Here is a 57671-nt window from a genome sequence, read left to right on the forward strand (position 1 = left end):
AATTTTATAAAGAACTTTCGATCCCTGTTCGTAAGTATACTTAAAATCAATTTCTGCATTAAACCCATTTAAAAGTTTTTACAAACACTAAGACCAAGTCCTGTACCCTGTTTTTTACTTGTATAAAAAATCTTCAAATATTTTTTTTCTTTATGATCGTCTTCAATGCCGATACCATTATCCTCCACTTCCCAACAGACTACTTTTTTTCATTATCATCATCCATATAAGATCTTACAAAGATAGTATTTCTGAGTTTTCAGCTTCAATAGCATTAGTAATAAGATTTAAAAACACCTGTAATAATTTATCTTTTGAAAATAAATAAATGGCAGATTGAAGCTCCCAGTTCAGTTTCAATAACATATTAATTCTGCAAGCATTACTTTGCATATTATTTACAGCTATTTGGGTTACATCATTAATAGAACATAATTCTGTTTCAAGATTATGTTTTTAGAAAAGTCAGAAAAATTCTGAATAAGAAACATCATTCTATCTGTTGCTCCGAACATGATTGAATACTTTCTGCAGCGTCATCAGAAATTTGTGAACGCATTGTTGAGAGAGATAATCTAAATTAAGTTTTAGTGCAAAGAGTGGATTTCTAATTTCGTGAACAAGACTTCATGAAAGTTTACCAAGCAATTTGAAGTTTATTATTGAGTATGTCGTATTCTACTCATCTCATCCGCAAAATGAAACTGATAAACTGAAAATTATTTGTTAGTAATACAAAACATTATATCCCAATAAAAGAAGTATTACGAGAGGAAAATAGCAGATCGGTAGTAGCCCTTACTTACCGGATCTCCTTTAAAAATAGTCTGCAACTGCTTGCTAAGCACTTCATCAGAGTTATAAAAACCGCTGTCTATCTTCTTCTGTGGATTTCCGCTAAGTTTTTTGTTTCACTTGTACTTTGCATTGCTATTGCTTGTTTAGAAATTTCAATTTTATCTTTTTAGATACATCAGGATTTTTTACCGATGGCTTTCCAACTTTTGTCTAACAATGATAAATGATGATAATACTTTTCTGATTTACGCAACCTTACCTATTGTAGATCGTTATTTTTTCTGGTTCTGATTAAGTTCTATCTTTCTGAACCACTTTGAGCTTATTAGCCCATCTTTGTTTACATTATCGTACTCTACTACAAATATATTTAGCCATTTGTACAATTTTTTTGATGGCCTGAAATTATTACCGATTTTTGACCGTTTTACAACTTTTATTCTTAGTTGCAGCTTTCATTTTTTTGTTTCGCTGATGCAAATTTTCATCAAAATTTTCTTCCAGTTAAAGTGCTAAGATCCTCAAAAAACTTCGCTTAAGTTTTCAACTTCCTCTATTTGATTGTATTGATTAATTACTGCTCCATCTTTTAGGAAAAGATCAGATCCAAATGAACCTGTTGAGGACAATAGCGAGCTAAGTTGAATTTGCAATTGGATATATCTATTTCTAAGCACTTCGGCATCTTTATCAATCTTTGTTCTGATTTTAGTTATCGAATCCCAAGGGTTCCAACGTTAGTATCAATTGTGTTTTTTCTATTTGTAAGATACCCTTTGTAACCTGTGTAGTGATAATTTATTATAAAGATTTTACCTATTCCGAATCTGAAATAAAGTTTGTTCAACTTCTTCCATATTATTTTCTGAATGCATTGTTCAATTGATCTGAATCAGTAATCGACAGACCAGTGGTGCTGTTAAATGTAATACCCATTTCTGTAAGTGAATTAATTGTTCCAGAACCCAATCCGCCGATAGGTGAATATGCGGTTGAACATAGAAACTTAGCAATGAGCTGCCCGAGGCATCACCAATGCTCCTCTAATTCCGTCGCTTTGAAGTAGTGTTTGTTTTTATATAATTGCAAACATCATTAAAAGAAGTTATAAACTCATCAATTTTGTCTTTACAGAACTTACATCATTTGCAGTATCAACGGTTACTTCATTTTCATCGATAGCCATTACAGATTTTAAATTAAGAGTTACTCCTGCAACAACATCAGTAATACTATTTGAGTTTCGTTCAATGTTTGACCCGTTAAAAGTTAGTTTAGAATTTGTAAAGATAAATTGTGAACATATCCGCTGCATCCTATCCGTTTTCATTTTTGTACGAATGCGGCTCCTATTGGCCTTCCAAGATTGAAAACCAAATTCACCAAGGATGCCACCAGATAAATCTGAAAGATCTTCCAATCTTAAAATCGGCTCCGGAGTTTTTTGCAGTTAATGAAATCAGTACGCTAAACCGTTTGAGGGAGAAAAAGAATTGCCGAAACAATTCTGGAAGCGCCTTTTTCTTTATCAAGCAGGAATTCCAAGTCCAGAAAGCGGTAGTGCCTGTATCACCACATTAGAAACATATTTGTTGGAATCAGTTACAGTTAATTTTAATTAACTTTTGAAACCATCAACAACTTTTTTCTGCAGCTAATCCGGAAACATTATCTAACTGTGTTATAATGCTGTCAATTATCTCATCATAAGTCCTATGGAATAATCTGTTGTTTCAGTTCCATTCATATTAAAAGTAAACGATCCGCAGATAAAGTACCGCCGGAAACAGAAGTGGATGTAACAACTGCTTTATCATTATTTATAGCTTTGGTAACAATGCTAGAAAGATCTTCAAAGGATATATTTCCATCAGTAAAATCACTTGCTTCAAGCAGACTGAAACATTACTTGTGAACTGCCCACCTTCACCATCACCACCTTTTATTGCAAAAGTATAAGTCCCTGGTGTTGTGATTGAGGAAAAATCTGCAGATTTTTATCTAAGGAAACAACTAAATCATTTTTTGCAAGTTGATTTACGCGAAGAGCAAAAGCTCCTTTTTGAGCAGCAGTACTTGCACTTACCGTAACGGCTGTTGTGTTGCTTGAGGTTGCTTTTTTACTGCAAACGCAGATGAAGTTCCAGTTGCTTTTAAAATAGACATTTTACTCTTGGAGTGCATCAACTTTTATTAATAAGCCTGAGTAAATATTGGAGATACTTGACTACTTTGTTTTACGTGTTTCCAAGAGGTAAATACTTTTTTGAGATTCATTGCTTGTGTAGCTATACACTAATGAATTTATCCCGAAGTTGTTAAAAGATCATAAGCCATTGCAAAACCTATTTGTTTTCAATTGCTTTTATCCAGCTATCTCTTAGTTCGGATAATATTGTTGTAACTATTCAAAATTTCCTTTTCGTGCCTGATCCTGGCAGAACTGATAAGTTTTATCAAGTTTATTGCAAGATCTTTATAGCTTTCATCATCAAATCTTAGAAATCCTATTAACTCTTGAATTGCATTATTTGTTTTAATCATATCTTTCTTTCGGCGTGAACAACGGCAAAATCAAAAACTTTAATAAAAAGTTGTTCCAAGAGAAGCATTAAGAATCTGATTTGTTAGATAAGGATTAAGTTTACTTTTATTTAGCATAGTAGCTTGATACATTTTTTATTTTTCCCAGTTCTTTCTTAAAAATACCCCCGAAGAAATTTCCTCAGGGGAACACCCAGTTACTTATTTAAAGATTATCTAAATAAAGATAGAAGACTTTGTGGAGCTGCGTTAAGTGTACCTAACATTGCTGTCCCAATTTGTGTTCCTATCTGACCTTTAGTTGCATTCAATTGTTCCATTGCCATATCTGCATCGAACAGACTTGAAATCAATGCCGTGTTATTAGCAATTGAAGCTGTAAGATATTCTTCTCTTGACGCAAAAGTTTGACTGTAGTTACCATGTAACCTAAAGCTGTTTTAATATCAGCTTGGAAATCAGTTACTGCTTGAGTTAATGATCCAGCATCACCAGCTTTTTACCGCATCTAAAGCTGTCTGGTTGTCGTCATATCAACTTGAGCACCGATGTTAATAACAGATGAAGCAGATCCGCCAGAGCCAAATGAACTGCTTGTACTTGCAAGAACGTCTGTTCCGTTGATCTTTGTATTAGAAAGAATACTCTGAATTTCGTCTGCAATTGCTTTTAACGTCTTTTTGAAGACTTTCTTGACTCTTTAATGGGTCTTTTGCGTCTTCTTGTTTAGCAATAATCTGATTTAATTTGTCGTCAACAAGTATTAAAGCAGATTCAGCGGTTGATAACCAGTTCTTACCTGAAGAAATGTTATTCAACTGAGCTTTCATTTTCAAGTTACCTGCTTCTAATTCTTTTCCAACTTTAAAACCAGAAGTATCGTCGCCTACACTGTTGATCTTTCATTGTAGCAAGACGTAACTGTGCTTTGTTTGTTTGAGCACTAACTTTTGAAAGTGCGTTGTGCATAAATGCATCAAGGTTGGTGTTAATTTGAAAAGCCTATGAGAGAACCTCCGTGTTATTTTAATCAAGCATCCTTTGCTTGATTGTTTGTTAATGTTGTTTATTAAAAGAACCTTTTTGTGTTCTGTTAGATTATCGTAGTCGGTAATAATTTGTTTAGAGGTTTTATAAATAATTTTTTATGCAGGTTGATATGATTCTGAGTTTTTTAGGATTGGATTGAGTTTTTCTTTCAATAAATCGATTTTTTGCTTGATTTGAGGCTTGTCTGAACAATTAGCTTGCAGGCTGTAAAAGCATTGGCTTACGCTCTCATAATCATTTTGTGTAATGTAAATAGAAATTAAATTGATGTAAACCGCAGGATCATTTTCAAATTGTAAAGATTTATTAAACAACTCAAGAGCTTTTAAATGATTCTGAATCGGTATAAATCTGTGCAAGGTTTTTTATAAAGAGTTGATGATTCTGGGAATACTTTTAGTAATACGTCAATCACATTAATAGTTGAGATTTCATCTTTACAATTTTTAATTATCTCAATTACAGTGCTTAAATGTTTTGGCTGAATAATTTTTTTAATAATTCGGAATCAAAATCTTTAACAGAATTTTTATTAAAAGATTTTCAATCAACGATTGTACAATTTCCTTGTTGATGTTCTTATTGTTTGAAATAAAATCAGTTAAATCGATTAATATTTTTCAGCATCATCTTTACAATTTAATTTTAGATGTAAATTTATTGCCCGCAGATACAGATCAATTTGATCTAAAATATTTTCGCTTTCAATTTTTGATTTACAATCAAGTAAATTTTTATTTGCATCTACTGTCAACAAAATATATTTAAGCGCTTCATTAAAATTTTCTGCTCTTCAAAAGATGACATAAATAAGATAGCTAAGTTCTGGTTTTTCTTTTAGATTTTTGAAGGATTTTAATGCGAGCTCTAAAGCGGTTTGCAATTCATTCCTTTCAAACTTAATCTGAGCTTTATAAAACAAGGCTAAACTAAGATAATTAACTGCAAGTGATTTACCTTTAATTAATCTGTTTATCCGCAGCTCTGCTTCATCAAATTTATCTAATGAAATAAGTGTTTGGATTAACTTTAAACTATCATAAACATTTGCTTTTTTTATTTTCGTTAGATAAAAAGCAGTGAAAGGTTTCTTTCTTTTTTTTGTTTCAAAACACCTTCATCAATTGCATAACCGTGATGTATGATTTCTATTTCAGAGTCAATCAATGGAATTTTATTTTTTTTCAGAGAGTCAACTACTTGTTCGTGAACCTTACCTACAAACTCAACTCCCGGAAAATTTGCAAACAATCGAGGATATCTCATAACACTTCCATTTACATCGGAAGTGCCAATACTTTTAACGCTGCAGTAAACTCCAGCAGGAGCGTGTGATTTATACTTTTTAACTTCCTCAATAGAATCATGGTTCATTTTCTTCATCAGCGTCAAGATATAGAATCCAGTTACCGATACATTTAGTTAAAGCAAAATTTCTCGCTGCGGAAAAATCATTTACCCAATCAAAATGAAAAATCTTTGCATTAAAGGATTCAGCAATCTCTATTGTATTATCGGTTGAACCGGTATCAACAATAACAATCTCATCAACAACATCTTTAACCGAAGAAAGACATCTTGCAAGATGTCTTTCTTCATTCTTTACAATCATACTTAAGCTAAGTGTTGGCATCTGTTATTTTTCAACTTCAACTTGTTCAACAAGGCTTTCCAAAAGCGAATTATGGTTTTCTGGTAATGATAAAACTTCATTTACAGATTTAAGAGCTTCAACAGCTTTTGCATTTTCAGGATTATTTTTAACAGCCCATTCAATCATAGTTTTTGATTCCTCAAACATTTCTGTCTGATAGAAGACTTGGCCCAATCCAAAGCAAGCATCTGAAGAAGCTGGATTAAGTTTAAGTGCTTCTTCAAAATAGAATTTAGCTTTTTCAAGATCTTTAACAACTAATGAAATATTTGCTGCAAGCATTAATAAATCTTCTTTCGAGATTATTGAAACTGCATTGTCAGAAGATTCAAAATGTTTTACTGCCGATTCGATATTATTTAATGCTAAATCAAACTCTTTATCTTTAATATTATTTTGGGCGCGTTTGAATCTTTTAACAAAATCATCTCTGTCAATTGAAATAAACAAGCTTCTCTGATGATTGAAAGACTTATTCCTTAACCATATTTCATCTGGATCAGCGCCCCATTTATTAACAAATATTCCTCGATTCGTTTTTAATCTTTCAGCATATTTTTTCTCACCTTCAGCCTTAAAACTCTTGGAACCGAAATGATGAATAAAAACATCTTGCGCTACTACCGTTTTGAATCCAGCCAACTGAGTGCGTAAACAGTAATCGTCATCTTCAAAATTTCCTGGGGTAAATCGCTCATCAAGTCCACCGATTTTTTCTATTACTTCTCGTTTAATAAGCGTGCATAAAAATGCCACTCTAGGAAACTGGAAATATTTGTCTTTGTTTTTCTCTTTAATTGATTTTGCATAGATGTGCATCTCATTAATTGATTTGTAATTAGCTTCTTTGTCTTTTTGAACACCGCTTACTTCATTACTAATCGGACCAACAATACCAATACTATTTTCTGATTCAGCAACCTTAATCAATCTTTCAAGCCAGCCTTCTGTAACAACAATATCGTTGTTTGCAATTAGAATGTATTTACCTTTTGCTGCTTGAATTCCTTGATTGATGGCTTTGGGGAACCCAAGATTTTTGTCGTTATAAATAATTCTAAAATTTCTTTTTGTTTTTCCAATCCCTTTATATACTCTTTTGTATCATCCATACTATTATTATCAACAATTATTAATTCTTCATCTGTGGGATTAAGTTGATTTTTATAAAACGAATCAATAAATTTTTTTGTGTAATCAAGTGAGTTAAATGTTGGAATAATAATAGATATCTTGATTGGGTTTTCTATTGATGTGCTAATAAGGTTCTTATAATACAAATACCATTTTGCTGCATTTTTTTGAATCGAATGTTGTGATAGAACAACTTCTCTTGCGTTTTCTGAAATTATTTCTCTTTTCCTTGAATTAATGATTAAATCTTCGATAGCTTTAATCCAAGAGGTTGTATCATTCTTAACTAATATCCCATTAATTTCATTTATTACAGAAGAATTATATGCTTCAACATCACTTAAAATTGACGCAATCCCAGCAGCAGAATAATCCAACCACTTAATATTTGATTTGGATGCGTTAAATTTATTTTTTAAGCGGAATTAAACCTATATCTATATTAAGCGATTTTAAAATGATTTGCATAATCAGAATAATTGTTAAAATGTTTGGTTACTTACTAACATTACATTGTTTTTCTATTCTTTCTGTTATATCTCCCAAAATAAAAACTCAACTTGTTCTTGGAAACCTTGAATAAATTTCAATAATTGCATCTTCTATTAACATCAAGTCATTTAAATGTGTTTTACTTCCGCTAAAGAGAATCTTTATTTTATTGTTTGCCTTTTTGATCTTATACTCATTTCCCCAAACACTTGTATCAATATAGTTAGGCAGAATTGCAATTTTTGAATTATATTTACAAAATCTTCACGTAAGGAATTTGTAGTTACTGTAATTAAATCTGAATTTTTTAAGTAATCTAGATAATATTCCTTTTTTGAATTATACAATTCATAAAAAGGATGGGCTGGATATAGACTTATCAAATTGTCGTCTATTTCATAAACAATTTTTACTTTTGAATTTCCAATTATTTTTTTTAGCTCTTTAAATGGTATTGTTACAGCAAATTCGCGTTGAACCACAACAATGTCTAATTTCTTAAGATTATCAACTATTATAAAATTTCGAATTGAATTGAAATTCGTTAATGAATGTAGCTTTTCAAGATCAATTAAATTTATAAATTCAATTTGATTTTGTCTTTGAAGTTCATATAGAATCGTAGTTACACGTAGAAAAGGGCAAGCTGAAAAAAAATCAGCTGTAAGAAAACCTATTTTTATTTTTCTCGTATTTTTTGATTTTGTTGTATCATTTGGTAAACCAATTAGAAATTGTTTTTGTTCAATGTTTTGAGAATAATGTCGAACTTCCTTAATAATTTTTACAACATTACCAATTATCTTAAAATTAATTTTCTAAATCTCTTTTATTATTAATTTCTGTTTCATAGACACTTAATAATTCATTAATAACTTTATTTGACGAATAATATTTTAACACAAGTTCCTTAACTTTTCGAACACTATTCAAATTATATTTTTTAATTTCATTTACCATTTCCATTACGTTATATTGCTTTTTAAATCTTCTACCTGATAGATTACATTTAATAATTTCTTCGAAATTATTTTCGGTTACTAAACCGTCACCACCTTGATAATCAAAAACAATAACTGCTCTTTCACAAAACATTGCTTCTAACGCACCTCTTCCCAATGAAAAATTATATCAGAATTTAATATCGCACTCGGACAAAATCTTGATCGCCATTTTGGCCTTTATCTCCAATTATCTCCAGTTTAATTTCTAAAGACTACAAGCACCTATTATAATAGAAAGATGATCTGGGGTAATTTTATTAGATAGAACTAAAGCCTTGCGCGGAAATTCATTGGTGTTTCGGGGGAAAAAAAATTTTCGTCAATTGGATTTCTAATCACTAGAATTTTTTCTTCTGGTATATTGTTGGTCATTAAATTTTCTTTAACCTCTTCACTTACTGCAACAAATCTTGATATTTCTAAATCAACTACTGGGGTTGCTCTATAAATGGGATGACACCGTGTGAAATAAATACTATAGGTAAATATTTAAAATATTTCTTACTTCTATTGCATTTATATTATGATGAATATAGGCAATGTCAAATTCAATATCTTGATAACTTTCTAAATCTTCCACAATAGGGATACCGGCTTCATCAAATTTAATTTTAACATCATTTCCTAAATACTTAGAGTAAACAAAAATCTGATGACCCAAATTTTTAAGCATGGTTGATAGCAATAAAGTATAAACTTCAGTTCCTTGAAATTTTAGTAAATGATGATTTGTAATTAAGATTTTTAAGCTTTTGTTTGTTTGTCCTGCCACCAATAGGAATCCTTTCTGCTCTTTTCTTTCCAGGAAATTAATTTATTTCCAAAATCAGAAACTCCATTATGAACTGCTTTACCTTTTCTCTTTTCCCATTTTTCTGAGTACTGAGGAAAATGTTTTCCATAGTAATCGCAAGTTTTCTCCCATTCTTCAACCGAAATGGCTTTACCATAGTGTCTTACATAACCTAAATTTTCTATTGTTCCTTTACCCAAAGAAACTTCCCTTTGATCTGCATGCTTATAACAAAGTTCATTAGAATTTTTAAACGCTATTATAATTTCTCTAAATTCGGGTCCTAACCATTTTCTTTCAAAATATTTTTTGTCAATATCTTCGGAAGTGATATAAAAATCAAAGAGCTTCATTCTAACAGCAATAACATCATCATCAAAGTTTTTACAAGACTCCAATCAAATTCAATTCTTTCATCAGCATCCAAATAAACTAACCAATCATTTGGTTTTGCATATTTTTCGCTTCCAATAAAAGTAATTGTCTATTTTCAAATTCTGCCTTGGCTCTATCTTTATCCCAAAATGAACCTTGAATTATTTTTTTTACATTTGGATGTGATTTGCAAATTAGCACAGTATCATCTGTTGAACAATCATCATAAACAAAAATTCCGCCTGTGCAGAATCCTGACAAGTGATCGAGAGTTTCTTTTATTATTAATGATTCATTTCGGACTCGGGTTAAACCGATTATTAAAGGTTTATCTTTTCCATATTTCTTTGTTTTTCACTAACTAAGACAATAGTAATGCCATATATTGATGTTAAAAATGAAATAAAACGACAAAGAATTTTTCTAGAAGCTGCTTTAATTCGGATAGTATTGGCTAATTATAGCCAATATTAATTAAGGTAAAGCGGGTTAAGTTTTTCTGTGAATGGGGATAAAAGCTTTTCGGCTTCCGCGATAAGTATTGGTTCCTGGCGTTCTTTTTCTCGTTTTGTCTCTTCAATTTTTCGCTTATGTGATTCTATCCTTTCAATGTATCCCTCAGATAATGCTTTTTGTTTTTGCTCAGCTTCTTTCTTCAGCATATCAAGACTCATCTCTTTTTGTTTCTGCAATTCCAAAGTTCGCTTTTCAAGTTTCTGCTTTTCGTTGGATCTATCGAACAAAACCAATCCGGAAATTAAAGCAGAAATAAAAAATCCGATTACAAAAGTTAGTGATGACCATTTAACTCCTGTTAAAACTACTCTGCCGAGCATAAGATAAAAATCACTTTCAAAATAATTAGAATTGTTAAAGTAACCGGCAATACCGCCAATTATAAAAACAATTATGGATACAACAACATTGTAACTCATAGAATTCCTAAACGAAACCGCTGGATCAAATGAACTTTGATACGGTAAGTTTTTCCTTCTTTCTTCAACTTCCCAAAGTTCATCTTTAACATATTCTTCAATTTGTGTTATTTGCGTAGCAAGTTTTTTTTGCAGGCTTGATTTTATATCGTCAACTTCGTGCTTAAACTGGTTAGAAAGATTTTCACTGTCTTCAATAGATTTTTGATAAAGCTCCATTACTCGATTATAGTTTTCATAAAGCTTTTCTTTTATTTTGGATTGGATATCATCCAGAACAGAATGAAATTTTTCATTAATGTAATTGGCTGCTAAACTTAGAAAGATTGATAGATTATGTGCATGCTGTTCATTTAATTCATACAAAAACTTGATGGTATGTCTTGTCTCATCCGAATAGTATTCGTCAAACTCGTATTTTCTAAGTTGATTTAGACGCTGAACTAAACTTTGCACAATCCTTTTTCTATCTAAATCATTTTCAATAAGGTCTTGCTGGATGTAGTCTGTAAATGGCGCAAACTCGTAATAATAACAAATATTTGGGAACACCGGATTATTTAAAAAGAAATTAAAGGAAACAATACTGCTGCAATCAATTGCATAGTTAAGCCTATCTAGATCAAACTTAAGAATCTCTTTTATTAATGCTTTTGTAAAATCTTCACGCTTCTGAACAGCTGAGAGGTAAGCAAAATAAAATCTTGCTACAATTCCACTATCTTTAATATTTATTGCAAACGATAGTTCTGTAGCCGCTTCTTCATTATTGCCAATTGATAAAAAAGCAAAACTTTTGTAAAGCTGAATTAGGTAAATTAACTCTTTCTTTATTTCTGCCGATAAAGCACTTTCATCAACATATAATTGTGCTTTTATTAATTCTTCAATCGCCTTATAAGGGTTTCGAATAGTTTCTTCAAAAATTAATATTAAGGAATGATAAATTAGATCTATAAATGTTAATGAAGTTGAACTGTTTTTAATTTCTTTTAATGTTAATGCTGCAAACATTTTTCTCTGACTCGGCTCAGAAGCGATAACCCATTTAGTAAAGTTTTTCTTTATCTCAGTTCTATCAGATTGTTGATTTCCAGTTAAATTTTCAATAAATAATTTTTCGCAGGTAGTTAGTAAAGGTGATTCTAAAAGCCAAAACATTGGCGAATTTTCTTTTTTAAGAAATATTTCATCAATGTTTTCCTGAAACTGAAAACTAAAATGCCGCGAACCCATTTTTAGAAAATCTAAATAAGATTCGTTTTTACCTAAATAATTTTTGAAGTAAGTATGTTTAAATTTATTAAACTTAATTGCATTACTTTCAAAAAGATTCTCTAATTGCTCGGTTTCTTGTATTTCTAACTGTTCTAAATCCATTTTATAAAATGTTTTTCTTTCATTATCGGATATTTATTGGTTTTATTTACCTTTTGCTGTATAGATAAAAAGATGGGGGGATTTTGAGAAAGAATTGAGTATAGCATCGCTTACCCAACATAATCCTATGAAATAGTTTTAAATAGATGACAATAATCTGTTCATGGTATTTTACTTGAGGAATACAGTTTTCTAATTATCCGGTTAAACTCTTAATATACTTTATCAGTTATGTTTGTGATATTAAACTAAAAAATATTTCCTCAATACTTGCAAAAACAAAAAAACATTCATAAGTGCAAGAATTGTGAATTTGAGGAAAGAGAGATTTTAATTAAAAACTGCTAATTTAAGAATCGTTTATTTGTTAGTTACATTCCTGCTGATCCCTTTAGTGTTATATATTGAGGTCAGATCCAAACAGATAAAACATAATTTACTGATAAATGGAACTTTTAAAGCGGGAGATGGGTTTTCATTTAAGAACTAAAGGCTAGTAATTTTCTTGAAATAAAGTAAGATTAATCTACTTAAATAAGAAAAATTGGCAATAAGGATTACTGCTAGTAAAATGATTTTTACTGTTCAAATGTTAACTATAACACCTAATTTATGCATAGAAATTGTTGAAAAAAAAGCAGTTAGTATCCTCTTACTATATATAATTAACTGAATCTAAATTATAAAATTACTATCTTATTATACACACATTGGTCATAAAATTATAAAATGAAAAAACTAATTATCATAGGTTCAGGTTTGGGTGGTTTATCCACAGCATTAAGGCTTTCTAAAAAAGACTATGATATAACAGTTCTTGAAAAGCACTCAACTCCCGGTGGAAGACTTAATATAATTGAGCAAGATGGTTTTAGATTTGATATGGGACCATCTTTTATGAGCATGACTTATGAATTTGATGAAATGTTTAAAAGTGCTGGTGTTGATAATCCATTGATTATGAAAGAGCTTGATCCTATTTACCAGGTATTTTTTGAAGGCAGAGAAAAACCTTTTGGAATATTTAAGGATCTGCAAAAATTAGAAAAAGAGTTTGCCGGGATTGAAAATAATTTAGCCCAAAAACTCGAAAAGTATTTGAATAAGGGCGGTGAGTTTTTCCACGATACAGAAGATATGGTTGTGAAATCTAATTATAAAAATAAATTAGATTATTTTCTTAAACTGACTAAGGTTCCTAAAAAGCATCTTCCATATTTATACAGAACAATGTGGAAGGAACTTGAAAATACTTTTGATTCTGAAGAAGTAAGGGTGATCTTTTCTTTGGTTGCATTCTTTCTTGGTTCAACACCATTTCAAACACCTTCAATATATTCATTATTAAGCTATACTGAATTAAAACACAACGGCTATTGGAGTGTAAATAACGGTATGTATAGCATCGTTGAAGAAATGGTAAAAATTCTAAAAGCCAGAAATGTAAAATTTGTGTTTGACACAGAAATTATTGGTGTTGGAAACAACAATGGTAAAGTTTCACAAATGATTGATCAGAATGGAAAAACCTGGGAAGCTGATATTTTCATTTCGAACTCCGATGCTGCTTCTTTTAGAGGAAAAGTTCTTAAACGAGAAAAATTTAGTTCTGAAAAACTTGATGAAATGCACTGGACATTGGCTCCGCTTACAATATATCTTGGCGTAAAAGGAAAGATTAATAATCTTCTACACCATAATTATTTTCTTGGAAGCAACTTTAGAAATTATGCAGATAGTATTTTCACATCTTCTATTAGTCCGCAAAAGCCATACTATTATGTAAATGCTTCCACAAAATCAGATGTAAGTTGTGCTCCTGAAAATCATGAAAATTTATTTATTCTCTGCCCTGTCCCTGATTTAAGATATAAAAAATCCTGGGAAGACAAAGATGAATTGGTAGATAATATTGTCGACGATTTATCCAAACGTATTGGATATGATATTCAAAAAAATATTGTAACTAAAAAAGTATTAGCACCTGATGATTGGGAAAAAATGCTAAATCTGTACAGAGGTTCGGGATTAGGGCTTGCACACGATCTTAATCAGGTTGGCGGGTTCAGACCAAAAAATAAAGACGAGGAATTTTCTAACCTATTTTATGTTGGGGCTTCTACTACGCCCGGAACAGGATTACCGATGGTTGTTATAAGTTCGAAATTAGTAACTGAAAGGATTGAAAATGAGTTTTCAACTATATAAAGATACAAGCTATAAAATAAGCAAGAGGATTACTCTTTCTTATAGCACTTCATTTAGCTGGGGCATAAAAGCATTTGCACCGGAATACAGAGATCCTATTTTTGCAATTTACAGTTATGTTAGAATTGCAGATGAAATTGTTGATACTTTTCACGATTATGATAAAATAGAATTACTGAGAAAATTTGAAGAGGATACTTGGGATGCAATTGAAAAAGGAATTTCTACAAACCCGGTTTTGCAGGCATTCCAGGAAACAGTGAACAAATACAAAATCTATCCTGAATTGATAAAATCTTTTTTAAAAAGTATGGAGATGGACTTGTATAGTTCTTCTTACAATAGCAATAAATATGATAATTATATTTATGGTTCGGCTGAAGTAGTGGGTTTAATGTGTCTTAAGGTTTTTGTAGACGGAAATGATGAAAAGTACAAAGAACTTGAACACTCAGCCAGAATGCTTGGTGCAGCTTTTCAAAAGGTAAATTTCTTGAGAGATATTAAGGAAGATATTAATGAAAGAGGTAGGATTTATCTACCCGGAGTACACGAGCGTGAATTAATTAATAATAAAAACAAAAAGAAACTTGAGGATGGTATCGATTTGGAATTCAGTGATGCACTTAAAGGAATAAAAAAACTTCCTATCAAAGTGAAGCTTGGCGTTTATTCTGCTTACCTTTATTATTATATGTTGTTCAGAAAAATAAAAAGACTTGATGTTGAAGAATTATTAACTGCCAGAGTAAGGATATCAAACTTTTATAAGCTTTATCTATTATTTAAATCTTATTTTGAAGTTAAACTTTTAAAAACAACTTAATTGAAAACTGAATATTTAATTTTTAACATAATTGTTTTTGCAGGTCCATTGCTCTTTGGAGCAATGAGACCTTTTTATTTTATAAATAAGTGGAAATACACAATAGTGCCGATATTAATTCCGGCGATATTTTTTCTTATTTGGGATTCGATTGTAGCTGACTCACATTGGCATTTTAATGATAAGTATGTCTTGGGGATAACATTTTTTAATCTCCCAATCGAAGAAATTTTATTTTTTATTTCAGTTCCCTTTGCCTGTCTTTTTACCTGGGAAATGATTATTAGACGATCTGAAGGGAAAGAATTATTGTGGATCAATAAAATTCGCCTTTATCTATATTTATTAATCCCTATTGGTATTTGGTTTTTTATTTCAGGAAAACATTATACAGGTCTGGCAATATCTTTTTTAGGATTAGCCGTTTTGTTGGATCAACTATTGAACACAAATATTATTTTCCAAAAAAGATTTTACCTTTACCTTCTTCTGGTAATTTTCTTTACTTTAATTTTTAATGGATACTTAACCTGGAGGCCTGTTGTAACTTATAGTGTTCAATATCAATTAGATTTCAGAATATTTACAATTCCAATTGAAGATTTTGTTTACGGTACAGCTTTGATTTTTATGAACACATCTATTTACCAAAAAATCATTAATAAAAAAGAAAGATTATCTAATAAATAATTATTTAAAGTAAAACTTAAAGAAATGTTAAAAAACAAATGGTACTTAATTTGTCCTTCGGATGAATTAAAAAATACAATATTAAAGAAAAGAATTTTTGGCGAAGATATTATTCTTTTTCGCAATCAAGATGGTAGTATAACCGCACTTGAAGATAGATGCTGTCACAGGAATGTAAATTTATCTTTAGGTTATTTAAATAGTAATACAATTGTTTGCGGTTACCACGGCTGGGAATATGATAAAAATGGAAGTTGTGTCAACATTCCTTCACAGCTACCCGGTGATAAAATTCCACCAACAGCTAAAATAAAAAGTTATCCTGTTAAAGATTTTAATAAATGGGTTTGGGTTTTTCTCGGCGATGAAGAAAATTCCGGACAAATAAATCCAACCGATATTCCTGAAATGAACGAATGGCCTTTTACATATAAAGCATATACGTTCAAAGCTGATTTAGAATCCACTGCTGAAAGTTTAATCGATCCCTACCATATTGCCTATGTTCATAGAAATTCCATCAGATCATTTATGGGTCAGATAAAGGAATCCCCTGCAGATTTTAATTTAAAAGTTTTGGATGATGGTATCGAAGGGTTTTATAGAAGAGCAAATGTTGGAACAAAGGCAGAAAAAGTTTATTTCGGTGATAATGAAAACATTGGTACTCGTATTCGGTTTTACTATCCGAATATCTCGCGTTTGGAAATTCGATTTAAAGAAAGAATTCTGCTAATCCTTGAGCATATAATGCAAGTTGATGATGAGCATGTTGAAATGAAGCAAATTACTTTGTGGAAAAATATCTTCCCAAAATTTCCGATGTTTGCAAAATATTTTATGGCTAAAAAGTCAGCAAAGATTGTTGCCGAAGATATTGATTTTCTTTCTTCCAATCTTGAAATACTAAAAAAGACAAAAGACAAATATCATGAAGTAAGTGTAAAAGGAGATGAAGTTTCTCTTGCTTTTAGAAAATTCTGGAGAAAGAAATTGCAGGAGGCAGATTAAAATTGGAAAGCATAAAAGAAACTGAACAAAGCTTATTAAAAAATAAATCTAATGTCCCATTTGAATTTAACCGCGTAGCAAAAAAATATAATCTTGCAACATTTCTAAGCCAGGGCTATCAAAGTGATTTGCAACGAAGTTCTGATCATCTAAACCTTAAGGGGAATGAGTTAGTTCTCGACCTATGCTGCGGAACTGGAAAATCAACTATAAGCTGCTTAAAACATATTACATCAGGAAAAGTTGTAGGTATTGATAATTCAGAAGAAATGCTTAGAGTTGCAAAGGAAAATTATTATAAAAAGTATGATAGAAATAAGTTAGAGTTTGTTCAGAAAGATGTTATGGATTTGGATTTTGAAGATAATAGTGTTGATGCAATATTTATGGCGTACGGCATCCGAAATATGCCCGATTACAAAAAAGCACTGTTAAATCTGTTTCGTATTCTTAAACCAAATGGTAAAATTGTTTTTCACGAATACTCGTTAAGCGGAAGCGTTTTTTCTCATTTATATTGGAAGATTTTGGGATACGGTCTAATTATACCACTTTCAACTTTGATCTCGGGTTCATCAACGATCTTTAAATATCTTGTTAGAAGTGTAGATAAATTCCTCTCCCCTGAGGAATTTTTTAATTTACTTAAGGAATCAGGTTTTGATAATGCAGAAACATACAATATGCCCAGCTGGAGAAAACCAATTTTGCGCACATTTACCGCAAACAAACCAAATTAATTGAAAGCACAAATGAGTTCATCTTTTATTTCAAAAATAGTTAATAAACGTTTAGGTGATTTTAAACAACAGATAAATACTTTAGATTCAACACAGTCATTTGCACTTACTTATCCAAAAAAAGTTGCTGTTGTTGGTGGTGGATTAGCAGGAGTTTCTGCTGCAATATATTTAGCTGAAAGAAATTTTGATGTAACAATATTTGAGAGAGATTCATTTCTTGGGGGCAAAGTTGGTTCGTGGCCTGTTAATTTTCAGGAAGGTTATAAAACAAATGTTGAACATGGTTTTCATGCCTTCTTCAGGCAATATTATAACCTTCGCAACCTTTTGAAAAAAATTGATGCACACAAATATCTTATTCCTATTGATGACTATTTAATAATGACAAAGGATTTGGGTAATTATAGTTTTAAAGAAATTAAAACAACACCAGTCGAAAATATTCTTTCGATGAGAAAAGCTGGCATTTATTCATTTGGGGATATTATTAAGAATCCAAAGTTTAGCCGACTTATATCCCTGCTTAATTACAATAAAGAAACGACATATAAAAAGTTTGATCATGTCTCATTTAAAGAATTTGCAGATGATGTTAATCTGCCTCAACAAATGAAATTAATGTTTACAACATTTTCCCGGGCATTTTTTGCTGAGCCGCAGTACATCTCAATGGCAGAGCTTATTAAAAGTTTTCACTTTTACTTTTTAAGTAATAATCATGGATTAATTTATGATGTGCTAAATGATGATTTTGAAAAAACTTTATGGAATCCTGCTGAGAAATATCTAAACGACCACAATGCAAAAATAAAACTCAATACACCAGTGGATTCAATTGAAAAAAATGCAAATAAATTTCTTGTTAACAACGTAGAGTTTGATTATCTAATTCTTGCTTCTGATATAAAAGGAACAAAAAAAATTGTTAGTAATTCTAAATTTATAAAATCAAACCACCCTGAGTTTTATTCACAAATAAGTAAGCAAAAGCAGTCACAACGCTACGCGGTATTGCGTATCTGGATTGACAAGGATGTCAGGAAAGATGTGCCTTTTTTTATATTTACCGATGCTTTAAAGATACTGGATTCAGTAACGGTTTATCATCGAATGGAAAAAACCAGTGAGGAGTGGGTAAAGAAAAACGGTGGTGGAATTTTTGAACTTCATTCCTATGCAGTGCCGGATGATTTTCCAGAAAGCGAAGTTCGCGATCAATTCTTAAAAGAATTTGAAGAATATTTTCCGGAAATAAAAGACTATCAAATATCGCATGAGTATTTACAAGTAAAAGATGATTTCACTGCTTTTCATACTAACCTATCTGAATCTCGTCCCGAGTTTAAAACAAAAATAGAAAACTTATATCTTGCCGGTGATTGGGTAAAACTTGATTGCCCTGCAATGTTGATGGAAGCTGCAACAACTTCCGCTCTGTATTGTGTAAATGATATCCTCTCTGCAGAAGGTTTAAAACAGGAACCAATTTTTTCTGTCCCTTTAAAAGGAATATTTGCTTGAAAAAATATTTCTCAACATTTCAAATATTAATTGTTGCCAATATATTTTTTCTTCAAGTTCCCACAACTTTTTCACAGGCTAATAAATTAAATAATATTGAACGAGGAACACTTAGTATAAAAATTTCCGGATTTGAGAATGACAAAGGCGACTGTTGGTTCGCCTTAGATAATTCTAAAGATGTCTATGAAAGTAAGGATTCAGTTTTTATTGGGAAAATTCTGACAATAATTAATCGTGGTGTTCAGTTAAGAATTGATTCACTCGAGTATGGATATTATGCGATAAAAGTTTTTCACGATGAGAATTGTAATGGAATACTTGATTTAAATTTTTTGGGTATTCCTACAGAAGATTATGGTTATTCTAATAATGTCAGTGGATGGTTCGGTCCACCTAAATGGGAAAAAACCAGGTTCCTGTTTAATAAAAGTGAAATGACCATCGAAATATCAGTTGATTAATACTCGAGGCAACAAATTTAGATTACTATTTGGCGAAGAAAACATTTTGTGTTGTATGCTTGATATTCAAGATTGAATTAAATTCTGAAGGTGAATTTTTTTTGGAGAGAGTTGAGGTTTCGCAACAATTATTATGGATTATAAATCCTTCAAATAATCTGCACCACCTAAAGAATTTATTTGTCTTATTATCCAATTTTGTCTCCCACGAAGATAACCGCTTGGTTTAACCGCAGAATATTTTTTGGGATTTGGTAACATGGCTGCTAAAAGTGCAGCTTGAGCAATTGTAAGTTTTGAGGCAGGTTTTTTAAAATATGCAACACTTGCGGTTCCAACACCAAAAATTTTATCACCCATTTCTGCAATGTTCATGTGTACTTCAAGAATTCTTTGCTTATCCCACAACAACTCAATTAATAATGCGAAGTACGCTTCAATTCCTTTTCGTATAAAACTTTTTCCTTCCCACAGAAATAAATTTTTTGCTACTTGTTGTGTGATTGTACTTGCGCCTCGAACTCTTCTGCCCCGTTTGTTTTCTTTTAATGCTTTTTTAATCTGCTTAATATCAAATCCAAAATGATTTGGGAAATTCTGGTCTTCAGCAGCTACAATTGCAATCGGCATAAACTTAGAAACATCATCATAATCCACCCAATGATAATTTATTAATTCAAATTCTCCATGAAAGAACGCGGCAATTTGTCTTTGAACCATAATTGAACTTGTAACAGGATTTATCCATCGCATTGCAAAAACAATCAGTATAGTTAATACAAAGAAAATAATCGCAAACTTCATTATCCATTTAAAGATGCGAAATAATTTTTGTTTAAATGATATTTTTTTTGATGATGATTTTTTTGTCATAGAATTAATAATTATGGAACCGGATCATAACCACTTCCGCCCCATGGATGACATCTTGAAATTCTTTTAATTCCCAACCATCCGCCTTTTAACAAACCGTACTTTTTTAAAGCCTCTAAAGTGTAGTGTGAACAAGTTGGAGAATATCTGCATGATGATGGAAATAACGGAGATATTAGTAGTTGATAAATCTTGATAAGCAGAATAAATGGAACTGCTAATAGTTTTAAGATGATATGTAAATGATTTTTATCTGTCAATTCAATCAATATTTGGGATTAACTTATCAAATATTATCATATTTTTTATCATAAAAACGAACAAATGATAAATAAATGACAATGCTCACGATTAAACTTTGAATTTTGTTTTTTTTATCGGTTAATTTGCAAGCGTTTTTTTTAACAATATAATATAATATCATATATGCCAAAAAATTTAGTTATAGTAGAATCACCTGCAAAAGCAAAGACAATTGAAGGCTATCTCGGTAAAGATTTTCTTGTCACATCAAGTTACGGGCACATCCGCGATCTGGAAAAGAAAAACAAAGGTGTTGATATTGAGAACGGATTTAAACCTATCTATAAAATATCAGAAGAGAAAAAGAAAGTTGTTACAGAATTAAAAAAACTTTCTAAAAAAGCTGAAATGATTTGGCTCGCAACTGACGAAGACCGTGAAGGTGAGGCAATTTCATGGCATCTTAAAGAGGCTTTGGAACTTGATGATGATAAAATTCAACGAATTGTTTTTGATGAAATTACTAAAACAGCAATTCTTAATGCGATTAAAAATCCACGAAAAATTGATTACCATCTTGTTGATGCACAGCAGGCAAGAAGAATCTTAGATCGTTTGGTTGGATTTGAAATTTCCGGAGTTTTATGGAGAAAAATACAATCAAAACTTTCTGCCGGCAGAGTTCAATCTGTAGCGGTAAGATTAATTGTTGAACGCGAACGCGAAATTGATGCTTTTGTACCAGAACCACGATTTAAAGTCGTTGCTAACTTTATCGCAGAAGATGACAAAGGAAACAAATCAAATCTTAAAGCTGAGCTTGCTAGATATCTTAAAGATGAAAAAGAAGCTGAAGCATTTTTAAAGGAGTGCTCAAAATCAGAATTTACTATTGCTGATGTTGATAAAAAGCCGGTAAAAAAATCTCCTGCTGCTCCATTTACTACCTCAACTTTACAACAAGAGGCAGCAAGAAAATTGCGTTACTCTGTATCTCGCACAATGTTGCTTGCTCAAAGATTATACGAAGCAGGTAAAATAACTTATATGCGAACTGATTCTGTTAACCTTTCAGATTTTGCTATAGATGCTGCAGAGCAAGCTATTAAAAATGATTTTGGGAAAGAGTATTTACACCGAAGACAGTTTAAAACTAAATCTAAATCTGCTCAAGAGGCACACGAAGCTATTCGTCCTACTGATTTTAATAAAGAATCCGTTGATGGTCCCAAAGATGAGCAGGCTTTATATGAATTGATTTGGAAACGAGCCATCGCATCTCAGATGAGTGACGCAGAAATTGAACGCACAACCGCTAAAATAAAAATATCAGGGAACAAAGATGTTCTGACAGCAAAGGGAGAAGTAATAAAGTTTGATGGTTTCTTAAAAGTTTATCTTGAAGATACAGATGATGAAAACGCAGAAAATGGTGATGATTCAATTTTGCCCCCGTTAAAAGTTGGACAAATACTTGAAATGAAAGAAATTGTTGCAACAGAAAGATATACTCGTCCTTCTGCACGATTTACTGAAGCAAGTCTTGTTAAAAAATTAGAAGAACTTGGAATCGGAAGACCATCTACCTATGCTCCAACTATAAGCACAATTCAAAAACGCGGATATGTTCACAAAGAAGAGCGAATGGGTATTGAGCGTGCTTTTAAAGTTTTAACATTGAACAAGAAAAAAGAAATTAAGCACGAGCAAAAAACAGAAATTACCGGTGCCGATAAGGGAAAACTTTTTCCTGCAGATATTGCGATGATTGTAACTGACTTTCTTAATCAACATTTTCCCCAAATAATGGATTATCAGTTTACAGCGCATGTAGAAGATGAGCTTGATGAAATTGCTCTTGGAAAAATGAGTTATTCAAAAATGCTTGAAGAATTTTATCATCCGTTTCATGAAAAAGTTGAGCACACAACGGAAACAAGCGAACGTGCTTCCGGTGAAAGAATTCTTGGCGTTGATCCAAAAACAAAAAAAACTGTTTCTGTTCGTATGGCGCGTTTTGGTCCAGTTGCTCAATTAACTGATCCAAATGATCCCGAAGCGAAACCAGAATATGCTGGAATAAGAAGAGACCAGAAATTAGAATTGATAACTCTTGAAGAAGCATTAGTATTATTTAAACTGCCACGCGTAGTTGGAAATTTTGAAGAGAAGGAAGTTGTTGCGGCAATCGGAAGATTTGGACCTTACTTAAGACACGATGGAAAATTTTATTCATTAAAAAAAGAATATGATCCACACACAGTTTCTGAACAAGATGCGATAATTGTTATTGAAGCTAAGCGTGTTGCTGATGCAGAAAAGTTTATCAAAGTTTTTGATGAAGATCCAACATTCCAGATTCTTAACGGTAGATGGGGACCATATTTAAAAGCTGGAAAGAAAAACGTTAAACTTCCTAAAGATCGTGACCCGGCTTCCTTTACTTACGAAGAATGTGTGGAGCTTGATAAAAACGCAGTTGAGACTAAAGGTAAGAAACGAGTTTTTAGAAAGAAGAAAGAAGAATAAATTTTAAGTCATTCTAGGCTTGATCCGGAATCTCTAGAAATTTTTTAAGAACCTTAACCCATTCAGGTTGAATATGCTCTTTGCATCGCTTAACACATCAAAGTATATTTATATTTAATTATAAAATAATTGTGAAATTAAAATGACCATATCATCAATTTTCTGGGATGTAAGTCCTGAAATAGTAAAACTCGGACCAATAACTTTGCGCTGGTATGGATTACTATTTGCTTCAGGTTTTGTATTTGGATATTTAATTCTCACTAAAATTTATAAGCTCGAAAAAAAGCCGCAAGCTGATCTTGAACAACTTTCAATTTATGTTATTCTCGGCACTGTAATTGGCGCGCGATTAGGACATTGTTTGTTTTACGATCCCGTTTATTATTTATCAAATCCACTAGAAATACTTAAAGTTTGGGAAGGCGGACTTGCAAGTCATGGTGCGGCCATTGGAATTCCATTTTCAATATATCTTCTTACTAAAAAGCAAAAAGATAAAACAATGTTATGGATTCTCGACCGTGTTGTAATTGTTGTTGCTCTTGCAGCGGTTCTTATTCGGTTAGGTAATTTATTTAATTCGGAAATTATTGGTACTGCAACTGATCTACCATGGGCATTTATCTTTTCAAGGGTAGATGAAGTCCCTCGCCATCCAGCACAATTGTATGAATCAATTTTTTATTTGATTTCTTTTTTAATCCTATATTTTGTGTACTATAAAACTAAAAAAAAATCTAAACAAGGATATATCTTTGGATTATTTCTCGTTTTGATTTTTGGATTCAGATTTTTTATTGAATTTATTAAAGTTGAACAATCTGCGTTTGAAAAAGGAATGGTTTTGGATATGGGACAATTGCTGAGCATTCCATTCGTTATTGGAGGATTATATTTTATGTTTAGAAAACAAAACGAAATTGTAACTAACAAATCAAAAGGGCAAAAATAGATTTTTAACTGAATTTTGATTACTAATTTATGTGATTTTGATTATCAGAAGATAAATCACATTTACTCTTAATTCTCTTGCCCATTCTGGAAACACAAACAATTATTCTCTAATTTTACTACCAATTAAAAACTTTATTCTATAAGGAGCATTTATGTTCGATAAGCAAGTTTATATTGATCGCAGGGCTGACTTAAAGAAAAATTTTAAAAACGGTGTGTTAATATTTCTTGGCAATGACGAATCAGCGATGAACTATGCTGGCAACACCTATACGTTCAGACAGGATAGTTCTTTTCTTTATTACTTTGGACTTGATATACCAAATTTGGTTGGCATTATTGATATCGATGAAGATAAAGAAATTATTTTCGGATATGAATTCACAATAGAAGATATCGTTTGGATGGGACCACAACCAAAACTTCTTGAACTTGCAGACCAAATTGGAGTTGCACAGGCAGAACATGTTGATAATTTAAAAAAATATTTAAAATCTAAAATCACAAAAAAAGTTAAAATTAATTTTCTTCCAACGTACCGTGGCGATCAATCACTTAAGCTTGCAGATTTACTTGGTGAAAATCCTTACAAACTAAAAAGTAAAATCTCCAAAAAATTAATTGAAGCTGTTGTCGCTCAACGTTCTATTAAAGGCGATGAAGAGGTTGCAGAAATTGAATATGCAATGGAAATTGCTTATCAGATGCACATTGCTGCAATGCGTATGGCAAAACCCGGAGTTATTGAAAGAGATATCGCTGGTGCAATTGAAGGAATTGCGGCTTCTTTGGGTGCCGGACTTTCTTTTCCCGCTATAGTCTCTAAAAATGGACAAACTCTTCACAATCATTATCATAATAATGTTTTAAAGGAAGGTGACTTACTTGTTTGTGATGCTGGTGCGGAGTCACTGCTTCATTATGCAAGTGATATTACACGTACAACTCCTGTTGGAGGAAAGTTTTCTTATCGACAAAAAGAAATTTATGAAATCGTTCTTACCGCACAGAAAAATGCTATAAACATGATTAAACCCGGTGTGTTACATTCTGATGTTCATTTAACTGCTGCTAAAATTATTGCGGCTGGTTTATCACAAATAGGAATTATGAAAGGTGATTTAAATGCTGCTGTAAAAGCTGGTGCACATGCACTCTTCTTTCCACACGGACTTGGACATATGATGGGTCTTGATGTACACGATATGGAAAATCTTGGAGAAAATCTGGTAGGATATGATGCGAAAACAAAAAGAAGTGATCAGTTTGGATTGGCTTATTTAAGATTAGCTAAAGAACTACAGCCTGGTTTTGTTTTTACGTGTGAGCCTGGAATTTATTTTATTCCAGAATTAATTGATCAGTGGAAAGCTAAAAAGAAATTTAAGAATTACATTAACTACGATAAGCTTGAAGAGTATCGTAACTTTGGTGGAATTAGAATAGAAGATGATATTTTAGTCACACAAAATGGATACAAAGTTCTTGGTCGTCCAATTCCAAAAGAAATTGATGATGTTGAGGCTTGGGCTAAATCCTAAGAAAGATTTTAACGCCGGTGTGTGAAGACGCAGAGTTTATTTTCTGCGTCTCAGCGGTTAAAAAACGCAGTTACTTTTTGTGAGCTTCAGAAAAATCACGTCCAGCTGTTAATGCTTCTATGTTAAGCTGAACAACTCTCTCTCCTTTCCTACCAAAGATTTTTTTTATTCCATTTTCTAAAGATTGATACGGAACATCTAAAAATGGAGATGCTGCACCAAGCATTATCATATTTGATGATCGTGGAGACTTTACTTGTCGCGCCATTTCATCAGCGTTAAGTGCGATTTGGTGCGGAAGTTTTTCAATCTCGGCGAGTAATTCTTTCATATCAGGATAATCCGAAATATTAACAAACGGAGTTGTGTTAGTTACAAGCCATCCATTTTCAGAAAGCCAGGGTAAATATCGTAATGATTCCATTGGCTCAACTGAAATTATTAAGTCTGCACTTCCTTCGGGAATTAAATCGCTGGCAATTTCTTGTTCAGAAATTCTAAGGTGAGACTGCACAGCTCCACCGCGCTGACTCATTCCATGGACTTCTGCTTGTTTTAAATAAAGATGATTTTCAAGTGCTGCCATTCCAACCACTGCAGCAATTGAAAGTATTCCTTGTCCACCAACTCCAGCTAAAATTATATCTGATTTCATTGTGCAACCTCTTCAACTTTAGCTTTCTGATCTTTTTTATTTTTAGCTACCATTTGCACAATGCACTCTCTTCTTGGGATTATAACAGAAACTCCCTCGTACAACATTTCTTCTCGAAGAACTTTAACCATTTCATCGTGGAATTTTGGCAACGGAGTTAAAACTTTTACATGGTCCGGTTTTACGCCCAGCCCGATACAAATTTCTTCTAATCTTCCGGTAGCGTGCGAAGCTTGTCCGCCTGTCATACCTGTTGTGCCATTATCAGAAATTATTACTGTAATGGGAGTATTTTCCACAACAGCATCAAGTAAGGCTGTCATTCCGCTGTGCGTAAAAGTAGAATCACCAATAACAGCTATTGCAGGATGAACGCCAGCATCAGCAGCGCCTTTAGCCATTGTAATTGATGCGCCCATATCAACACAAGAGTTAATTGAATTCCATGGAGGCAGAGCACCAAGAGTGTAACATCCGATATCAGAAAAAACTTTTTGCTTTCCAAACTCTAACATGGTTTCATTTAACGCATTATATATATCACGATGACTGCAGCCTGAACATAATTCAGGTGGACGGTTTGCAACGATATCTGGAACTTTCATTCCAACCTTTACTTCTTTACCTAATGCCTTTGCAACAATATCAGGATTCAATTCTCCATCACGCGGAATTGTACCATCCAATCTTCCTTTGATCTTACTATTCTTATCTAAATATCCTTTTAACATTTCTTCAACAAGAGGATAACCATCTTCAAGAACTAAAACCTGCTCACACTCGCTTACAAGTTTCTCAACTTTTGCAAAAGGAAGCGGATACTGACCAAGCTGCAAAACAGGATTTGTAAATTTTCTATCCTGATAATTTTCCATCAAATAATTAAAAGCAATTCCGCACGCGATAATGCCAAGTGATTTATTTCTTGCAGGATAAAATGTATTAAAAGATGATCTTTCGGATTCCTGTTCCATAAGTGATTGCAATCCCAATAAACCCTTATATCTTTTTCTTGCGTTCGATGGAAGCAGCACAAACTGAATTGGATCTTCCGGATACGTAAGTTTATTTTCATTTTTTAATGGGCGTGTTTCAACTCCTGCTCGTGAGTGTGAAAGCCTTGTTGTAATTCTAATCATTACAGGAATTTTTAATTTTTCTGACAACTCAAAAGCTTCGTAAGCCATATCATAAGCTTCCTGCTGATTAGCCGGTTCCAAAATCGGAATCATTGCAAACTTTCCGAAGAAGCGTGAATCCTGTTCGTTTTGTGATGAGTGCATTGAGGGGTCATCTGCAACTGTAACAACTAATCCGCCGTTAACACCAGTTATTGCAGAGTTGATAAAAGCATCCGCAGCAACATTTAATCCAACGTGTTTCATACAAATCATTGTACGCTTGCCGGCATAACTCATTCCAAGTCCTGCTTCCATTGCAGTTTTTTCGTTTGCGGACCATTGACTGTGAAGTTTTCTTTCTAGTGCAATCTTATTGTGTTGAATGTATTCGGTTATTTCTGTGGAAGGTGTTCCTGGATAAGCATAAACGCCCGACATTCCGCCATCAATTGCGCCTTGCGCTATTGCTTCTGCACCAAGTAATAAAAGCTTTTCCATTTTTCCTCTCTTTCTATCATCAGGATGGAAATTTCAAAATTTTTAATAATCAAAAATAAGTAAATGGATTGTGTTTTCTAATTAAAACAAGTTATAATATTTGGATTGAAATGCAGCTAACCGTGGATTAAGTGAATCTTTTTTTATTAATTCTTCAAATAGTTGTTTGCCTTTTTCAAAAGATGCAGTTTCTGAATAAATGAGAAGTAAATTTATTTGCGGATCAATATAATTGGGAAATACTTTTTGAATCCGCTCGTAATAAATAATTGCTTTATCGTACTTTTTTGCCGTTTGATAGATTGCCGCTGTATTATGCAACACTAAAGGATTGTTTGGTGCAACTTTTTCCGATTTGATTGAATGAATGAGTGCATCATCCAGTTTGCCAAGACGATATAACGCTGTTGCTCTGTAAAATTCAATAGGCTGCTTGGAGGGATCGAACGGATATAAAACAGAATTAACATTTTCTAATTCTTTAAGCATATTATTATAATCACCACCATTTTTGTATTCGATTGCTTTGATATAACTCAATTCTGAAGATAACCTTAAATAAGACGTAATAATTCCAATCACGAAAAGGATAATTAGAAAATATTTTAAGAATAAAAGTGGAATTTGAATTGCTTTGCCATTTTTATCTAAAGAATTTAGTGAAAGTCCTGCAGCAAAGGCTAAAAAGAAATAAGATGAAAACTTACTCAATGGAAATGCAATAAATGAAAACCCAATTGTTGATATTGCGGAAAGTAATACAAAAAAATAACTGTCGTTAATAAAACTTTTTTTGTAGAGATGAAAAATGATTATCAAAAGAATTAAAGAATAAACTATCGGTGCGGCAATACCGTCTTCTGCAAACAATTCTAGAAAGTCATTATGTGAGTGTATAGCGTGAACAAAATATATTTGGCTATCAACAAACTTATTGCCGTAATATTTGGGATAAGTGCCGCTCCATTTTTGTAATCCAACTCCAGTTATTGGATTTACTTTTATCATCTCGAAGGAAGCATTCCAAAAGTTCATTCGCATTTTATTACTTCTGTTTTCAGTATCAACAATGCTTGTAATGTTTGAACCAAAATCAGAGCGTTCGCCTTTTATTGGGGGAATAAGTGAGAGCAAAAATGCAATTATAAATACAGCTGTTATTGGTATAATAGTTTTAGTTTTATCTTCATAATTTTTCTTTAATAAAATGAAAGCAATTAAGGTGATCAAAATAAATACTGAAATGCCAAGTGCTGAACGGCTACGAGTAAAAAATAAAAAGGATAAATTAATTACTCCCGCAAAAAACAAAAGCGGATAATAATCTTTCTTAATATGTTTTTTTAAAATCAACAAAAACGGAATTGCGGGAAGTAAATACTCCGCAGCAAATCCTCTGTGCCCGATCGTTGAACCTGGAATAATTATTTGAGGTAATGGAATTATTTCGATATTCATAACTTGAAGCAATCCAATAAAGCTAAAAAAAGTTGAAACGATTACTATTGAAAATGCGGCTATATTTAAAAACTTTTCTTCCCCCATTTTGTTAATTACAAATAATGTAAATACTAAAATAAAAAGTGGTGAAACTAAATACGTGAGTTGCAAAGTCAGTATATCAGATGAGCCGTTTATAAAAGCAGTTAAAAAAGTAAATGGAAAGGCAACTAAAAAGATTAACAAATATAAATTAACTGATATTTTATTCTGCTCATCTTGATTTCTTACAAAAAAAATAAAACCAGGAACTGAAAAAATAAAAAGCGCCAGCTTTTGCAAATTATCCATTTCTAAAAGTCTAGTGGAAAAGATTATTGGGGCAAGAAATATTAAACCAATTATCCAGGTATAATTATTTTTAGTATTATTTTTCTTCATTATCAAATATGTTGGGACAAAAGATAGATAAAGAATTGAAACTCATCAATTGACAATGTCACTATTTTCTCAGGTTCAACACTAAATGTTTGAGAACAGGTACAAATTTTTTAACTTCAAGACACAATAACTAATTGTTTAATCTTTTTTATGAATTTTGATTCTAAAAATCTTAATACTATTTCATCACTTGGTAAAAGCATAATCCGTACTTTAGCCTATTATGATATTTTTGATTACCCATTAACCTCTGAGGAAATCTATCACAATCTCCAAACAAATAATGTTAGTTTAAAGGATGTTTCTAATGAAATTGAAAACTTATCCCAAAACAATATAGTCTATAAAAAAAATAGTTTTTACCTGTTAACAAACAATGATAATTATATTGAACGTAGGATTGCCGGAAATAAACTAGCGGAGAAAAAAATAAACTCTGCGTATAGAATGACAAGTTTTATTGCCAAATTTCCTTATGTGCGCGGTATTATGCTTTCCGGTTCAATTTCTAAAGGCTATATGGAAAAAGATTCTGATGTTGACTACTTTATAATTACTAATCCAAATCGCTTGTGGGTAACAAGATTATTATTGATGTTATTTAAAAAGATATTTTTATTAAACTCCAGAAAAGTTTTTTGCATTAATTATTTTGTTGACACAGAAACACTTGAAATTGAAGAAAAAAATATATTTACTGCAACAGAACTCGCAACTCTTATTCCAACGTATGGGACAGAATTGTACAATAAACTTTATTCTAAAAATATCTGGATAAAAGATTTTTATCCAAACTTTCCGAAAAGAGAAACTGTTAAAATATCTGAGCATAAAAAGAGCCTTATTAAAACTTTTTTTGAGAAGTTATTAAATAATTCTGTTGGCGATAAGCTTGATGATTTTGCAATGGGTTTATTTGAAAAATCAAATAGAATAAAATATCGTAATTATGATTCAAAAGATTTTCAGGTTGCATTTAAAACATCGAAAAAAGAATCAAAGCACCATCCAAAATTTTTTCAAAAGCGAGTACTGGAAGCTTTTAATGATAAATTGAAATGGATTGAAGAAACAAAAAATATTTCTTTGGGATAAATGAAAAAAGTTCTTTTTACACATTCCTATTTTTATAAGTTTGATGAAAAGCAGTGGAATACTCATCAGCCTTATCCGCCGCTTGGAACAATCTATGCTGCAGCAGTGATGCGTGAGGCTGGATATAATGTTTCTTTGTTTGATACTGCACTCATTGATTCCCCTGAATTGATTATCCCAGTCATAAAAAAAGATAGACCCGATTATTTAGTTATTTACGACGATGGATTTAATTATCTGACCAAAATGTGTTTAACTAATATGCGCGAGGCTGCATTCCGCATTGCAGAAATTGCAAAACAAAATGGTATTGTTGTAATTGAATCAAGTTCCGATGCCGCTGATCACTATGATAAGTATTTAGACCGTAATGTTGATTTTGTTGTCATTGGTGAAGGCGAATTAACACTTAAAGAATTAATTAATAAACTAGATAAAAACGAAATTGATTTTGAAAATATTAATGGTCTTGCATTTCGTAAAGATGGAAAAACAATTAGAAGCAATCCACGCCAAATTATTAGAGAGCTCGATTCGTTGCCAATGGCAGCCTGGGATTTGATTAACATTGACGAGTATAAAAATATTTGGTTAGCACATAAAAAATATTTTTCACTAAATATTGCAACAACGCGCGGCTGCCCTTTTAAGTGCAACTGGTGTGCAAAACCCATTTATGGGAATCGGTATAACGTACGTTCACCAAAAAATGTTGTTGATGAAATTCAGTTTCTTCAAAAATCTTTTGGTGTAAATCATTTTTGGATGTGTGATGATATTTTTGGATTAAAACCCGGATGGGTTCATGAGTTTAGAGATATTATAAAACAGCGTAATTTAAATTTTAAGTATAAAATTCAATCACGTGTTGATTTGCTCCTACAAGAAGATACAATTGAAGCTCTTGCTGAATCAGGTGCAGAAACTGTTTGGGTTGGGGCAGAATCAGGTTCTCAAAAAATATTAGATGCAATGGATAAAGGAACTGCAGTTGAACAAATATTTAAAGTAACAGAGCTTCTGAAGAAAAGCAAAATCCGTGTTGCATTTTTTCTTCAGTTTGGGTACCCTGGAGAGACAAAAGAGGATATTAATAAAACTATAGAAATGGTCTTGAAACTTATGCCTGATGAAATTGGGATTTCAGTTTCATATCCATTGCCGGGAACAATATTTTATGAAAATGTTAAAGATCAATTAGGGCATAAATCCAACTGGACGGATTCTGATGAACTTGCATTAATGTTCAGAAGTACTTTTCCGCCTGCGTACTATAAAAAGTTACATCGATATGTTCATAAAGTTTACAGAAAGCACGCAGGAGTTGAATCGATTAAAAACATTTTACTAAATCCATTTTCAATAAGTTTTAAACTTCTACGCGCTGCATTATTAACTTTCTATTACGTTCCTGCTTCAATATTAGATTCATTTCAATTAAAGAAATTGGAAATCGCAGAATGATCTTTGCGTTGTTTGATTCGGTTGCACAGGAGTACGACGATACTTTTACAAACACTGCAATTGGGAAATTACAAAGAGAACGGGTTTGGAATTATTTAGAAGCGACTCTTCCAAATACTTCAATAAATATTTTGGAATTAAGTAGCGGAACCGGAGAAGATGCCATTTGGTTTGCTAATAAAGGACATACAATTTTAGCAACAGATATTTCTGAACAAATGATTTCTATTGTTAAAAAGAAAATTAAAAGATTGAATTTAACAAATAATATTGATGCCGAGCGATTAGACATTAATCAGATTGATAAATTATCAACTTCAAATAAATTTGATTTAGTATTCTCAAACTTCGGTGGATTGAATTGTTTAACAGAAGATGAATTGAGTTTACTATCAAACAAGATTAGGAACATCCTTAAACCGAACGGTAAATTTATTTCTATTGTAATGCCTGATTTTTGTATGATTGAATCCATATATTTTTTATTCATACTAAAGTTCAAACTTATTTTTAGAAGAAAGAGAATGCAGCAAGTAAAGATTAATGATTCGATTATAGATACTTATTATCATCATCCAAAAGATTTTTTTAAGTTTTTTAGAAATGATTTTACTGTGAACAATAAAATTGGAATTGGATTGTTTATTCCGCCATCTTATTTAAATAACTTTTTTAAAAATAAACTTAATACTTTAAATATTTTAAATAAATTAGAAAACATCTTTGGCAACAATGACTTTGCAGCATCATTATCTGACCACTACTTAATTGATCTAAATATTAAACAATGAAAATCCTTTTAACACATGGCTATTTCCTAAATGATGACCCGAATGAGAAAATCATAATGAAGCCGTACGTTCCCCTGGGAATGCTTTATATATCAGCCTATTTAGAGCGCAAAGGATTTTCTAATGAAGTATTTGATACAACTTTTTCGTCATTAAAAGAATTGCAGAATTATTTACTAAAGGTAAAGCCCAACGTTATTGCTATCTACGTTAACCTGATGACAAAGTTGAATGTTTTAGAAATTATTAAGTTTTCTAAATCCAACCTAAATCAAGCGAAAATTATTTTAGGTGGACCCGAAATAAAATATAACGCGAATGATTTTCTAAAATTTGGAGCTGATTATCTTGTTATTGGCGAAGGCGAGGAAACATCTTTTGAATTAATAAAGGCTTTGAATGAAAATCGTTTTGATGATATTATAAATATTAATGGGCTTGGATTTTCAGAAAACAACAAAATTATTTTTACTGAAGAACGGTCAAAACTAAAAGAAATTGATTCGCTTCCATTTCCAAATAGAGATAAAGTAAATTTAAAACTTTATTTAGATGCATGGAAAGAACGGCATGGTGAAAATGCAATTTCAGTCAGCACAATGCGTGGTTGTCCTTACACTTGTAAATGGTGCAGTCGTGCTGTTTATGGCTTAAGCTATAGGCGGCGCTCACCGAAAAATGTTTGCGATGAACTTGAAATAATTCAAAATGAATATGATCCAGATACATTATGGTTTGTTGATGATGTATTTACAATTTCGCATAAATGGTTAAGTGAGTTTAAAGATCTTTTAATTGAACGGAACTTAAAAATAAAATACGAATGTATTACTCGGGCTGATAGATTAAACGAAAATGTTATTAACGATTTAAAAGCATCCGGCTGTTTTAGAGTTTGGATTGGCGCTGAAAGCGGTTCACAGAAAGTTATTGATTTAATGGATCGACGGGTTGATATTAACCAAGTTAGAGAAATGATTAAGTTGGCACAAAAATATGACATACAAGCAGGTACATTCATAATGATTGGTTATCCCGGTGAAACTGAAGATGATATTGAAGAAACAATTAAACATTTAAAAGAATCAAATCCCGAATATTTTACAATTACAGTCGCGTACCCAATTAAAGGCACTGAACTTTTTGCAGAAATTGAGGCTTCACAAACAAATAATTTTAAATGGGATAAAAATTCTGACCGCGATAGAGATTTTAAACGTGCTTACAACAGAAAGTATTATGATTTTGCAGTTCGAAGAGTTACCAATGAAGTAAATTTTCATAAAATGATTATGAATAAAAATTTTCTATCTAAATACTTATTATCGTTTAAAATAAAATCATTAGCTGCAAAAGCAGGAATGATATTTTACAGACTTGCAGGAAATTAAGAATGATTATTGAGGAGTTTAAATATCTAAAAGCTGAAAACGGTGTGATTAAAATTTCAGAGGTTGATCATACTTTTGAAAACTTTTATCTAAAAGTTAGGAAAATAGAAAAAAGAATCTACGCTGATGATGAAATTAAACTACTACCTTATGCTTATAAAAGTAATCCACATAAAGATGAATGGGCATTAAGAACTAAATCCTTTTTACGCTTCAAAAAATATTTATCACATAAAACTTCCACACTTAACATTCTTGATTTAGGTTGTGGCAATGGATGGTTTGTTGGACAATTGGCTAAGAATTTTAATCATAATTATTTTTGTGTAGATGTCAACCTGAACGAGCTTGAACAGGCTGCCCGCGTATTTAACAATGAGAATACCAGCTATATTTATGCAAATATTTTAGCAACTACTCTACCGACAAGTGTTTTTGATATCGTAATTATAAATTCTGCCCTCCAATATTTCCCAAATGTTTCTACTTTGATTAAAGAGTTGTTTTTTATCTCCAAGCCATATGGTGAAATACATATAATCGATACACCATTTTATTCACAACAAGATCTAATGCAGGCAAAAAACAGAACGCTTAAGTATTACCAGTCACTTGGGTTTCCTGAAATGGCTAAAAATTATTTTCACCACAGGATTGATGAGTTAAAATATTTACGTCATAGTTATTTATATAATCCAAATAAAATTAGGAATAAACTGTCTAGCTTGTTTTTTGAAAAGGATTCACCATTTCCGTGGATTGTTATTACAAGATGAATTTTGAAAATCACGTATTACTAATTACACCCGGATTTCCAAAAGATGAGAATGATTTTTTATGTACTCCACCTGTCCAAGATTTTTTATTAAAGTACAAAGAAGTTTTTCCAAAGACCAAATTTTCAGTAATCGCTTTACAGTATCCATACGAGAGAAATAATTATAAATGGAATGCCATTGATGTTCGTGCACTAGGTGGGAATAATATTTTTTTTAAAAAATTATTCATTTGGAAAGAATCAATTAAACAAGCTAAGAAAATTCACAGTGAGTTTCCTATCACAACAATTCACTCGTTATGGTTTGGTGAATGTGCATTAGTTGGAAATTATTTATCAAAATATTTTGGATGTAATCACCTCTGCACACTTATGGGGCAAGATGTTAATTCGTCCAATAAATATTTAAGATTTTTGAATAAAGATAGATTTAGTATTATCTCACTATCACAAAATCAAGGTGCTGAGTTTTATAAAATTACAAATAGTAAAGTTGATGAAGAAATATTTTGGGGAATAGATGAGCAAAGTCTTAATCAAAATGATAAAAGAGAAATTGATTTGCTTGCAGTTGGTTCGTTAATTCCATTAAAAAATTATGGGTTGTTTATTAAAGTTGTTGCAAATGCGGTAAAAAACTTTCCTAATATTGTTTGTAAATTAGTTGGCGATGGCCCTGATTTTGCAATGCTAAATGAATTAGCAATTCAGAGTGGAATTAACAAGAACATTGAATTGACAGGCTTACTTCCGCGTAAAGAGATTTTCGACTTGATGAAGAAAAGTAAAATATTTGTGCATCCATCAAAGTTTGAAGGATCTGGTTTTGTGTTTGCAGAAGCACTGGCAAATGGAATGAATATAGTTTCTTTTAATGTGGGATATGCGCACAATTTAGAAAAGTGGTTTATCGCAAATGATGAAAGTGATTTTATTTCAATAACTAATAAATTATTATCTAGCAATTTAAGTTTTGAGCCGTTAAATATTTTTCCTATTTCAGAAACGGTTGAAAAGTATAGTAAACTTTATAACTACACCAAAAATTAATGATCGTTAGCAAACTAAAAGCAATTAATAAAAGATTCTATCCACAACACTTATTTTACACTCCGGACTGGATTGTACTTGGGGTAAATAACGTTTGCAATCTTCACTGCAAAATGTGCGACGTTGGAATTGAATATACAGCAAGTAATTTTTATCAAAACCTTATGGGCACATCACCATTAAATATGCCTGTTGAATTGATTAAAAAGATTCTTGATGAAACGGCAAAACATTTTCCCAAAACTAAAATTGGTTATGCTTTTACAGAACCATTAATTTATCCCCATTTGATTGAATCATTAAATTATGCAAAAGAAAAACAGCTATACACTTCAATAACAACAAATGCACTTACACTAAAACCAAAAGCAAAAGATTTATGTGATGCAGGATTAAATGATATTTTCGTTTCGCTCGATGGACCTGAAACAATTCATAATGAAATTCGCGGAAATAAAAACTCATATCAAAAAGCTATCGAAGGAATTGAAGAATTACTTAGACAAAAATACGCTCCGGAAATTTCAATCTTTTGTGTTATAACTGAATGGAACATCGGACATTTGAAAAAGTTTATTGATTACTTTAAAAAATTTCCAATTAAACAGATTGGATTTATGCACACTAATTTTACCTCTGATTTGATTGTAAAAAGACATAATCAAATTTATGGTAATAAATATCCTGCAACCATTTCAAATACAGAGCAAATAGAGATCAGTCAAATGAATCTTACTATTTTATTACAAGAAATTATTGAAATCAAAAAATCTAATTATCCCTTTGAAGTAATTTTTTCACCACAGATTAATGATGAAACAAAGCTTGATGTTTTTTATAATCAACCGGAAAAATTTATTGGCAAGATTTGTAATGATGTATATCGAAACATTATGATTAAATCCGATGGTTCTGTTATTCCTGCTCACGGTAGATGTTACAATTTAACTGTTGGAAATATTAATAATAATTCACTTAAAGAAATCTGGAACTCAAAAGTGATTTCAGAATTTAGAAAAGATTTAATGGATGCAGGCGGACTTTTACCGGCATGCTCACGTTGCTGTAGCGCATTTTAATTTCAAATTAATTTATGAATAAAATAATTTTATTTAATCCACGCAGTGCAAACTCAAAGCACAGAATTCCAAATTCAATTTTGCAGGTTGGTGCTTCTATTCATAATAGGTATGAATACGTTTTTGTTGATGGAAATCTTGAAAACGATCCATGGAAGAAAATTGAGTCTTACTTAAAAACAAATGAGTTTAAATATTTTGCATCAACAGTTATGCCTGGGATGCAGTTAAAAGAAGCTATCCCTTTTACAAAAAAAGTGAAAGAGCTATTTCCAAGCATAGTTACTATTTGGGGCGGATACTTTGCGTCCAATCAATATAAATCTTCCATTGATTCAGGCTTCGTTGATTATATAATTAATGGCCCTGGTGATAAAGCATTACCAGAATTAATAGAGGCTATAGAGGGGGAAAAAGACCTTACATTAATTGAAAATCTTATATACAAAAAAAATAATGAGATAATTAAAACTAAAAAATCAGATTTGTTTGATCAGGATTCGCTCCCTCCACTTCCATACGATTATTTAAATAATTTTTATCCGATAGAAAACTATCTTGGTAAAACATTTCTTGGAAAGAAAACTGCGGCCTATCATTCCAGTATTGGCTGCCCCTTTACTTGCTCGTTTTGTGCGGTCGTTCCAATTTATGAAGCACGATGGAAAGGTAAATCAGCAGAAAATATTTTTAATGATCTAATGTATCTTAAAAATAAATTCGAGATAGATGCTGTAGAATTCCACGATAACAATTTTTTTGTTTCTGAAAAAAGAGTAGTTGAATTTTCAAATCTTATTAAAGATAAAAATATTAATTGGTGGGGTGAAGGCAGAATTGATACGCTTGATAAGTATAAAGATGAATCACTTGAATTAATGCGCAGTGCCGGATGCAAAATGATTTTCTTTGGTGCGGAAACGGGCAATGATGAAATTCTGAAACAGATGGATAAAGGCGGAACGCAAACCGGTGCACAAATAAAAAGTTTTGCAGCACGATTAAAAAAGTTTGACATAATTCCGGAATATTCGTTTGTACTCGGATTACCCGCAGAAAATGATGAAAAAGTCGCTCATCAAATTGAGGAAGATATTAATTTTATAAAAGATATAAAGACGATCAATCCCGATACAGAAATAATAATTTATCTTTACTCACCGGTTCCTACAGAAGGTTCTGAATTGTACGAAAAGGTTTCAGCTGCAGGTTTTAATTTTCCGCAAAAGTTAGAAGATTGGTTAAGTCCTTCCTGGGAATATTTTGATTTAAGAAAAAACCCTCTTACGCCATGGCTAAAACCGTTTATGGTAGATAAAATTAAAAATTTTGAAACTGTCCTGAATGCATATTATCCAACGGTATCAGATTTTAAATTGACCGGTTTACAAAAACAGGTAATGAAAACACTTTCATCAATAAGATATAAAACCAATTTTTATCATCTACCGTATGAGTTGAAAGTTCTGCAAAAATTCTGGCTTCACTATCGCCAACCTGAAATTGAAGGATTTTATTCTGAATGAAATCATTCTTGAAAAAATTATTTTTCCCCATCTTAAAATCTTTATATAATATTTATTCATCCAAAGAAAGAAGTTATTCTTACAAAGGAATTAATGTTAGAGTTATGCCCGGAGTTTTCCATCCGGGATTATTTTTTAGCACTAATCTTTTAATAGAATATTTATCCAAACTTGATTTGGAAAATAAAACTGTTTTAGAACTTGGTGCCGGCTCAGGGTTGATTTCTATTTATTGTGCAAAACAAAATGCAATTGTTACTGCAACAGATATAAATCCAACAGCTATAATCAATATCAATAAAAATGTAGAATTAAATAATGTAAAGATAACTGCTTTTGAATCAGATCTATTTGATAAGATTAAGAAAGTGAATTACGATTATATTATTATAAATCCACCCTACTTCCCTAAAGATCCTAAAAACGAAAAGGAGTTTGCATGGTTTTGCGGAAGTGATTTTAAATATTTCAAAAAATTGTTTTCACAATTAAATAATTATAGAACTGAATCAAATATTTTATTAATGATTCTTTCTGAGGATTGTGATTTTAATAGAATCAACTCAATTGCAAATGAATGTAATTTCAAGTTAAATCTTGTTCTTCAGAAAAAAGTATTATGGGAACAAAACTTTATTTATACAATTGAATAAACTACCTTAATTTTACAATCATATTTTTAATGTATTAAAATTGTTCACAAAATATTTAAATAGTAAAATTATCTGGATTCTACTTGGGGTTGGAGTGATTTTCTACGCTTTGTACATTCTATTCATATCTCACACATTAACTTACGATGCACACCCAAGCGATAAGCAGAAAATTCTTTTTGTTGCCCAAAGAATATTAATTGGAATTCTTTTTTTTCTCGCTGTTATAAATATTGTCAAACTTCCAGTTAAAGAAATCTGGATTGCCTGGATAATCTTTACCGGGTTATTTGCCAGATTAATTTTAATTCCTTCTTCCCCAATTCTAGAAGATGATTTTTATAGATATATGTGGGATGGTGCCGTAACTGCTAATGAGTTTAATCCCTATGTATATAGTCCTCAGGATGTGATGGAAAAGAATCCTGCCGTACCGGAAAAGATTTTAAAGTTAGCAGATGAATCTGGAAATGTTATTAATAAAATAAATCATCCAAAAATAAAAACTCTTTATCCAACACTTTCACAAATAGTTTTTGGACTTTCATATTTTCTTTTCCCCTGGAGTGTTACTGGCTGGAAATTGTTAATGCTAATGGGAGATATCTTTTTACTCTTCTTTCTCATTAAAATCCTGCGTGAACTTGAATTGCCGATTTCATTCGTGGCTATATATTGGTTAAACCCAATTGTACTGCACGAATTTTTTAACACCGGACATTATGATTTATTTGCACTACTTTTTACTGCAATTGCAATTTATTATTACCTAAAAAATGAATTTGTAACATCAAGTATAACACTTGCTTTAGCGGTTGGATTTAAACTTTGGCCGATTTTAATATTTCCAATTTTTTTACGCAAACTAACAAATCAAAAATGGAAATTAGTTTCCAGTGTTTTTGCCTTTTCGGTTTTTGTCATTGTAATATTTATTCCTGTTTTACGAGCAGGTTTCGATCAGAATACAGGGTTTACAAAATATGCGGCCAACTGGATTAACAACGCGGCATTTTATACTTTATTAAAAGATAGCATTGAACTGTTCACCACAACTTTTAAGATTTATTATGTTTGTGCGGATTGTGTTGCCCGCTATATAACAGGTGGAATAATTTTAAATGTTTTATTACTGTTAATAAAAAAACCTGCAAGTGATAATCTTAACCTCGTTTACAAAATGCTGATAATCATTGCAGTTTCATTTCTTGTAAGTCCAACTCAATTTCCCTGGTATTTAACATGGATGATTTTGCCTTTGGTGTTTAGTCCAAAAATTTCTTTGTTGATGTATGCATTCCTAATTCCACTTTACCATTTAAATTATTTAAGTGGATACTTTATTTACATTCAGCATATTCCCGTTATACTTTTATTTTTATATGAAATGAGAAAAGGCTACGGTTTTGGATTTTTTAATATGAGTGAAGAGTCTTACGTTAGTAATAATAAAAAGAATGGTTTATGAAGTTTTTAATTGTAGTATTCTTTGTTAGTATCGCACTACTTTTGCTTAACAATTGTGATAGCACCGACCCCAAACTTGAACCTGAACTTTTACTTGAACTCGAACATGTTTCCTGCACCGAAGCCTGGTTAGAATTAACAACAAACAATGTACAATTACCAGTTACAATAAATTTACTAAAAAATGATTCCGTGTATCATATCTTCAATCTTAGTACTAAGGACTCATTACTCTACATAGACTCTCTGCTCCCAAACCAAAATTATAAACTCCTCGCAACAATGCAGCAAGGCAACAATATAAGCAATGAGTTAAGTGTAACAACACTTGACACCACCAGCCACAACTTTACCTGGCAAACTTTTGAGTTTGGGCAGCATCAGCATAGTGTTCTTTATGATGTTGCAGTGATTGATGAAAATAACATTTGGGCTGTCGGTGCAATTTATATGAATGATTCGCTTGGGGTACCGGATCCGCAGCCATATGGTATAGTTCATTGGAACGGCAACAGTTGGAGAATAATGAAAATAATAGTTCAAAACCCATCAGGAGGTAACTCATTACTTGTTCCAACAGGTATTTTTATAAAAAGTGCTTCTGAAATCTGGCTCGCAAGTGGCGGCGTGTTCATTTATAATGGGGAAAAAGTTAGTAACGCTTATTGGTTGATAAACTATTCTGGATATAATGGAGGGATTTTTAATAATGGTGAAAATGCTAAAAAAGTTTTGCTATTTGATTTTACAAAATCATACACAGTAGGGAATAAAGGTGCAGTTGGATTTTTTAATGGAACTACGTGGTCAAGGGTTGAGAGTGGAACAACTGTTGATTTGCTTGATATGTCAGTCACACCTGATGGAAAAACAATTTGGGCTTGCGGATATACAGATGACTATGGTACTTCTGCACTCATTAGGATTAAAGGTGGTATTTCAGAAAAAGTTTTTGAAGATTTTAGCAACAGCCAAAACAATGGATACTATGTTGGACCGATCAGCGGCGTGTGGTCTGATAATGATTACAGAGTTTTTATGATGAACTGGGGAGGAATCTATTTACAAAGAAATAATAATCATTTCTTTCTTGAAAAAGAGATAGCTAGATTTAGTGATGTTGGATTTGGTATAGATGGAACAGCTTACAATAATGTTTTTGCTTGTGGAGAAGGGTTCGTTGGTCATTGGAATGGTTACAGTTACAAAGAATATCCAGGATTATTCCAACAACAGCGAACATTCAAAAGTGTAAAAACTAATTCAAACACAGTATGTGCAGTAGGATTGGACTATAACAGTCCGATTTACTCAAATGCTGTGATTGTATTGGGTAAATAAAAATTATTAACCCATCGGAACATCAATAACCAAAAAGTTTGAATCTTCAAGAATTTCTATTTCAAAATTATTTACTTCAGAAATTCCTATCGCATCACGCTTAAATAATTCTTCATCACCAACTTTCAAACTTCCATCTACAACCAGAATGTAAGCACCATTTGCAGAATTGCTTATTTGATAATTTACTTTTTTTCCCTTCTCAAAATTTCCCAAATAAATTTCTGCATCCTGATGAATATATAATGAGCCTTCTTTGTTTAATCCGGAAACTGCGGGAATAAGTTTATTCTTTCTCTCTGTAATAGGAAATGATTTTTGATCATACCTTGGTTTTATATTTTTTTCTTTTGGAAAAATCCAGATCTGAAAAAGTTTTACCCCATCTTTATCAGATGGATTAAACTCAGAATGTGTAATTCCTGATCCAGCAGACATAACCTGAACTTCATCTTTATAAATAACTGAACCAGTGCCCATACTGTCTTTATGCTCAAGCGCGCCTTCTAAAATTATTGTTATAATTTCCATATTATCGTGTGGATGAGTTCCAAATCCCATTGCCGGAACAACAGTATCATCATTAAGAACACGCAGCATTCCAAAGTTCATTATTTTCGGGTTGTAGTAATTTGCAAAGCTAAAGCTGTAACGTGTATCAAGCCAACCGTAATTTGCTTTTCCCCTGTCTTCGGATCTATAAACTATTTTTTTCATTTTATCACCGTTAATTATTCTTCTCAAATCTATGTTATGACACACAGATAATCAAATATTCAAATCACATATAATAAATCAATTAATATTCGGAGGTATAGAATCTTATCAAAAAATATCCTATATATGACTAAGAACTTACCAAAATGAATAAAATAGTAACAAAAAATAAAGACTTAAGTTTTTTTATCTTCTTTAATCTTGCTGCATTGTGGCTTTTATCAACCTCAATTTCCGCACAAGATTATATTATTAAACAAATTCGAATTGAAGATGGCTTGTCGCAAAGCACAATTTTTTCATCTTTGCAGGATAGCGAAGGTTATATGTGGTTTGCTACACGCAGCGGATTGAACCGTTACGACGGGTATAAGTTTAATTTATACTTCAATCACCCTAAGGATTCCACTTCACTTTCTGATGATGGAACAAACTCGCTTTATGAAGATAGAAGCGGAAACTTATGGATTGGAACTATTTATGGAAACATAAATAGATTTGACCGTATGACTGAAATGTTTGTCTATAAAAATGTTTCTGATTTGCTGGATGTGCTTCCGGATCAGACTGATGATTTTTATGAATACCCGTTGTCGTTTTCAAGAAATCAAAAAACTACAATCACTTCCATTGCAGAAGATAAAGACGGTAAACTCTGGATTGGAACATGGGGCTGCGGCATAATTGTAATTGATAAATATTTTAAAAAGTATCATCATTTTTATTTTGATAAGAACAATCCAACCGGACTAAAAACCAACAGAATTATGGATTTGCTTTTTGACTCTGATGGTAAATTGTGGGTTGCAACTTTTGGCGGCGGTTTAACAAGAATTACAAAATCTATTGTAAATTCTAAAGAACTATTTTCTTTCGAAACACTTCTTCAAGGTGAAGATGTGCATTCACTTTCAGACAATAAACTGCTAAATCTATTTCAAGATTCTGAAATGAATATCTGGATAGGTTCTTACTATGGTGGACTAATATTTATACCAAATGATCAAATTAAATTACCTTTTGGTAAAGCAAAAATAGATTGTCAGCGATGTCCTATTTCTGCAAATAATTTAACTCCAAATACAATTATGTCTTTTGCAGAGGATAAGGAACATTATTTATGGATTGGAACTTTTGGCGGGGGGCTAATTAGATATGATAAAAATAAAAATGAAACGCTGCACTTTTTCAACGATCCGTTTAACCAATATTCATTAGGGGATAATGATGTACTGTCGCTTTGTACAGATCGCTCCGGAATAATTTGGGCTGGTTCACATCTTGGTGCAGGTATAACAAAAATATATAAAAATAATTCGCACTTTAACCGAGTAAAACATGAACCCGGTAAAAAAAATACTTTAAACGATGATGTTGTTTGGTCACTTTACAAGGATAATGAAAATATTTTATGGATTGGAACATATAAAGGAGGTATTAATAAATATGATCCCATTAAGAATAGTTTTTCATATATAAAAAAATCAGACAATGTTAATTCTATAAGTAGTAATCATATTAGAGCAATTAAAGAGGATAGTTTCGGAAATTTGTGGATTGGAACTTATGACGGCGGTTTGAACATCTTAAATAAAAAAACAAACAAGGTAAATGTTTTTAAAAATGATCAACAGGACAAATTTAGTATTAGCGGTAACCAGGTTCAGGATATTTTAATTGAATCAGATTCGGTTTATTGGATTGCAACATTTGGAGGAGGTCTAAATAAAGTAGTTGTTAAGGGCAATCCAATAAATCAAAAGTTAAGATTTAAAAGATTTATAAATGAAAAGGACAATCCTCAATCAATCAGTGATAACCGTGTTTATAAGTTATTCCGTTCGCACGATGGCGTTTTCTGGATTTGCAGTTATGGTGGAGGTCTAAATTCATTTGATCCAAAGACAGAAAAATTTAAAAGATATCCCATCAACTCTGGATTAGAAGATAATTTTAATATCGAAAATCTTATGACGATTCACGAAGATTCAGATGGAATTCTCTGGTTAGGTTCTTACGGCGGCAGTTTAACAAGTTTTGATCGTACAACTGGAAAGTTTAAAAGGTATTCATTTACTGAAGGTTTAACAAGTGGTGTTGTTTATGGAATATTGGAAGACAGTTCAAATAATCTTTGGATCAGCTCTGATAATGGAATTTTTAGATTGAATCTTAAAACAAAAGAAATAAATCGTTATGATATTCAAGATGGACTACAAAGTTTGGAATTTAGCGGTGGAGCATATCTAAAAGATATATCAGGAATAATGTACTTTGGTGGTATAAGCGGCTATAATTATTTTGATCCTAATAGTATAAAACCCAACAAATATATTCCACCTATAGTAATAACTTCGGTAAAAGTTTTTAATGAGCACATTAAAGGTGAGCGAAAAGAATTAGTTCTTGATTACAAGAAAAATTTTATTTCTTTTGAATTTTCTTCACTCGACTACTCTGATCCAAAGGATAATCAATATTCATTTATGCTGGAAGGTTTACAAAATGACTGGCAAGTAACTGAAGCATCATCCAGAACTGCAACTTATACAAACCTTTCCCCTGGTACTTATATTTTTAAAGTACGGGGTTCTAATAGTGATGGAGTTTGGGGAGATAATTATGCATCTATAAAAATTGTTATACTGCATCCGTTCTGGCAAACATGGTGGTTTATAATCATTGCAGTAATTCTGATGGCTTCGTTTTTATATTATCTTAGCACAATCAGGATTAAAAACTTGCTTGCAATTGAAAAATTAAAATCTAAACTTGCTGCGGATTTACATGATAACATTGGATCCGGCTTAACAGAGATTTCAATCTTAAGCGAAGTCGCATCAAGAAAAAATATTTTTGGGGATAAGAATTCAAACAGTGAGTTAAAAAATATTAGCGAGATTTCAAGAAAACTTGTTGATAGTATGAGCGATATTGTTTGGGTGGTAAATCCAAGTCGTGATTCATTACACGATTTGATTATCAGATTAAAAGATACTTACAGTGAGTTACTTAACTCTTTAGAAATATCTTTTAAAACCAAAAATCTTGAAAAGCTTAAGGACGTAAAACTTCCAATGGAGGTAAAGCAAAATCTGTACTTAATATTTAAGGAAGCAATAAATAATTCCATTAAGCACAGTAACTGTAAACACATTACACTTGAAGCGAATTTAAGAAACGATGTATTAGAAATTAGCTTAAATGATGATGGGATTGGGTTTGATGAATCTTTGCTTTCTAAAGGTAACGGATTAAAAAATATGGAAAACAGAGCTGCTCAAATAAACGGAAAAATTAAAATTAAATCCTCTGTAAATACCGGCACCACAATTAGATTTATTGGTAAATCCGGTTTAGCAAATAAACTTAAAGTACTTTTCAAACAATGATAAACGTAGCAATTGTAGAAGATAACACAACTATCAGAGAAGGTCTTGCCGCACTAATAAATGGAACTGAAGGTTACAAATGCATTGGTGCATTTGGCGATGTAGAATCATTTTTACCAAAAATCGGTTTGCTGCCAATCAATGTTGTGCTTATGGATATTGGCTTACCAGGAATGAATGGAATTGAAGGAGCCAAATCTGCTGTTATAAAAAATCCTGATCTGAGCATTCTTATGTTAACCGTTTATGAAGAAAGTGAATTTGTTTTTGATGCTCTTTGTGCCGGAGCGTGCGGCTATCTTGTAAAAAAAACTCCACCTGCACGATTACTTGAAGCAATAAGAGATGCAAACGACGGCGGCTCACCAATGAGCTCCAGAATTGCCCGCCAGGTTATAACTGCTTTTAAAGAAGGCAAGGCACTTTCTGCTCAAATCCAGAATTATGATTTAAGTGATAGAGAAATTAGTGTGCTTAATCTTTTATCCGATGGATATAATTATCAAGAAATTGCGGAGACACTATTTATTAGTGTTGATACTGTTCGTCATCACATCAGAAACATCTACAAAAAACTCCACGTTCACTCCCAATCCGAAGCAGTGGCAAAAGCAATCAGAAAAAAAATTATTTAGAAATTGGTCACAACTTCTAGGCATCATTTCGAAGGAGCAAATCCCGGAGAACTGAGAGAAATCTGAATAATTGGTACTATAAGATTTCAGCTTACCTCCCACCACAGGCGGGATTCGAAATGACATATAATTTTTTTCGTTCCCCGCATAATTGTGCAATATTCTCTTTTTTCTCATTCCACACACCTAAAAACCGCATATCTATGCAGTTGCGCTCTTATCATTAATTTTGCACTTTTATCCCAGAAATTGATCATAAGATTTTTTGAAGCGATAAAAAAAATATGAGTATTAAATGCGACCGAATAAAATCTATACTAACCAATAACGAGGAGGATGTTATGGAAAACATCATATATCCAAAAACAATTTCTAATCCATTAGCAGATCTTATAAGCGATGAGATTTGGGAATTACTTAATAGCCGCGGTTTAATTAATGACCGTTCAGTAAGAGATTATATTATTCGCAGAAGATTTAAAACATTACGCTCGCAAAAAATTAGAACCGGTGATGCGATTGATACATTAAGGGCAGAATATCCTTATCTTCAATTTGACACAATTAGAAAGATAGTGCATAATCCTCCAAAACAGATAAGTAGATCATAGATCTTTTAAGGAATTCTACCCTTACCCGTCCTGATTACAAAATTGGGTCGGGTTTTTTTATATAAAATATTTGGTTTACTGATTTTTTAATTTAATCTATAGTTAATTTTAATTGAATAGTTAAATTAGAATTAATGATAATAGAAAATCCTACAACTCCACTTACAGAAATCTTTGATCCGTTATTTGAACAGAAACAGATTAGATTTTTTGTAAAGCGAGAAGATCTCACTGATGATTTTATTTCCGGTAATAAATTTTATAAACTAAAATACAATCTAATAGAAGCTGAAAAGCTTGGTTATAAAACACTGCTGACATTTGGCGGAGCCTATTCAAATCACACTCACGCAACTGCCGCCGCAGGTAAAAATATGGATTTAAGACAATCGGAGTTATTCGCGGTGAAGAACATTTACCACTTAATCCGACATTAAACTTTGCCAAAGAAAATGGAATGATTTTAGAATACATAGATAGAAAGTCTTATAGAAATAAATACGATAAATACATTGTTGATGAATTTAAAAATAAATTTGAAGATTTTTATTTAATTCCGGAAGGGGGATCAAATCATCTTGCAATAAAAGGCTGTGCGGAAATTATTCCCAGCATTACAACTGATTTTAATTTTATTTGTTCTGCGTGCGGTACCGGCGGCACACTTGCCGGATTAGTTTTAGGATTGGATTCAAAATCTTTTGCTCTTGGTTTTTCTGTTCTTAAAGGTGGAGAATTTCTTTACAAAAACATTCGCACTCTTCTATCATATTATCAAAAAGACAAACTGAACAATTTTCAGATAAATCTGGATTATCACTTTGGAGGATACGCAAAAACAAACAACAAGCTAAACAAGTTTTGCAATAGTTTTGAAGAACAGCATAACATCCCCATTGAGCCAATATATACAGGCAAAATGTTTTATGGGATTTATGATTTAATTAAGAATAATTTTTTCCCGGTAAACAGCACAATTGTTGCAATCCATACAGGCGGTTTACAAGGATTGCAAGGTTTAAAACAGAGAAAAATGATTTAAAAAACTTACGTGTTTTAATAGAATAACATTTATAACTTTACAATATAGTTTGATTAATATTTTATTTCTTCGTAACTATTTCTCACAGTATCTCTAATTATTAAGAGTCTTTATGAGTCAAGAAAAAATCCTGATATGCGTACAGGAAAATAGTGCTGTAAAAAATCTGGAATCAAAACTTATTAATTCCGGTTTCTCTGTTGTTGTATCAAAAACAGAAATTAAATCTGTTGTTTCACTCGCGTTAGAATCCTATCCTGATTTTATTGTTATAAGTGTAAATCTTAATACTAAATTTTCCGGAATTGAAGCAGTTTCAGAGATCAAACAACAATTAGACATTCCGGTTATTTATCTTTCTCATGATGATGACAAAGAATCTTATAATAAAGCTAAGTCTACAAATCCAACCGCATATTTTTCATTTCCATTCGAAATTGATAACCTTATACGATCGATAGAGTTGGGATTAGCCAATTATAAGTTGCAACAAAAAATTAGTGATGCGCGCAAAAAGTATGAAATGGTTATCAAAGCTAGCAAAGCCGGTGTTTATGAAATTGATCCCATTACTTTTGAGATAGATTGTGAAGAAAGTCTAGCAGAAGTGTTTAGTTATTCTATACAAGAAGTAAAAGACAAAGGTTGGGGCAATTTATTACCAATTGAAGATTACAACAAAAAGAAAGAATTATTGTCAAATTTATTGCAAGACAAAATTAAATCTTATTCACTTGAACACAGAGTAATAAAAAAAGATGGGTCACTTGCGTGGGCATTGTCTCATGGTTCATTAGTAACCGATACACACGGCAAATCTAAAATTGTTGGAACACTTACTGACATAACCGAGAGAAAAATTAATGAAGAAAGATTAAAAAAGTATTCTGAGGATTTGCAAAAAAGCAATTCTGCTAAGGATAGATTTTTCTCAATAATATCGCACGATTTAAGAAACCCCTTTAACTCTTTATTAGGATTTTCAGAATTACTTGCTAATAATATTGAAGACCTTACAGAACAAGAAGTAAAAGACTCCGCAAAAACATTGCACAGAACTGCAACTAATCTTTTTAATTTACTCACAAATCTTTTGGAGTGGTCCAGATTGCAGACGGGTAATTTCTCGTTTGAAAAATCAGAGTTTTCAATATGTATTATCGTAAACCATGTTCTCAGTATCTTTTCAGATTCATTTGAAGCTAAGAACCTTAAGCTGACTAAAGAAACTGATCTTGAAATAAACGTGCTGGCCGATCAAAATATGATTGAAGCTTCAATAAGAAATCTTGTATCTAATGCAATTAAATTTACTCATGATGGAGGGACAATTACTGTTGGTTGTAAAACTAATGGTGATAAAGCCGAAGTATTTGTTAAAGATACAGGTGTTGGTTTGTCGTCAGAGGATCAAGAGAGATTATTTAAAATAGAAAAACAGTTTACTACTGAAGGAACCAAAAACGAAAAAGGTACGGGTTTTGGTCTGCTGTTAACTAATGAGCTAATCAAAAAAAACGATGGCACCATAAAAGTAACAAGCAAAAAAGAAAGCGGCTCTACTTTTACTATTGTACTGCCTTGTGTAAAGTAATTATTATTTCATTCAATTACAGGAAAATATATGTCCGATAATTCATCACCGGAAATTGATCCACAACCAAGCACTTTTAAAAGTGTATTTAAAGAAATAACACAACCGTTTATAGATTTATTTCATTCTTCCCGAGCGTTGTGGGGAATAAATCTCACATACCTGCTTGAAGGAATTACATACTTTGGCGTAGTTGGTTATTTGGTTATTTATTTTACTGATTTTGTTAAGCTGGATGATATTAACGCAGGGCAAATGGTTGGATTTCAAACTGCAGGAATTACGCTGGCGATGCTGTTTCTCGGTGCGACTGTAGATTGGATTGGTGTAAGAAAATCTCTCATATATGCTTTGCTTTTTATGTTGATTGGAAGAGTTTTCTTAACTCTTGGACCAACAATTACTTCTAATACCGGATTATGGTCTTCTGCTCATTTAATTGCTATGGTGGGATTATTGGGCATCATTTTAGGTTACGGTATTTACCAGCCAGCTTGTTATGCTGCTGTAAAACTATTTACCACAGAAAAAACATCTGCCATGGGTTATGCAATGCTATATGCGATTATGAATCTTGGCGGATTTCTTCCCGGAATTATCGCCCCGCCAATAAGAAAGGCATTTGCAAATGATCAAGAAGGAATGTTAGGTGTAATGTGGGTTTATGTCGGATTAACAGTTTTAGGAATTATTGTTGTTGCAACCATTCTTTCCAAAAAAACCATTGAAAAGACAATACGAGAAGTTAGCACAGAAACTAAAGAGCAGATTGAGGCTGATAAAAAAGCTGAGGATGAAAAATCCGCTAAAGAAAAAATTATGTTCTATCTTAAAAATTTTCCTATTAGAGATTTAAGATTTATGTTTTTTATCTTCATTCTAATTCCTGTACAAACACTTTTTGCACACAATTGGTTAACGCTGCCTGTTTATTATAAAAGAGCATTTACAGGAGTAGTGGCTGATAACTTTGAGTTCTTTACGAACTTTAATCCGCTGTTAATTTTCATTCTAACTCCAATGGTTGCAGCATTAACCGTAAAGCGCGACACTTATAAGATGATGATTTATGGAACGTTTGTTATGGCAGCACCGACCTTTATACTAACTCTTGGTCCAAGTATCTACACAGTTTTTGCATATTTAACTTTGATGACTATCGGAGAAGCAATGTGGCAGCCAAGATTTTTACAGTGGGTTGCTGAAATTGCTCCAAAGGGAATGACAGGAATTTATATGGGAATCGGACAGTTCCCATGGTTTTTAACTAAAGTTGTTACGAGTTTATACTCTGGATGGTTTTTAATGCACTACGCTCCAGAAGGTATTGATCCATCCCAAATGAATACTGAAACAATGTGGTTTATTTATGGCTGTATTGCTATGGTAAGTAGTTTCGGGTTATTTTTTGCACGTGGCTGGATGCAAAAAGGTTTTAAGACAAAGCATGGTGAATAAAAGAACTAACAAGTTCAATCGATAAATATTTAAGGATATCTGAAATGAAAAAAAGAGATTTGATTTCAATCGTTTTTTTACTGATATCCTTATTTGTTTTTTATAGCTGCTCATTTACATCGTACGAAAAAGTGTATCCCACATTACTGGATGGAAAGTATGATAGTGAATTTCCGTATAAGTCTTCTTCTGTTGAATTAGGAAAGATTAGTGAAACAATCCAGCGAGTTAACTCAACAGCTTTTTATAAAATCTATGTGTTTGATGGAAAAGATAATTTTACTTTAAAAGATTTAGAAACTAAAAGACTAACCAAAGTCGCAATAAAAGAAGCTCTTGCAGATAATTCATGCTCGGGAACTGCAGTATCTGTTTATTCTGAAAATGGAAAAGTTGCATTACTAACCTGTGCACACACAATCTCTTTTCCGGATACTATTATAGCATACAAATATGATGAATTAGGTTTTGCGACAAATTTTGTTGAGTCAATTTCGATCAAAGAAAAACAGGTGATCTATGTTGCAGGATTTCCCGAAGGCAGCCAGGTAGAAGTTATTGCAATTGATGAGCACTCTGATATTGCCTTGATAGGAAGAAAATATGGTGGTCAAAAGGGAATATTTTTTCCAACATTTAATTATCCATTAGGCAAAGCAAAAGATGTTGAATGGGGCACATTTGTTTATCTTGTTGGGTATCCAGTTAATTTTAAAATTATTACTAAAGCGATTGTAAGCAGTCCGCGCAGAGATGAAGCGGGTTCATTCCTTGTTGATGCGGTAATTAATCCCGGATTTAGCGGTGGATTTGCGCTTGCAATTCGAGATGGAGTTCCAAATTTTGAGTTGATAGGAATGGTGCAATGGGTTCCGGAAGAAGAAGAGAATTTAGTTTATCCGGAAAATTTGAAAACCAAAACAACTTATAATCCCATTGTACCTTACGATGGGAATCTTTATGTAAGAAAACATTCAGCAATCCGTTATGGCATTGCCAAAATAATTCCTGTTGAAAGCATTATGACTTTTCTGCAACAAAATAAATCTTATATTAATGAAAAAGGGTTCTATATTTTTGAGTAAAATTTTTAATATTCAGTAACTTTTTTATATACTTATGCGTCTTATGTGTACTGAGGAGCCTAATGACCAAAGAAATTGAACAAATAGAATTTAAATCAATATGCCCAATTTGCGATAATCCTTTTACAGAATTATGGGTTGCAAAACTTGATTCCGTAATCGGAGTAAGGTATGCTTATATCTGCATGAATTGTAAAAACCTGATTAAAATAACTAAAGAAAAATATGTCGACACATCAAATCTTAAACAAATTCTTTTCTCCCAATCAGCTACTGTTATCTAATTAATTTTTTTAATAATAATATTATTCTAAAATAACACTTCCACCAAGACAAACGTCATCTTTGTAAAAAACCGCAAATTGTCCCGGTGCAATTCCACGATCTTCTTTTTCAGTTACTACCATTGCGGAACTATCACCAAAATTTAAAGTGCAATTATAAAAATGCTCACCATGACGAATCTTTACAAGATAATTTCCATCTTCAGGTTGCTCTTCCGCAATCCAATTAAACTTACCAACTTTAAATTCTTTTCTAGCACGGTTTGTAATATTTTCTTTTGAGATATAAACAATATTTTTTTCAATATCCTTACTAATAACATACCAAGGACCACCGCCTAATCTTAAACCGGAGCGCTGACCAATTGTATAAAAATAAAATCCTTTGTGTTTACCTAGAACTTTGTTTGTATGAATATCAACTATATCGCCTTCTAATTCCCCAAGGTGATGTTTTATAAAATCAGAAAATTTAATCTTACCCAGAAAACAAATTCCCTGGCTGTCTTTCCTACTCATATTTGGCAGATTATATTTTGCCGCAAGTTCCCGTATTTCTTTTTTTCTGTAAGTTCCAATCGGAAAGAGCGTCCGGCTTAATTGCTGTTGAGTGAGATAAGCAAGAAAATATGTTTGATCTTTTATAGGGTCAGGAGAAATTTTTAAGATAAACTTTTTATTTTTGTCTTCAATTTTTGCGTAATGACCAGAAGCAACTTTTTCAAACGAGTTATCAATCTTATTTATAAACTGTCCAAACTTTATTAAACGGTTACAAAACATATCAGGATTTGGCGTTCTGCCTTCTTTAATTTCTGAAATCGTATAAGAAACAACAGAATCCCAATATTCGGTTTGCATGTTTATAGTTTCAAGTGGAATGTTGGCTTGTTTACAAACGGCACGAGCAAATTCTAAATCCTCTTCCCACGGGCAATCACCAAGAAATGAAAATTCATCCTGCAGCCATATCTTTAAATAAAAAGCTGTTACATCATGCCCTGCATTTTTAAGTAAACGAAGCGCAACTGAACTATCAACACCACCGGAAAGTAAAACTGCAACTTTCATTTATTTTTTTGTATCCGGTTTAATCTTAGCTGATTGAATCTGTTCAATCACTTTATCATAGATCTTTTTTCAACTTTACTAAGAATAAGTGTAACAAGTTTATTTGAGTCAGTCAGCCTATCAAAAAAGCCTATACATACTTTGCTTTTGCCATCACAGATTTTCATTATTCCGCGATACTTACCATCAAATATACCACCTGAAATTGCATCGATATCTTTAATAAATATTGTAATTGACTTATCCTTAAAAATAAATTCAGTGCAAATAATTTTTTCAGTATCAACTTCAATCTTATAAGGAACAAGTTTATAAAAATTAATATAGGATTTATTCAAATAGTAAATAACAAATAGCGATAACAGAAATGGGATAAGAATAACAAGGTTCTTATCAATCAAGGCGGCAACTGAAACAGCATAAAAAATTAACATTGGTGTTAATACTAAATTCAAATATCGGTAAATAAACTTCCAGAATATTGGATATGTAAATGTTTGCATAAATTATTTTAGATTTCTTTATTCAAATTTACTCAAGTCTGCAATTACATTAAAATTGAAAATTAGGGGTTTGTTTAACACAATAAAAAAGGGCTCGATTGAGCCCTTAATAATCAATTAAAATTCTATCTTTATTTTATTACAGCACCAATTCCTTTTATCTGATAAAAAGTAACCGGACCTGTAACGCTTGCAGGATCAAACTCTGTTCCCTGTTCTGCTGCAACGTGCTCATAATATTCAGCCGCTTCTTCTTTTGTTAACTCAATTTTATAAACGATTCCTTCAACCAACGCTGATTTACCTTTTGCTTCAACGGGAAAAACAATATCACCGTCTTTAACTTTTATTTTTACTTTTTGATTTTCAGCATCGCTTTTTAATTCCATCCAGCAACCAGCCATTGCGCAGACATCAATAATTTCACCTTCAACTAAAACTGTTTTCCCAACAAATTCTTCAGGCATTTCAAGAATTTTTGAAATATTTGTTTTTTCTGTTAAAGAAATATCCTTACCGAACTTTTCTGTTTGTGAATAAATATTAACTGTCGTAAAAAGAAATAGAACCATTAATAAGCTTTTCATTGTTTCTCCGTTTTTAAGTTTTTAAATATCTAAAATTTTATAGTTACTTTTTCCTTAAACTCAACTTTTATTCCGGGTAGATCACCAATAATTTCTTTAAACTGTTCCATCGTTTCAGGTTTTGTTTTTTGCAAGTTTTCTAAAACATCTTTGTTTTTTATCACTTCAGAAAAATCAACCTGCATAAGAGTAACTTCATTTCCATCAACAAACGATGCATCTGTTTCCTTTATTGATCCGTTAAAATTAAATGAAACATTAATTTTCATCCCATCAAACATTTCGATGATCTTTTGTTGAGCATCTTCATTAAAAGTTGAGTCTTCAAACTCTGTTTCATTTGAATCTATTTCAACTTCTTCTTTCATTTCTGGTTTTGGAAAATTAATAACCAAGGTTGAAGGATTACCTTTTTTAAAATCAAACTTTAGTAAATCATCAACTGGTTTTTCTTCTTTAGTCATCATCTCATCGCCAAACGGCATTTTATCATCCGGGCTTGGATTTATTTTTACTTTATTGATATCCTTAAAAGAATAAATTGCTTTATAACCTTCGTAGTTTCCAATAGTAATTTTTTCGCCGGATAGATACTTAACTCCTTCACCATAATTTGCAGCTTTTTCTGTCAACTCACCTTCTTTAAACATACTATACTCTTCTGATTTTGTTGAATCAAAAGCCATTGCAAATTCTTTCATCATATTAATAACTGTGCTTTTAATAACAACTGTCTCCTCAATTGTCCCGCTTCCATCATTATTAAGATTAACTTTTGTGTCAACCTGTAAACAACCTGAAAAAAATATTGTCGCTAAAAATCCCATTAAAAAAAGTTTTATATTTTTCATTTTAATCCTAAATAGTTTATAAAAGATTACTTGCTAATTCTGCTAACTCAGATCGTTCCCCTTTTTCAAGATTTATATGTGCATAAAGTTTTTGCCCTTTAAATTTATCAATAAGATAAGAAAGTCCGTTTGATTGCCCATCAAGATATGGATGATCAATTTGATAAATATCCCCCGTAAAAACAATTTTAGCCCCTTCACCGGCACGTGTAATTATAGTCTTAATTTCGTGTGGAGTAAGATTTTGAGCTTCATCCACAATAAAAAATATTCTTTGCAAACTTCTTCCGCGTATGTATGATAGAGGCTCGATAACAAGTTTTTGATCCTTTATCATTGTATCAATCGCGGTATGCTTGTTATCATTTTCAGGGAATTGATCCTGAATAACTTTTAAATTATCCCAGAGCGGCTGCATATATGGTGCAAGTTTACTTTCTACATCACCTGGCAGAAAACCAATATCTTTATTACTTAGCGGAACAATTGGTCGAGCAATAAAAATTTGCCTATAATTCTTTTTAACGTGCAATGCACTAGCAAGTGCAAGAAGTGTTTTTCCTGTTCCTGCTTTTCCTGTCATAGATACAAGTCTTATATCCGGATTTGTTAACGCATTTACAGCAAAAGTCTGTTCAGCGTTACGCGGATTTATTCCATAAACATTTGTCTTGTCAACTTTAACAATTTGTTCTTTGTTCTGATCAAGTTGAGCAAGTACGGAGCGATTTGTATTTCTTAAAATGTAATATTTATTTGAAAGTGCTTCTCCATTCAATTTTTTTAATAAACGGCTTTGCCGGCACTGAATATGGAGGCTGAAAAAGTTTTACTAAAAGATCATCATTTGCATCTTCAATAATTCCTTTTCCGCTGTAAAGTTCTTCAATGCTGCTGACTCTATCGGTTGTATAATCTTCAGCAAGTATTCCAAGTGCTTTAGCTTTCATTCTAAGATTAACATCTTTAGTTACAAGAATTACTTGCGATTTTTCTTTTAACTTTGCCTGCCACTCATAAGCAACACTTAATACACGATGATCAGGTGTATCATCTTTAAAAACATCTCGTATTGCCGGAGCTAATCCTTTTAGAATTGCTATACGGAGTTTCCCTCTTCCCTTTCCCATTGAAATACCACCATTAAATAATGCTGATCCGGTGATTGAATCAAGCGTACGTGCAAATTCTCTGGCGTTAAGATTAATAACTTGACTGCCACGCTTAAAATGATCAAGCTCTTCTATAACCGTTAAGGGAATTACAACATCGTTTTCTTGAAATTG

Annotated in this window: 52 protein-coding genes and 3 pseudogenes (1 of these 55 running past the window's edge); 29 read left to right on the plus strand and 26 right to left on the minus strand. The window is 31.9% G+C overall.

Going from position 1 to position 57671, the window contains the following annotated elements:
* Positions 1–68: 68 nt before the first annotated feature.
* The 15 genes and pseudogenes from IPJ23_17285 to IPJ23_17355 all read right to left on the minus strand — a co-directional run bounded on the left by IPJ23_17285 (position 69) and on the right by IPJ23_17355 (position 12159).
* Positions 69–188 (minus strand): HAMP domain-containing histidine kinase, encoded by a 120-nt coding sequence (locus tag IPJ23_17285; protein MBK7632418.1) that lies wholly within the window; start codon positions 186–188, stop codon positions 69–71.
* Positions 189–1903: 1715 nt separating this feature from the next.
* The gene (fliD, locus tag IPJ23_17290; GenBank protein ID MBK7632419.1) at positions 1904–2218 is read right to left on the minus strand and encodes a flagellar filament capping protein FliD; all 315 of its coding nucleotides are present in this window, start codon (positions 2216–2218) and stop codon (positions 1904–1906) included.
* Between the two features lie 522 nt (positions 2219–2740).
* Complete coding sequence (locus tag IPJ23_17295; GenBank protein ID MBK7632420.1) at positions 2741–2935, minus strand: hypothetical protein; 195 nt, start codon at positions 2933–2935, stop codon at positions 2741–2743.
* A gap of 236 nt (positions 2936–3171) precedes the next feature.
* Entirely contained in the window at positions 3172–3342 is a 171-nt protein-coding gene (locus IPJ23_17300; protein ID MBK7632421.1) for a hypothetical protein, read from the minus strand.
* 212 nt (positions 3343–3554) lie between these two features.
* Positions 3555–4311 (minus strand): annotated as a pseudogene (locus tag IPJ23_17305) (flagellar biosynthesis protein FliC).
* A 176-nt stretch (positions 4312–4487) separates the two neighbouring features.
* Positions 4488–4751, minus strand: coding sequence for a hypothetical protein (locus tag IPJ23_17310; GenBank protein ID MBK7632422.1), 264 nt, complete (start codon positions 4749–4751; stop codon positions 4488–4490).
* A gap of 706 nt (positions 4752–5457) precedes the next feature.
* Positions 5458–5766: a hypothetical protein gene (locus tag IPJ23_17315; GenBank protein MBK7632423.1), complete on the minus strand. Its 309-nt coding sequence runs from the start codon at positions 5764–5766 to the stop codon at positions 5458–5460.
* The gene (locus tag IPJ23_17320) at positions 5756–6025 is read right to left on the minus strand and encodes a glycosyltransferase family 2 protein (GenBank protein MBK7632424.1); all 270 of its coding nucleotides are present in this window, start codon (positions 6023–6025) and stop codon (positions 5756–5758) included. The genes IPJ23_17315 and IPJ23_17320 overlap by 11 nt, the downstream gene beginning before the upstream one ends.
* Positions 6026–6028: 3 nt before the next feature.
* A complete protein-coding gene (locus IPJ23_17325; protein MBK7632425.1) occupies positions 6029–6976 on the minus strand; it encodes a hypothetical protein in 948 nt (315 codons plus the stop codon).
* A gap of 44 nt (positions 6977–7020) precedes the next feature.
* Positions 7021–7557 carry a glycosyltransferase gene (locus IPJ23_17330; GenBank protein ID MBK7632426.1) on the minus strand — a complete coding sequence of 179 codons (537 nt, stop codon included), beginning with the start codon at positions 7555–7557 and terminating at the stop codon, positions 7021–7023.
* A 925-nt stretch (positions 7558–8482) separates the two neighbouring features.
* Complete coding sequence (locus tag IPJ23_17335; protein MBK7632427.1) at positions 8483–8767, minus strand: hypothetical protein; 285 nt, start codon at positions 8765–8767, stop codon at positions 8483–8485.
* Between the two features lie 384 nt (positions 8768–9151).
* Positions 9152–9448: a hypothetical protein gene (locus tag IPJ23_17340; protein MBK7632428.1), complete on the minus strand. Its 297-nt coding sequence runs from the start codon at positions 9446–9448 to the stop codon at positions 9152–9154.
* Entirely contained in the window at positions 9421–9822 is a 402-nt protein-coding gene (locus tag IPJ23_17345; GenBank protein ID MBK7632429.1) for a hypothetical protein, read from the minus strand. The genes IPJ23_17340 and IPJ23_17345 overlap by 28 nt, the downstream gene beginning before the upstream one ends.
* A 79-nt stretch (positions 9823–9901) precedes the next feature.
* Positions 9902–10105, minus strand: a complete 204-nt coding sequence (locus IPJ23_17350) for a hypothetical protein (protein MBK7632430.1) — start codon at positions 10103–10105, stop codon at positions 9902–9904.
* A 209-nt stretch (positions 10106–10314) separates the two neighbouring features.
* Positions 10315–12159: a hypothetical protein gene (locus IPJ23_17355; GenBank protein MBK7632431.1), complete on the minus strand. Its 1845-nt coding sequence runs from the start codon at positions 12157–12159 to the stop codon at positions 10315–10317.
* 729 nt (positions 12160–12888) lie between these two features.
* Here IPJ23_17355 and crtI point away from each other — a divergent pair.
* Genes crtI through IPJ23_17390 form a run of 7 tightly spaced genes read left to right on the plus strand, consistent with a single transcriptional unit; the run spans position 12889 to position 19622 of the window.
* Positions 12889–14367, plus strand: a complete 1479-nt coding sequence (gene crtI / locus IPJ23_17360; protein MBK7632432.1) for a phytoene desaturase — start codon at positions 12889–12891, stop codon at positions 14365–14367.
* Positions 14348–15193: a phytoene/squalene synthase family protein gene (locus tag IPJ23_17365; protein ID MBK7632433.1), complete on the plus strand. Its 846-nt coding sequence runs from the start codon at positions 14348–14350 to the stop codon at positions 15191–15193. The genes crtI and IPJ23_17365 overlap by 20 nt, the downstream gene beginning before the upstream one ends.
* Positions 15194–15883: a lycopene cyclase domain-containing protein gene (locus tag IPJ23_17370; GenBank protein ID MBK7632434.1), complete on the plus strand. Its 690-nt coding sequence runs from the start codon at positions 15194–15196 to the stop codon at positions 15881–15883. It abuts the gene before it with no gap.
* Between the two features lie 24 nt (positions 15884–15907).
* On the plus strand, positions 15908–16894 hold the full coding sequence (locus IPJ23_17375; GenBank protein ID MBK7632435.1) for an aromatic ring-hydroxylating dioxygenase subunit alpha: 987 nt from the start codon (positions 15908–15910) through the stop codon (positions 16892–16894).
* Positions 16895–16896: 2 nt separating this feature from the next.
* Entirely contained in the window at positions 16897–17634 is a 738-nt protein-coding gene (locus tag IPJ23_17380) for a class I SAM-dependent methyltransferase (protein MBK7632436.1), read from the plus strand.
* 12 nt (positions 17635–17646) lie between these two features.
* On the plus strand, positions 17647–19158 hold the full coding sequence (locus IPJ23_17385; protein ID MBK7632437.1) for an oleate hydratase: 1512 nt from the start codon (positions 17647–17649) through the stop codon (positions 19156–19158).
* Entirely contained in the window at positions 19155–19622 is a 468-nt protein-coding gene (locus IPJ23_17390) for a DUF2141 domain-containing protein (protein MBK7632438.1), read from the plus strand. The genes IPJ23_17385 and IPJ23_17390 overlap by 4 nt, the downstream gene beginning before the upstream one ends.
* A 138-nt stretch (positions 19623–19760) precedes the next feature.
* Here the strand turns inward: IPJ23_17390 and mtgA are convergent, their stop codons facing one another.
* Together mtgA and yidD are read right to left on the minus strand one after the other, a co-directional pair.
* Complete coding sequence (gene mtgA, locus IPJ23_17395) at positions 19761–20495, minus strand: monofunctional biosynthetic peptidoglycan transglycosylase (protein ID MBK7632439.1); 735 nt, start codon at positions 20493–20495, stop codon at positions 19761–19763.
* A gap of 11 nt (positions 20496–20506) precedes the next feature.
* Positions 20507–20731 carry a membrane protein insertion efficiency factor YidD gene (gene yidD / locus IPJ23_17400; protein MBK7632440.1) on the minus strand — a complete coding sequence of 75 codons (225 nt, stop codon included), beginning with the start codon at positions 20729–20731 and terminating at the stop codon, positions 20507–20509.
* 190 nt (positions 20732–20921) lie between these two features.
* Between yidD and topA the strand changes: the two genes are divergently transcribed.
* From topA to IPJ23_17415, 3 genes are all read left to right on the plus strand, one after another.
* On the plus strand, positions 20922–23267 hold the full coding sequence (topA, locus tag IPJ23_17405; GenBank protein ID MBK7632441.1) for a type I DNA topoisomerase: 2346 nt from the start codon (positions 20922–20924) through the stop codon (positions 23265–23267).
* A 142-nt stretch (positions 23268–23409) separates the two neighbouring features.
* Positions 23410–24222: a prolipoprotein diacylglyceryl transferase gene (lgt, locus tag IPJ23_17410; protein ID MBK7632442.1), complete on the plus strand. Its 813-nt coding sequence runs from the start codon at positions 23410–23412 to the stop codon at positions 24220–24222.
* A gap of 154 nt (positions 24223–24376) precedes the next feature.
* On the plus strand, positions 24377–25765 hold the full coding sequence (locus IPJ23_17415; GenBank protein ID MBK7632443.1) for an aminopeptidase P family protein: 1389 nt from the start codon (positions 24377–24379) through the stop codon (positions 25763–25765).
* A gap of 70 nt (positions 25766–25835) precedes the next feature.
* Here the strand turns inward: IPJ23_17415 and IPJ23_17420 are convergent, their stop codons facing one another.
* The 3 genes from IPJ23_17420 to IPJ23_17430 all read right to left on the minus strand — a co-directional run bounded on the left by IPJ23_17420 (position 25836) and on the right by IPJ23_17430 (position 29920).
* Positions 25836–26420: an indolepyruvate oxidoreductase subunit beta gene (locus tag IPJ23_17420; protein ID MBK7632444.1), complete on the minus strand. Its 585-nt coding sequence runs from the start codon at positions 26418–26420 to the stop codon at positions 25836–25838.
* The gene (locus tag IPJ23_17425) at positions 26417–28039 is read right to left on the minus strand and encodes an indolepyruvate ferredoxin oxidoreductase (GenBank protein MBK7632445.1); all 1623 of its coding nucleotides are present in this window, start codon (positions 28037–28039) and stop codon (positions 26417–26419) included. The genes IPJ23_17420 and IPJ23_17425 overlap by 4 nt, the downstream gene beginning before the upstream one ends.
* A gap of 81 nt (positions 28040–28120) precedes the next feature.
* On the minus strand, positions 28121–29920 hold the full coding sequence (locus tag IPJ23_17430) for an O-antigen ligase family protein (GenBank protein ID MBK7632446.1): 1800 nt from the start codon (positions 29918–29920) through the stop codon (positions 28121–28123).
* 150 nt (positions 29921–30070) lie between these two features.
* Between IPJ23_17430 and IPJ23_17435 the strand changes: the two genes are divergently transcribed.
* Genes IPJ23_17435 through IPJ23_17485 form a run of 11 tightly spaced genes read left to right on the plus strand, consistent with a single transcriptional unit; the run spans position 30071 to position 42555 of the window.
* Positions 30071–31015 carry a nucleotidyltransferase domain-containing protein gene (locus IPJ23_17435; GenBank protein MBK7632447.1) on the plus strand — a complete coding sequence of 315 codons (945 nt, stop codon included), beginning with the start codon at positions 30071–30073 and terminating at the stop codon, positions 31013–31015.
* Positions 31016–32479, plus strand: a complete 1464-nt coding sequence (locus IPJ23_17440) for a B12-binding domain-containing radical SAM protein (GenBank protein MBK7632448.1) — start codon at positions 31016–31018, stop codon at positions 32477–32479.
* On the plus strand, positions 32476–33270 hold the full coding sequence (locus IPJ23_17445; protein MBK7632449.1) for a class I SAM-dependent methyltransferase: 795 nt from the start codon (positions 32476–32478) through the stop codon (positions 33268–33270). Before IPJ23_17440 ends, IPJ23_17445 begins: the two co-directional genes overlap by 4 nt.
* Entirely contained in the window at positions 33267–34661 is a 1395-nt protein-coding gene (locus IPJ23_17450; GenBank protein MBK7632450.1) for a radical SAM protein, read from the plus strand. Before IPJ23_17445 ends, IPJ23_17450 begins: the two co-directional genes overlap by 4 nt.
* Positions 34662–34663: 2 nt before the next feature.
* Positions 34664–35437, plus strand: a complete 774-nt coding sequence (locus IPJ23_17455; protein ID MBK7632451.1) for a class I SAM-dependent methyltransferase — start codon at positions 34664–34666, stop codon at positions 35435–35437.
* Entirely contained in the window at positions 35434–36489 is a 1056-nt protein-coding gene (locus tag IPJ23_17460; protein ID MBK7632452.1) for a glycosyltransferase, read from the plus strand. The genes IPJ23_17455 and IPJ23_17460 overlap by 4 nt, the downstream gene beginning before the upstream one ends.
* Positions 36489–37568, plus strand: a complete 1080-nt coding sequence (locus IPJ23_17465; GenBank protein MBK7632453.1) for a radical SAM protein — start codon at positions 36489–36491, stop codon at positions 37566–37568. Before IPJ23_17460 ends, IPJ23_17465 begins: the two co-directional genes overlap by 1 nt.
* 14 nt (positions 37569–37582) lie before the next feature.
* Positions 37583–39094, plus strand: a complete 1512-nt coding sequence (locus tag IPJ23_17470; protein MBK7632454.1) for a B12-binding domain-containing radical SAM protein — start codon at positions 37583–37585, stop codon at positions 39092–39094.
* Positions 39091–39747, plus strand: coding sequence for a methyltransferase (locus IPJ23_17475; GenBank protein ID MBK7632455.1), 657 nt, complete (start codon positions 39091–39093; stop codon positions 39745–39747). The genes IPJ23_17470 and IPJ23_17475 overlap by 4 nt, the downstream gene beginning before the upstream one ends.
* Positions 39748–39787: 40 nt before the next feature.
* Positions 39788–41215, plus strand: a complete 1428-nt coding sequence (locus IPJ23_17480; GenBank protein ID MBK7632456.1) for a DUF2029 domain-containing protein — start codon at positions 39788–39790, stop codon at positions 41213–41215.
* Positions 41212–42555: a hypothetical protein gene (locus tag IPJ23_17485; protein ID MBK7632457.1), complete on the plus strand. Its 1344-nt coding sequence runs from the start codon at positions 41212–41214 to the stop codon at positions 42553–42555. Before IPJ23_17480 ends, IPJ23_17485 begins: the two co-directional genes overlap by 4 nt.
* 6 nt (positions 42556–42561) lie before the next feature.
* Here IPJ23_17485 and IPJ23_17490 read toward each other — a convergent pair whose 3' ends face one another.
* Entirely contained in the window at positions 42562–43272 is a 711-nt protein-coding gene (locus IPJ23_17490; protein MBK7632458.1) for a pirin family protein, read from the minus strand.
* 146 nt (positions 43273–43418) lie between these two features.
* Between IPJ23_17490 and IPJ23_17495 the strand changes: the two genes are divergently transcribed.
* The 8 genes and pseudogenes from IPJ23_17495 to IPJ23_17530 all read left to right on the plus strand — a co-directional run bounded on the left by IPJ23_17495 (position 43419) and on the right by IPJ23_17530 (position 53373).
* A complete protein-coding gene (locus tag IPJ23_17495; protein ID MBK7632459.1) occupies positions 43419–46664 on the plus strand; it encodes a hypothetical protein in 3246 nt (1081 codons plus the stop codon).
* Positions 46661–47299, plus strand: a complete 639-nt coding sequence (locus IPJ23_17500) for a response regulator transcription factor (protein MBK7632460.1) — start codon at positions 46661–46663, stop codon at positions 47297–47299. Before IPJ23_17495 ends, IPJ23_17500 begins: the two co-directional genes overlap by 4 nt.
* A 341-nt stretch (positions 47300–47640) precedes the next feature.
* Positions 47641–47910 (plus strand): hypothetical protein, encoded by a 270-nt coding sequence (locus tag IPJ23_17505; GenBank protein ID MBK7632461.1) that lies wholly within the window; start codon positions 47641–47643, stop codon positions 47908–47910.
* A 134-nt stretch (positions 47911–48044) separates the two neighbouring features.
* Positions 48045–48952 (plus strand): annotated as a pseudogene (locus tag IPJ23_17510) (1-aminocyclopropane-1-carboxylate deaminase/D-cysteine desulfhydrase).
* Positions 48953–49064: 112 nt separating this feature from the next.
* A complete protein-coding gene (locus IPJ23_17515) occupies positions 49065–50546 on the plus strand; it encodes a PAS domain S-box protein (GenBank protein MBK7632462.1) in 1482 nt (493 codons plus the stop codon).
* Between the two features lie 30 nt (positions 50547–50576).
* Positions 50577–52004, plus strand: a complete 1428-nt coding sequence (locus tag IPJ23_17520; GenBank protein MBK7632463.1) for an MFS transporter — start codon at positions 50577–50579, stop codon at positions 52002–52004.
* A gap of 44 nt (positions 52005–52048) precedes the next feature.
* Positions 52049–53089, plus strand: coding sequence for a trypsin-like peptidase domain-containing protein (locus IPJ23_17525; GenBank protein ID MBK7632464.1), 1041 nt, complete (start codon positions 52049–52051; stop codon positions 53087–53089).
* 62 nt (positions 53090–53151) lie between these two features.
* Positions 53152–53373: a hypothetical protein gene (locus IPJ23_17530; GenBank protein ID MBK7632465.1), complete on the plus strand. Its 222-nt coding sequence runs from the start codon at positions 53152–53154 to the stop codon at positions 53371–53373.
* Positions 53374–53394: 21 nt separating this feature from the next.
* Here the strand turns inward: IPJ23_17530 and mnmA are convergent, their stop codons facing one another.
* The 5 genes and pseudogenes from mnmA to IPJ23_17555 all read right to left on the minus strand — a co-directional run.
* A complete protein-coding gene (gene mnmA, locus IPJ23_17535) occupies positions 53395–54444 on the minus strand; it encodes a tRNA 2-thiouridine(34) synthase MnmA (protein ID MBK7632466.1) in 1050 nt (349 codons plus the stop codon).
* A 47-nt stretch (positions 54445–54491) separates the two neighbouring features.
* Entirely contained in the window at positions 54492–54947 is a 456-nt protein-coding gene (locus IPJ23_17540; protein MBK7632467.1) for a hypothetical protein, read from the minus strand.
* 131 nt (positions 54948–55078) lie between these two features.
* On the minus strand, positions 55079–55534 hold the full coding sequence (locus IPJ23_17545; GenBank protein ID MBK7632468.1) for a DUF4920 domain-containing protein: 456 nt from the start codon (positions 55532–55534) through the stop codon (positions 55079–55081).
* Between the two features lie 29 nt (positions 55535–55563).
* Positions 55564–56385: a hypothetical protein gene (locus tag IPJ23_17550; protein MBK7632469.1), complete on the minus strand. Its 822-nt coding sequence runs from the start codon at positions 56383–56385 to the stop codon at positions 55564–55566.
* A gap of 16 nt (positions 56386–56401) precedes the next feature.
* Positions 56402–57671, minus strand: a pseudogene (locus IPJ23_17555) (PhoH family protein); it runs 93 nt beyond the window's last position.

It is taken from the genome of Ignavibacteriales bacterium (assembly GCA_016709765.1).
Classification (GTDB): Bacteria; Bacteroidota; Ignavibacteria; order Ignavibacteriales; family Ignavibacteriaceae; genus IGN3.

What these genes read in the sequence shown, in the direction of transcription:
- IPJ23_17545 (MBK7632468.1), bottom strand. Translation starts at nt 55,534, where the DNA reads ATGAAAAGCTTATTAATGGTTCTATTTCTTTTTACGACAGTTAATATT.
- IPJ23_17415 (MBK7632443.1), top strand. Translation starts at nt 24,377, where the DNA reads ATGTTCGATAAGCAAGTTTATATTGATCGCAGGGCTGACTTAAAGAAA.
- IPJ23_17335 (MBK7632427.1), bottom strand. Translation starts at nt 8,767, where the DNA reads ATGTTTTGTGAAAGAGCAGTTATTGTTTTTGATTATCAAGGTGGTGAC.
- IPJ23_17485 (MBK7632457.1), top strand. Translation starts at nt 41,212, where the DNA reads ATGAAGTTTTTAATTGTAGTATTCTTTGTTAGTATCGCACTACTTTTG.
- IPJ23_17455 (MBK7632451.1), top strand. Translation starts at nt 34,664, where the DNA reads ATGATTATTGAGGAGTTTAAATATCTAAAAGCTGAAAACGGTGTGATT.
- topA (MBK7632441.1), top strand. Translation starts at nt 20,922, where the DNA reads ATGCCAAAAAATTTAGTTATAGTAGAATCACCTGCAAAAGCAAAGACA.
- IPJ23_17465 (MBK7632453.1), top strand. Translation starts at nt 36,489, where the DNA reads ATGATCGTTAGCAAACTAAAAGCAATTAATAAAAGATTCTATCCACAA.
- IPJ23_17300 (MBK7632421.1), bottom strand. Translation starts at nt 3,342, where the DNA reads ATGATTAAAACAAATAATGCAATTCAAGAGTTAATAGGATTTCTAAGA.
- IPJ23_17365 (MBK7632433.1), top strand. Translation starts at nt 14,348, where the DNA reads ATGAGTTTTCAACTATATAAAGATACAAGCTATAAAATAAGCAAGAGG.
- IPJ23_17440 (MBK7632448.1), top strand. Translation starts at nt 31,016, where the DNA reads ATGAAAAAAGTTCTTTTTACACATTCCTATTTTTATAAGTTTGATGAA.
- IPJ23_17435 (MBK7632447.1), top strand. Translation starts at nt 30,071, where the DNA reads ATGAATTTTGATTCTAAAAATCTTAATACTATTTCATCACTTGGTAAA.
- IPJ23_17500 (MBK7632460.1), top strand. Translation starts at nt 46,661, where the DNA reads ATGATAAACGTAGCAATTGTAGAAGATAACACAACTATCAGAGAAGGT.
- IPJ23_17460 (MBK7632452.1), top strand. Translation starts at nt 35,434, where the DNA reads ATGAATTTTGAAAATCACGTATTACTAATTACACCCGGATTTCCAAAA.
- IPJ23_17525 (MBK7632464.1), top strand. Translation starts at nt 52,049, where the DNA reads ATGAAAAAAAGAGATTTGATTTCAATCGTTTTTTTACTGATATCCTTA.
- IPJ23_17490 (MBK7632458.1), bottom strand. Translation starts at nt 43,272, where the DNA reads ATGAAAAAAATAGTTTATAGATCCGAAGACAGGGGAAAAGCAAATTAC.
- IPJ23_17470 (MBK7632454.1), top strand. Translation starts at nt 37,583, where the DNA reads ATGAATAAAATAATTTTATTTAATCCACGCAGTGCAAACTCAAAGCAC.
- IPJ23_17515 (MBK7632462.1), top strand. Translation starts at nt 49,065, where the DNA reads ATGAGTCAAGAAAAAATCCTGATATGCGTACAGGAAAATAGTGCTGTA.
- mtgA (MBK7632439.1), bottom strand. Translation starts at nt 20,495, where the DNA reads ATGACAAAAAAATCATCATCAAAAAAAATATCATTTAAACAAAAATTA.
- IPJ23_17385 (MBK7632437.1), top strand. Translation starts at nt 17,647, where the DNA reads ATGAGTTCATCTTTTATTTCAAAAATAGTTAATAAACGTTTAGGTGAT.
- IPJ23_17355 (MBK7632431.1), bottom strand. Translation starts at nt 12,159, where the DNA reads ATGGATTTAGAACAGTTAGAAATACAAGAAACCGAGCAATTAGAGAAT.
- IPJ23_17375 (MBK7632435.1), top strand. Translation starts at nt 15,908, where the DNA reads ATGTTAAAAAACAAATGGTACTTAATTTGTCCTTCGGATGAATTAAAA.
- IPJ23_17320 (MBK7632424.1), bottom strand. Translation starts at nt 6,025, where the DNA reads ATGCCAACACTTAGCTTAAGTATGATTGTAAAGAATGAAGAAAGACAT.
- IPJ23_17550 (MBK7632469.1), bottom strand. Translation starts at nt 56,385, where the DNA reads ATGAAAAATATAAAACTTTTTTTAATGGGATTTTTAGCGACAATATTT.
- IPJ23_17445 (MBK7632449.1), top strand. Translation starts at nt 32,476, where the DNA reads ATGATCTTTGCGTTGTTTGATTCGGTTGCACAGGAGTACGACGATACT.
- IPJ23_17540 (MBK7632467.1), bottom strand. Translation starts at nt 54,947, where the DNA reads ATGCAAACATTTACATATCCAATATTCTGGAAGTTTATTTACCGATAT.
- IPJ23_17430 (MBK7632446.1), bottom strand. Translation starts at nt 29,920, where the DNA reads ATGAAGAAAAATAATACTAAAAATAATTATACCTGGATAATTGGTTTA.
- IPJ23_17345 (MBK7632429.1), bottom strand. Translation starts at nt 9,822, where the DNA reads ATGAAGCTCTTTGATTTTTATATCACTTCCGAAGATATTGACAAAAAA.
- IPJ23_17495 (MBK7632459.1), top strand. Translation starts at nt 43,419, where the DNA reads ATGAATAAAATAGTAACAAAAAATAAAGACTTAAGTTTTTTTATCTTC.
- IPJ23_17315 (MBK7632423.1), bottom strand. Translation starts at nt 5,766, where the DNA reads ATGAACCATGATTCTATTGAGGAAGTTAAAAAGTATAAATCACACGCT.
- IPJ23_17530 (MBK7632465.1), top strand. Translation starts at nt 53,152, where the DNA reads ATGACCAAAGAAATTGAACAAATAGAATTTAAATCAATATGCCCAATT.
- mnmA (MBK7632466.1), bottom strand. Translation starts at nt 54,444, where the DNA reads ATGAAAGTTGCAGTTTTACTTTCCGGTGGTGTTGATAGTTCAGTTGCG.
- lgt (MBK7632442.1), top strand. Translation starts at nt 23,410, where the DNA reads ATGACCATATCATCAATTTTCTGGGATGTAAGTCCTGAAATAGTAAAA.
- IPJ23_17450 (MBK7632450.1), top strand. Translation starts at nt 33,267, where the DNA reads ATGAAAATCCTTTTAACACATGGCTATTTCCTAAATGATGACCCGAAT.
- IPJ23_17425 (MBK7632445.1), bottom strand. Translation starts at nt 28,039, where the DNA reads ATGGAAAAGCTTTTATTACTTGGTGCAGAAGCAATAGCGCAAGGCGCA.
- IPJ23_17420 (MBK7632444.1), bottom strand. Translation starts at nt 26,420, where the DNA reads ATGAAATCAGATATAATTTTAGCTGGAGTTGGTGGACAAGGAATACTT.
- IPJ23_17475 (MBK7632455.1), top strand. Translation starts at nt 39,091, where the DNA reads ATGAAATCATTCTTGAAAAAATTATTTTTCCCCATCTTAAAATCTTTA.
- crtI (MBK7632432.1), top strand. Translation starts at nt 12,889, where the DNA reads ATGAAAAAACTAATTATCATAGGTTCAGGTTTGGGTGGTTTATCCACA.
- IPJ23_17520 (MBK7632463.1), top strand. Translation starts at nt 50,577, where the DNA reads ATGTCCGATAATTCATCACCGGAAATTGATCCACAACCAAGCACTTTT.
- IPJ23_17505 (MBK7632461.1), top strand. Translation starts at nt 47,641, where the DNA reads ATGGAAAACATCATATATCCAAAAACAATTTCTAATCCATTAGCAGAT.